This is a genomic window from Streptococcus hongkongensis, from assembly GCF_053206145.1.
This window is the reverse complement of the sequence record NZ_JBRUGD010000003.1, coordinates 1-57671: the sequence shown is the minus strand read 5'-3', so window position 1 is coordinate 57671 and position 57671 is coordinate 1. Positions and strand designations below refer to the sequence as shown.

Here is a 57671-nt window from a genome sequence, read left to right as displayed (position 1 = left end):
ACAGCACTCAAAGAAGAAGGTCGCCGTTATGACTTTCGCATCGAAGCTTTCGCAGGTAAAAAATTAATTGCCAAAGCAGGTCACACACGAGTTCGCGTTGAGGTTCAAAAATTCTTGGAAAAACTATGAGAGTGAGACAAACACCCATGAGGACTTTATCCTCACCCACAAAATAATGCAAACTAATCATAACCACCCGTCAAACGGGTGGTTTGGTCCAGGGCTATAAGCCCAAATAACTAGCCAGCGCCTAAAGACGCTGGCTTTCACTTTGTTCAAGCCTTATTGCTTTTGACTCGTCACCGGCCTCTCAAAGAGGCATTTGTATTACTTGCTATTATCCCTAAAGGGATCCTCATATTCTTTCACACTCAATTTATCTAGTGCTATATCATGTTTTTCTTGTTCTTGAATATATTTTTTTATTGTAGCTTCATTTAATCCAACCGTACTAACATAATAACCTTCTGCCCAAAAGTGTCGATTCCCAAATTAATATTTCAGATTGGAGTGCTTGTCGAACATCATAAGTGCACTCTTACCTTTTAAATAGCCCATAAAACTTGAAACGCTTAACCTTGGTGGAATGCTTACTAACATGTGTACATGATCTGGCATCAGATGTCCTTCTATTATTTCTACACCTTTATAGCGACATAATCTTTGAAAAATTTCTCCTAAACTACCTCTATATTGATTATAGATTATGTTTCGTCTATACTTAGGGGTGAACACAATGTGATAGAACACATCCACTTTGTGTGTGACAAACTATGTGCCTTTTGCGCCATATTTTTTACTCCTCTCGCTTTACAATTGGCTTGAACACCTATATTGTAGTGCGTTTGGAGTTTTTTGGTAGTATAACTTTCGACGCGCACCCGCATAGCGGGTGTTTTTTTTGTTTCGCACCTGCGGAGCGAAACGGACTGAAAGTCACACAAATAAAAAATAGAGTCTGAGAACAGTTGTCCCAGACTCATATATACTTAATTTTCTAAAGCTTGATAAACACTTGCTTTTAAGTTGCCGATTGTCCACATGGCGACAAAGCTGACCAAATATAATGATGCTAAGAAGATCATTACCATTGGAACACCTGATGCATCTAATATTTTACCAATGATTACTGATGAGAAGCCACCAATTGCTCGACCAACATTTAGAATCACATTGTTGGCTGTTGAGCGAATATAGTGAGGATAAAGTCTTGTAATCATGGCACCATAACCTGCAAACATCCCATTTACAAAGAATCCAACAATTGCTCCACCAATAATCATTGTTGGCATTGAGTTAGCAAATTGGAAGAGATAAACGCAGACTGATGAAGCTAATAGAAAGACTGAGTATACCAATCTTGGACCAAACTTATCTAAGATTTGACCAAATGTTAACATCCCTAAACACATGCCTAAGATAGTTGCGACCATCCATAATGAGGAATCTTTAACTGAAATATGAAGACTTGTTTGAATAATAGTTGGTAACCAGTTCATCATGCCGAAGTATCCTGCAATCTGGACTGTTGTCATGACCATTAGAGCAAGTGTTTGAGCTGTTAAAATTGGTGTTTTAAAGAGTTGGCTAATTTTAACCGGTTGACTTGTTTCTTCATTCTGATCAAGTCCGCTGTCAATAATGTTATTATCATCGATAGCTAATTTCATCCAGAGCACGAGTAAGATTGGTGCTAAGCCAAACAAGAACAACCCTCGCCAGCCAAGTGTTGGCGCTAGCCATCCTGCCAACAAAGCTGAGGTAATGGAACCAACTTGTCCAGCAATCCCATTGAGTGATGAAATCCGACCCATTTTCTCAGGAGGGACAATTCCAGCCATGATGGCAATGGCAACCCCATACTCACCACCAACTCCGATACCTGCAATAAAGCGCATGAGGTAGAGATAGTTAATGTTTTTGGTGAAGAAGATAAGTCCTGTTGCAATTGAGAAAACTAAAATCGTCCATTTGAAAACTTTGAACTTGTGGTGACGGTCGGCTAATAGTCCAAAAATAAGGCCTCCAAACAGCATTCCTAGGTTGGTTATAGTTGCAATCCATCCTCCTTGGGCACCCGTAATGCCCAATTCAGTAATAATTGAAGACATCGAGAAGGCTAGGAACATAACGTTTAAGTCATCTGTACCTGAAGCGACAATTGCAGCAATAAGAGCACGCTGGTTATTCTTATCCAAAGATAGTTTTGACATTAAATTCTCCTTTTAATGGTGACTCTCTGTTCACCTTTATTAATTGAATACCCTTTACAAAAAAAGACTCAGGAAAAGTCCTGAGTCAGATTAAGTCCGTCAAAAACTAGAGTATGCCTAAAAAGCCATCTCTTTTTTAAAACTTTCATGTCTCACGGGACATAGTTAAAGCAGTATTTAATTGATATTAGTATAAAATAATAACTGATAGTTGTCAACAACTAACACCAGTTATTATTCTAATTTTTAGTATATATCACTATTTTTCTTCTAAATTGATACCATAAAAATGGAAATTGTAAGATGTCAAAATGGTCTCTATTTACGACTATTTCACTTAAATAATAACACTTTGCTAACTTTCTTTGATATAATGCTAAACAGAGGTGAAAAAAATGAAAAAAATAGCTTTTGATTCTGACAAATATTTACAATTACAAAGAGATCATATCTTAGAACGTATTAATCAATTTAATGGGAAACTTTATATGGAATTTGGTGGCAAGATGCTTGAAGATTATCATGCTGCTCGAGTGCTTCCTGGGTATGAGCCAGATAATAAAATTAAACTCCTAAAAGAACTTAAAGAACAAGTCGAAATCGTCATTGCTATCAATGCTAATAATATTGAACATTCGAAAGCACGTGGTGACTTAGGCATTTCTTATGATCAAGAAGTTTTTCGCCTAATTGATAAATTTAATTCTTTAGACATCTATGTAGGTTCTGTTGTCATTACCCAATATAACAATCAAGCTGCTGCCGATCTTTTTCGTAACCAATTAGAAAAAAATGGAATTGCTTCCTACTTGCATTATCCTATCAAAGGATACCCTACTGATATCAATCATATTATCTCACCAGAAGGAATGGGAAAAAATGATTACATTAAGACAAGTCGTAACTTAATTGTTGTCACTGCACCTGGACCTGGTTCTGGAAAATTAGCAACCTGTATGTCTCAAATGTACCATGACCAAATCAAGGGGATTACATCAGGTTATGCCAAATTCGAAACCTTCCCCGTTTGGAATTTGCCACTTCATCACCCAATTAATCTGGCCTACGAAGCAGCCACTGCCGATCTTGATGACCTCAATATGATCGACCCATTCCATCTAGAAACGTATGGAAAAACAGCTGTTAATTATAACCGTGATATTGAAGTCTTCCCAGTGCTTAACCGAACTTTCGAACGTATTCTAACTAAATCCCCTTATGCATCACCTACTGATATGGGGGTTAATATGGTTGGTTACTCCATTATTGATGAAGCTGTAGCAATCGAAGCTTCGAAGCAAGAAATTGTTCGTCGCTATTATCAGACACTTGTTGATTTCAAAGCCGAACGCGTTTCTGAAACAGCTATCAAAAAAATTGAACTATTAATGAATGATATTGGTGTCACTCCTGAAGACCGTCAAGTCACAATGGTTGCTCGCCAAAAATCTGAACTCACTGGAGCTCCAGCTATTGCATTAGAATTACCAAATGGCCATATTGTAACAGGAAAAACTTCAGAACTATTTGGTCCGACTGCTGCTGTTGTTATCAATGCAATCAAAAGCTTAGCGGCAATTGACAAATCGACACATCTGATTGAACCTGAATATGTTAAGCCTATTCAAAACTTAAAAACGAAGCATCTTGGCAGCCAAAATCCGCGTCTCCATTCAAATGAGATATTAATTGCACTTGCTATCACTGCAATGTCCAATAAGGATGCTAGCTTAGCTATGAAAGAACTCGAAAACCTAAAAGGTAGCGAAGCCCATTCAACAGTAACCTTAACTGAAGAAGATAAAAATGTTCTTCGAAAATTAGGCGTTAATGTTACCTTTGACCCTGTTTATCAACAACATAAACTTTACAGAAAATAAAAAAGAAGTTTCGGCTTCTTTTTTATTATTGTCGCTTAACAATTAATTGTTTCTTTTTATTAAAGAAGCCTTGATAAGCTAGGTAAGACGCTACAAAAGAAGCAATGGAAGTTGTTGATAAGAGCATAAATGTTACCATCATTTGGTATTTTACCGCTTGAATTGGTGATGTACCAGCTAAAATCAAACCCGTCATCATCCCTGGTAGTGAAACAATTCCCAATGTTTTAGCTGAATCAATTGTTGGTACCATACCTGTTTTGATGACATCTCTAATAATATCAATTGACGCAGGTAAGATATCTGCCCCCAGAGCTAACTTAGTTTCTACTTCTTCTTGCTTATTTTGAAAATCAGATAAAAGCTGCTTATAGCACAATCCAATAGCAACCATTGAATTACTGATAATCATACCACCTACAGGAATCATTTGATTCGGGACAAAATGAAGGATACGAGACATCATTAAAACAGATAGGGTTATTACCGCGCCAAGCGAAATGGCAAGAAAGGAAATAGCAAACCCATTTTTGATACCTTTACCCCGTTTCGCAGTATTATAAGCTGCATTGACAATCATAAATAAAAGCAATAAAGCTGTAAAAATAGGATTCTCATAGCCAAAAATATAATCTAAAACAAAACCTACCAAGAGTAATTGAATGACTGCTCTCACAGCACTAAGAATAATTTCCTTTTCTAGCTTCAACTTTTGCCAATAAGAAAAGAATAAGGTAATAAATACTAACAATGAAGCAATGAGTAAAGAAGAAACTGAAATTGATGACGCGCCTGTCATTTCATTACCTCCAAAGATTCTATTTGTCCATTCACAACTGTCATGAGCTTGTTGGCATATTTGCGACTTTGCTCAGCATCATGCGTAATCCATAAGATTGTCACACCCTTATCATGTAATGTCTTAATAACATCTTCAACAATTTCTTTATTAGTTTGATCTAACGCGGAAGTGACTTCATCAAGTAGTAAGATTTCAGGTTGAAACAGTAACTGTCTAATTAATGAAATGCGTTGCTTTTCGCCACCAGATAATTTTGTAATATCACGATTTAAATAAGAATGATCCATTTTAAAAAGATCAAAAAGGCTAGTCACCCGTGCCTGATCTATTTTTTCATGACGAATATCATAAGGAAAAGCAATATTATCTTTTACCTTACTACCAAATAAATGAGGTGTTTGAAAACAATAAGAGATGGCCTGACGAATAGAAATGGGATTACTGTCTTTCAGATTTTTTCCTTTGAAAAGAATCTCCCCCTTGGTTGGACTAATTAAAAAACTAGCTAATTTCAGTAAAGTACTTTTTCCTCCACCGGAAGGTCCAACAATGGAAATAAAATCACCTGCTTCAACTTCAAAACTCACATTATTGATAATCGTTTTGCCATCATCCTCAAAACTAACCTGTTGATAAGCCAATAATGTCATCTCATACACTCCCTTTCCTAAAGAACTTAATTATAATCATTATTATTAGTCTATCATATTTACTACTAAAAAACCGAAAATACGATTAAAAACATTAAAGACTGTAGCGAATCCTATAAAAAAAGAAATGATTATTGGATATTTTACCCAGAATTCATTTCTTTTCATTATTCCCAATTAACATTAGCAGTTTGTTTAGTCTGCCTTTTTGATTGCCCGATCACTTTTTCCAGTAACAAACATGGTACATGATGCTTTTGTTATTAACTGACCAGCTTGATTTGTTATCACAATATCAATAACTTTTGTTGTTTTGCCATTATGAACACAGCTTCCCTCAACAAAAAGAGTATCTCCAGTATGACCAGCTTTTAAATAATTAATGTTTGACTGTAAGGTAACTGCTTCAAACCCCGTTGAAATAACAGTTAAGCCAGCAATTTGATCACAAAGTGTAAAAAGATAACCACCATGTGCCATGCCGTAGTAGTTCAACGAAGATTCTACAACTTCTGTCGAAACAATGACATGACCAAATTCAACTAACTTAAATGTATAGTTTTCAAAAATTTTAATTTCTTTTAGCTTAACAGACTGTTTATATTCTATTTTTTCTGATTCCAACATTACTACCTCAAAATTACAAGTTGACACTATTATACTATTTTTTTCTCGTTAAGCTAATTTTTTAACCGAAAACAGATTAGACATCACATTGACATTTTTTATTTCCCATTGTTTCTAACACGTCATTCATTCTTGCTAAAAATATAGACTAAAAAGCACTCCATTAATTATCCATTGAGTACTTTAAAATAGTTATGATATCAGCCAATTTGATTATTTAGTAATAAATAACTTAGTTCCACTCATGCCAATCATTATTTGACAACATTGTAATTTCTTGGTTTATAGCTTGGATTACTGTCAAATCATCAATTGCATAAGACTTGTTGGTCACTTGCTTAACCCATTCATTAGCTGTATCCAAAGTATTACAAGGCAATTCAGGATTTCCTAGATGTGGGAAAATAGAAAAATCAACTAGGAACAACCTGTTAATTGTCCATTTTTCATGTTGAGGAATATGACTGTCTTATCTACCTGATGTCAAATAAGAGACGAGTTCTTCTAGAGAAGTTTTTAATGGACTAACTTTACTAGCAGTTTAATTTATCTATTACAATAATCACTCATTTCAGTCTAAGAAAAAAGTATTAAAGAACTAGAATTTCCATCTTCTCGTTTTTAGATTTTCTTGATTGAAGTCGCTTTATCCTTCTATTCACATGTACCATAATGATAATGAATTACTGAGGACTTTTTGTAAGATGTGTAACCTTTAAGACACAGTCCGTGCCAGTGTTTAGGAATACTTTGGTAAATTTCTTCTAAGAGGAGTTGACAGTGCCTCTGATCTTTGGGATAAATTGTTATCAGGGAACTAATTAGAGTATGATCCTTATTTCTAGTAACAATCTCCTCAATTTCTCTCATTGACGGTAGATATTTAAATGTTAGTCGTTTTTCAACCAAATAGGGAATCAGTATAGCAAAAATAGCTTTGATATTAGTGCGACTAGCTGAAATTGCAATTTTGTAGCCAAAGTCTGGTAGTGTCTGATGTGTGGAATTAAACCATTTATAGGAAGTAGGTTGCATGATAATCTCCGAAATTTTTAGAATGCCCCAACATTTTGTGTTAGTAAGTAATAGTTGAGAGGTTAAGAGTAACTATCAAGGTAGTCAGATCTCGTCGTTATTTTTAGTATAGAGAATTAAAAACAATTGAACAATGACATACATGTCACTTTATTTTAGTATTTTGCCATTAACTCGTAACCTTTTTTCAACACAGTTACAATGACTAATACGACTTATTGTTATTCAATTGAATGACAAATGGTTAGTTAGTATCAGTCTTACTCTAGTCCAAAAATGTGACTAGTCTGCATTCACTTGAATTTTTACTAAAAAAGTCAGAATAATTTACTTTAACCATTTAAAACGGTATACTGACATAATGAAAAAGTAAAAAGGATGAAAAATGAGAGAACTTGTACTATTTTTACACAGCTCGCTAGATGGCTTTGTTGAAGGCCCAAACGGTGCTATGGATATTGGATTTGTAGCATATAATGAGGATTTAGAAGGCTTTGCCAATAGGGCCTTGGCGACTGCAGACACAATTTTATGGGGCAGACCAACCTATCAGATGATGCACAGCTATTGGCCACAAATGATCAACCATCCGGATGCCTCAGAGCACGAACATAACCATGCTAGATGGATTAATGATGTCGAAAAAGTAGTCGCATCAACCTCACTTGACGAAGTTACTTGGAATAATAGTAAACTAATCAAAGATAACTTGCCTCAAGCCATTTTAGACCTAAAAAACCACCCTGGTCAGGATATTGTAGTCCTCGGTAGCCCACGTCTAGCCAAAGAACTGTTGAAGCTGAAACTCGTTGACCGCATTAAATTAACGGTCTCTCCAGTCCTTTTAGGCAATGGCTTGCGCCTCTTAGACAATCTGATTGCTAACTTAGAATTAGTCTCATCAGAAACTTTTTCATCTGGAGCTCTCGCTTTGGACTATCGAGTAAAAAAAGAAAGTAAATAGGAAAATAAGAATGATATTAGTTATTGCAATTATTACAGGCATCATTAATTTTATGATTGGCGGGCTATGGTATGGCCTCCTTTTCAGAACACCCTGGATGAAAGCTATGGGAATTAAGCAAGAGGATATCGGTAAAAATGGTGATGGTAAGCAAGAAATGGCCATGACAGTTATCGTTGAAATCATTCTCAGTATTTTAGTCATCATCTTCTTACACTCTATCCATGCAGCCACTCTAACCTCGGCATTAACGATTGGTGTTATTGTCGTTTTAGCTAGTCTAAAAAACTACTTCTTCGAACAAAAATCGCTTCAATTAATTCTAATTAATGAAAGTTATAAAATCGTCTCATTTTTAGTGATTGGCTTAGCACTAAAACTTCTATAGCAAGCCTTTTAATACACATTAGTTTTCATAATTTACATAAGGCTTATCTAAAGCCTTTTTTGATAGGAAAAATGATTATAAAATAAGTTTGTGACATAATTATTTAATAAAAATCAATGTTTATTCTTTGTGTAAACGGTTTCTTGGTGTTATAATGATGGCATAAAAAAAGTATTTTTCACAAACTATTACTTATTTTACTATCACAAGGGAGGTAATCTAATGACTAATGATCCAAGAAATAAAAATGGGTTAGGCGAAAATCTAACGTCTCAAAATAAGACTGTTGGTAAAGTCCTTGGTATAACAACTGCTGCAAGGAAACCTGTTTATGATAATTTTGATACGATGACTGCTGGTCAACGAGGGCCAGCTATGCTTCAAGACATCTGGTTACAAGAAAAACTAGCACAAATTTAACCGCGAAGTTATTCCAGAACGTCGTATGCATGCCAAAGGTTCTGGAGCATTTGGTACCTTTACTGTAGCCAATGATATTAGTGAATATTCAAAAGCCAAAATCTTTTCTGAGGTTGGCAAACAAACTGAACTTTTTGCTCGCTTCTCTACAGTTGCAGGGGAACTCGGCGCTGCTGACACCGAACGAGATATTCGTGGCTTTGCCTTAAAACTCTACACTGAAGAAGGTAACTGGGATATGGTTGGGTCTTAGCTTATACTGTAGATTCTGGAAATACTCATGATAGTCAGGCCTTTCCAGCACTTTGGAAGAAGATAAAAAGGTTTCAACCAGACTTTATTATCGCTGATTCAGGTTACAAGCCCCCTAGTATTGCCAAGTTACTCTTGGATAATGAGGTAAGACCTGTTTTCCCTTATACTAGGCCTCGTGGTAAGAAAGATAAGTTAAGACCAAATGCCTTTAGTTATGATGAGTATTATGATTCTTATCTTTGTCCCGAAAACCAAGTATTGTCCTATACAACAACAAATCGATCTGGCTACCGAGAATATAAAAGCGACCCCGAAATTTGTGCTTCTTGCCCCCTTCTAGAAGTGTGTACTGAGAGTGTGACTCACCAAAAGGTTGTCATCCGACATATCTGGAAAGACTATCTAGAAATTTGTGAAGATATTCGGCATCAAAGAGGTATGAAAGAACTCTATAAGCTACGTAAGCAGAGTGTTGAGCGGCTTTTTGGAAGGGCTAAAGAATATCACAACCTTCGTTATACGAGAGAAATTGGAATGTCCAAAATGAAAGCTAAGGTTGAACTGACTTTGGCGTGCCTAAATCTCAAAAAATTGGTTAAAATGATGGCATAAAGGCTTTTTTATTTTAGCTTAAATAGCATAATTTATCAGATTTTAGAGAAATTAAGACTAGACAAGAAAAAACAAACTAACAACTTCACTAGTTTGTCTTCGTTCTGCAAAAAGAGGCTTAGGCCTCTTTTTTTTTATGATCTACTAAGAAGAAATGGGAAGACTAAAGTATTAAATACTTGGGGAAAGTTTTTGGCAAAGGTATGGCGCATGCCAGGCACTTCAATAAGCTGACAATTGGGAATGGTTTTGGCAAGCATTTGACTATGTTTCAGTTTAATCATATCGTTTTGACCAACAATAACGAGTGTTGGCATGGTTAACACTTGAAAATCTTCTAAATCAAGTTTTAAATTAGCAAATAGAAGTTTTGTAATCAGATACTTCTGATATGCTTTTTCAGATCTATGTTTCTTTAAATATGCAGGAATGAATTTTAGGACAGAATGGAATTGATTACTCAGTCTGGTTCCAGTGAAAACTGTGTTTGGGGCATTTAAAACTAATTCTGTCACGCGCTGAGGATGGGTACAGGCAAACTGCAAGGCGATATTAGCCCCATCAGAAAATCCAAGTATGGCGACTTGGTCGATTTCTAAAAAATCTAAAAGTTCTTTAAAATCGGCAACCATTTGAGGAAAGGTCAAGTGATGCGAGGCGTTTCCACTAAGTCCACGCGCCCGACAATCCACCAAAATTAGTTGGAAGTGTTCAGAAAAATCAGCAAGCTGACCTTTGAAATAATGATGACTTCCACCATTGCCATGAATCATCAAAAGTGGCTTACCTTGACCAATTAGTTGATAATAAAGTGGGGTTCCATCTGATAACATAAAATAGTGTCCGTTAGTTGGTTGCTCAAGCATACATCATATCTCTCCTCTATTATTCTTATTCATTGTAACACGGTCTCACAAAAATGCATTACAATCTGCTTGGAAGGCTAGTCACTAATCACAATTAGCCGAGAACCTTGGAATTCCAAACCAAGGACTTGCACACTTCTCTCATTATGGTATAGTATTAAAGAAGATATTTAGTAGCCGTGGGCTGCTATTTTTTATGTAAGGAGAATTATTAATGACTGCTGAAAACTTTTGGCAAGAGTTACCAAAACCATTTTTTATATTAGCACCTATGGAAGACGTGACTGACGTTGCTTTTCGTCATGTTGTGGCAAAAGCTGGCCGACCTGATGTATTCTTCACGGAATTCACAAACTCAGCTTCTTATTGTCATCCTGACGGGCTTGAATCTGTTAAGGGACGTCTCACATACACACAGGATGAACAACCATTAGTTGCCCATATTTGGGGTGATGTTCCGGATAACTTTGCTGAAATGGCTAAAGGGATGAAGAAAATAGGCTTTGCAGGGGTTGATATTAATATGGGCTGTCCAGCCCCAAATGTCTTTAAGCACGGCCGTGGCTCTGGTCTGATTTTAAGACCAGAGGTTGCTGCTCAATTAATTCATGCAACTAAAGAAGGTGGCCTTCCGGTATCTGTTAAAACGCGCCTGGGTCACGCCAAACCAGAAGAATACAAGGTTTGGCTTAAGCACGTTCTTGAACAAGGCATTGCCAATCTTTCCATTCACCTAAGAACCAAGACCGAAATGTCCAAAGTGGACGCTCATTGGGAGATGATTGGGGAAATAAAGGAGCTGCGCGACCGCATCGCTCCCGATACGCTATTGACGATCAATGGCGATATTCCAAATCGTGAGGTTGGTTTAGAGTTGGTCGAGAAGTATGGCGTCGATGGCATCATGATTGGGCGCGGTATATTCCATAACCCTTACGCTTTTGAGAAAGTTCCTACTGAACATAGTCCCAAAGAATTGATTGATCTCTTCCGCTACCACTTGGATCAATTTGACAAGTACCAATTGCGTCCCTTCCCATCAATGAAACGGTCATTTAAAATTTACATCCGCGGATTTGCTGGCGCAAACGAGCTCCGTATTGCTCTCATGGATGCTAAAAACACAGATGAGTGTCGTAAGTTGGTAGATGAGTTTGAAGCGAAGCATGTATAGCATAAAAAATCACCCCCTTGTTATGGTTTTGATTCAGATTAAAGACAAACTGATCTAATATTCCAGTTTGTTTTTTCTTTTCCCCCCCAATTTCTAGTTTAGAGAGGTATTTGATGACTTTCTGGCAAAATAAACATACTAAGATTAGTAGTGAAGGAATTTCCTGTCGGAAATTCCTTCACTACTTTTTAAGAGTTTTTTGATACCACGACACTGGAAGCTCTATGGAATCATTAGCATAGCTAGTGGTTTTCGGATAACAATAACCAATGCTTTTATTGGTACTGATTTAAGACATTACGGATCAGAAAATTAGTTAGCACAAGAACACATCACCAAACATGGCAATCTCTATGCTAGAAAGATTTTATTTAAGTCTATCCACAATATTGCTTCGGCTAACCATACTAACCTTTGTCATATTGCAGATTTCTCTGAAAACCAAAAATGACAATCGCAAGTGTGCTCGACTAAGCCTTATACGATTGCCTCTATACATCCTCTGATTAGAACAATCTATTACCTCATCATATATAAATAAACTTTATGTTTACAATTTAGCTAAAAATTACTAAAGTATCTTATGCAATGGTATTGTAACATCTCATTTTAAAAAAAGTTAATAAGGTACCACTTTTGTGTGCTCTTTTTTAGAAAATTGATGGTAGGCTTATTCAAAAATAATGATATCAGCCATTTTTAATAAAGAAATTCCTTGAGGAACTTGGCAAACAGTAGAAAAAAGAGAGCTTGTCAATGATGCACATTTTGCATCCAATGAACAAACTCAACTTGAAACTTTAAATATATCGAAGTCTATTATGAACCTCTACGTCTCCATTCAGCTTTTTGTTATCAGTAACTAATAGAGGTTGAAAAAATAGTCACTAATTAATTATCTTAACTGTGTATTTACTTTATTAAGTCCATTCGTAATAAGACCAGCTGAATCATAATATTAAGAGTCAATACATTATTTTGCTAGTCATACAAGCTTTAAATCTTGTAATCTATTCAGCTATTGGTTTCGCTTTGTCTTCTTGCTCACCTGATGCTGCTACTGCTTGGTCTACTTGACTCTTAGAGGCAGGGACTTCAGGAACTTTCCGATCAGTTGGCTTCAAACTAGGGTCTTGATTAGGTTGAGAAGTTGGATTACTTCCTGAGGACTTTTCAAAAAGAACTGCACTCCCAGTTGGATCAGATGTCACTTTAGGAACTGGATTAGTTTCCGTAACAGGCGGTAGTACCAAGTCCTCGTCGTCATCGCTAGGCCACCAACCAGACGGAGTAGTTGTCCTATTTTCTCCTACTTTACTAAAGGTAAGCGTATAGGTGATATCCTCTGTAATTGGCTTATTGTAGTTTGATAAAAATGTTTCATCCAAGGGATCTGAATGATATCCTGTTTTTCCTTGTCCTGTTGGAGGCAGAATCTTAGCACTTTCTAAACTGTGACCTTTACGAATAAGGTAAACAATTGCTTTAGATCTCCCTATACGACTAATCAATTCTCCATTTTCTCCTGCTTTAAAAGCAACCGCCACATATTTTTCAGGATTATGCCAATAATAATTAGGGTGTCTACTTGGGTCATTACTATCTGTCGGATTATCTGGATTTTTAGCAACATATGGTCCAATATATGTTGCTGTAGTTCCAAAGGCAGCTAAACTAATCATCGAACTAACCTTATCTGTTTCTTTTTCCCCTCCTAGAACAACATTTCTAAATTCGATAAATTCGTAGTTATTATTAGGTACAGGGCCAGGTACGACTAGTCCTTGTGCCTTAGCCTCTTTCCAGGTAAGATTGGTATTGACATAATAAATGAATCCACCTTGAGTATGACCGTTTAGTCGGAGAAGACCATTGGCTATTGAAGAATACCTAATTGTGGCATAGTTTGTCAAATCAATACTCGACACATCATCATTAGGGCCGTAAACACCTTTAGTAGGTTGCTGTTTAACTTTATCAAAATCAGCATAAAAGGCTTGGTGTTCGCGCGCCATCTTACCGGATGTTGGCAATTGTGCTTGCCAACCTTTAAAGATACGATCGTCTTTTTGAATAGCCTTAGGCAGTGTCAGGTTTAACTCCTCCCAGTTTAGGTCTTTACGGACTAAGTAATAAATCCGTTTAACTTTTTTACCATCAATCTCGAGGTCACCATAGGGACTATTCGTGCTAAACTGCAAGGAAATAAAGTTTTTAATGTTTTTAATGCCGGTAACTTTATACTTGCTATGGATAGCATTACGGGACAGCGCATCATTAGTACCCTCTGTATAAAATGGGCCATAAATTTTACCTACTTCAACCTCAAGGTTGGTCGTTTCAGTCTTCACATCGCGCTCGGGATCATCAGGTAAATCCGGATCAATCTTATAAACATGGGAATGATCGCCATGGCGAACACTCATGTAGTTACCATCAATGGTAATTGCGTCCCTACTGACCTTGAAATGTTCCATGTATTCGCGTACTAATCGTTCTCTACGCGCTTCTATCGTTTCACCATCTTTTTTCTCGAGAATCTTATCTTCTGGAGTCTCAAATGGTTTTGTCATATCAATGTCTTTCAGCAGAACAACATGCTTATGATCCTCATGTGGGTACTCTATACCCACTTGGCCAGAAACATGGACTTTTTTGAGTTGTGAAGGATCCATCTTAAGTGCTTTGGCTAGGTAGGCCAGTTTTTCCTGATAATCAGCTTCTTCTGCTGGCTTAGTCCTGTTTTTTTCCGCTGATGGTTTATACTGATCAACTAAGTGGGCCCACTTACTGTTTCTTAACTCGTCAAAACTGATGGGATGCAAGTGACCGCCATGATTTACTAAGATACTGCTAGCCGTTTTGCCACTAATATTGGTCCCATCAAATAAGAAGCCATCACTTGTTGGGTAATCTAGACCTGGAATACCGCCAGGGCGATGAATAAGAGGGGGTGTGGAAGGGGCAGGGTAGGTAGTTCTTGCCAACTGTTGCACTAGTGGTAAGCCCAGACTTGATTTTAAGATGTAATGGTAGTGGTCGCCATGGCGAACAGTATAGCCGTTAGCATCTTCCGCTACGATGTCTCTTGGATTGAAAACATAGCCATCACTAGTGGCAGGACGTGACCAAGAACCAGCGGCTGAGATGACCGAGCGCATGGAGGTAGGGGCTGCTGCTTCCTTATGGTTCTTCGGAATCAGGTAAGCCCATTTACTGTCTTTTAAATCTGAATAAAAGAAAAAGTGTTTGTGGTCGCCGTGCTTCACGATGATACCTGTATCGGTTTTACGTTCGATTTGAGATTCATCTGTTAGTAAAAAACCATCGTCTGTAGGTTTATCAATACCTGCAACCATCTTGCCTTTTCTTTTTTTAGTAGCCTTTGTAGCTTTTTTTGATTTAGTAGCTTTAGCTTTTTGATGTTTTTTAGGTTCTTGAGAATTTTTCTGTTGAGGTCGTAACTGACAAGCAGCTAAGGTCAGCTGGCAGGTTAGCAATATCCCAAGCAGATACAAGAAACGTTTATTTTTTTTTAGCAAAGAGTGGACTCCTTTTCCGTTTTTTTATTTACCAGTTAAGTATATCATTTGCTATTGGTGAATACAAGATTTTTTGAAAAGTAAAAGTTATCATCCAAAAATAAATAGATAGATTATATTGAACTATCCAAGACTTATAATGAGTTCTACAATAAAACTAAAGACAAACTTATAAAGAAAATCTGAATAGGTTACAGTAGACTAACATGAAAAGCTATCCAATAAAGTCGATAACAGCTGATAATGGGAGTGAGTTTGCATTACTAAACGACCTAAAAGGTATTGATATTTATTTCGCTTAAGCTTATTCATCTCACGAACGTGGGACAAATGAGAACTTCAATGGTCTGCTTAGAGAATTTATTCCTAAAGGAATATCACTTAATAAATTAACCCATGAAGACTTAGCTAGGTTCACTCTAGCCATCAATAATAGACTTAGAAGATTACACAACTATAAGTCTGCTATAAACTATTTGAGCTAGTTCAAATAGTAATAAGGAGGTATTGACTTAATCAGATGAATGATTTGTTGCCTTTGACTTATCAATTGAGGAAAAAATATTTTATTTTAATTTTTTTAAATCCTCATCATCCGGATGCGAAAGTGCGTCGTTAAATTTTTCAATATCAAATTCGTAGCTCTATTGATGTTCTGATTTAAGCGTTTCATTTTTTTTATGATACTAGTTGGCATCTTACCCTGACACATAAATGAACCAACTATAGTATTGGAAGAATCAATATACTTGGAAGTTGCTTTTAATATTTGACTATAATAATTATTTATATTTTCTGATCCTGCTGTTCCAAATAGGAAAATTTTTTTATTTTTTATTTCGCTTAGAAATCGACATGTTTCTTGATCACAGCATCCTTTAAAAGTCCAAAAACCTACAAATAATAAATCTGATTCTTTTATGTCAGTATTAACTTTCCCCAAATAAAGCAAGTTACTATGTGGGAATAATGTTTTTATGTAGTCAGCTAAAATAGCTGTATTGCCTATGTTACTATTATATACAATTGAGTACCTCATATTAAATTTAACATCCCTTCTAATACAATATCAAACTTTTATCATTTATATGTTAGAGGTCAATGCTAGAACCCTGAATTAACAATGGTTTCTCAATAACACTTTTATATCTTTAGACTACTTTGTGTAAAATCAACTGTGTGCCTTTTGTGCCATAATTTTACTACTTTCGCTTTACAATTGATTTGGATACCTATATTGTAGCATGTTTGGTGTTTTTTTGTAGTATAACTTTCAACGTGCACTCACTTATTGGATAGTATCCCAAAAGTTAAACAAAAATTTAAAGATTGAGATTAGACTTATCAATGAAAAGGAAACATAAAGTTAAGAGAAGTTGTGACCAATTTTTCCTTGAGTGTAATTGTTCAGTAAAAAAATCTTGAATAGTAATAACTTAAAATGGAGGAAAAAGTTAATTCTGTCTGTGTATAAGCATTCTTTTCTTTCGATTCCCTCTTAGATTAGTTCAGAAAAACTTTTTGTGACAATTAACTGCTTCTTGTTTTTTCAATCAGCAAATCAATAATCCGCAAGCCCTTGATATCTAGAATGTTTATAACTAGAATATTATCTACACTAGGGAAAAACAATTTTCTACAATAACAACCTTATCTGCTAGATCTGGATAAAACGAATGATCGCTGTATAATCTTTTACACTATATTTGTCTTATTACTTTCTGTATTATTTTTTATAAGAGCCGAGCACAGTTTTTAGCAGAATATATTATTTTTTCACATTTTGGATTGGCTTAAAATCTCTCATTACTAGTATCTCTCCCTTGCTTGACTTCAATTTGTCAGAAAGTGGTGTCATTTGATTAACTGATTTAAATTTGGCTTTTTTATCCCTTTTTCTGCATATAGATTAGTACAATTTTTCTTTTAGACTAGAAATTTGTTTTTTTGTGCTAGTTTTTTCATAGATACTAGTCTTAAAACAGAATTTGATAAGCTACGTAACATAAACATACTATAAAAATGAGTACACTATCGGATTGTATACAATGGACGGTTTCAATCCCGTCTTCTTGCTCTTTTAACAGACATTCTCTTCCTCCAATGAGTCGCCAGTCAAGCGAAGTGACTGATCGGCCATTTTTGCTATTTCTCGACTATGTGTTACCATAATAACACAGCATTTTTCCTTTTTAGCAAATTCTTTTAATCGAAGAGTTATTTCATTTGCAATAGCATAATCCAAGTTGCCAGTAGGCTCATCAAGTAAAATTGTTGGGGTTTCTGCCACTAGTGCCCGGGCAATGGCAACACGTTGTTGTTGTCCCCCGGAAAGACGGAGTATGTTGCGCGAAAGCATTTCTTCTTCTAAGCCCAGTTCTAAGAGTAACTGCTTATTTGCCTTTGGATTAACTAACTGAATATTTTCCAGCGGTGTTAAGTAGTCTAGTAAATTGTAATTTTGAAAGACCAGAGCAATATTTTTCCGACGATGATGAGCATATCCTGTCTGGCGGATATCTTTTCCATTAAAAAGAACCTGTCCCCCCGTTGGGGTATCGAGTCCAGCCATTAAAGAGAGCAAGGTCGTCTTACCAGATCCTGAATTTCCTAAAATCGTATAAAAGACTCCAGGTCTAAACGTGTAATTGATTTGGTCCAAGGTTTTTTCTTCATTTCCTTTATATTGATATGAAATATTGTTTAATTCAAGCATAGTTTCCCTTTCTCATTAAGACATCTTAGATAGAATTTCTCTTGGTTTATAACAAGTGATAATCAAACTTGTCATGACTATTGCAATTAAAATAACAATTAGTCCCGTCAACAAAACAGTTATAATTTCCATACTGCTAACCTGCACAGCAATTTTTTTAATCGTTTGCATGAACATATCTGTCTCACTATCTGCACCTAGATTCATCCCCCCCATTCCCTTCATAAAGTCTGCTCGAACAGACAATGAGGCTTGGTAAACCAAGGTATCCCCGAGCCATTTCCCTAACCACTGACCACTAAAGGCCGATAGAAGAAAGGCAGGTGCGGAAAGCATAATCACTTCAAGAGCGTACTGGGTAACAATAGCAATTTTTGATTGACCTATAGCCAACAAAATACCTGTTTCATGCGTTCGACCACCTATCCAGAAAAAGAGTGCCATACTCACTAATACAATAGCCGCGATAACCACAGATAACTGCAAGGTTTCAACCAATTTATTTAAGATATCGATACTTTTAGCATAGGTCACCAATGATGAGTCTTTGGCGGTTAGCTCGTACTTATCCCAAGGGATAGACTCCTTCTTAATAGCTTCTTGCAGTTTGGCTCCATCAACATTTTCTTTTGGAAAAATAGTTACTTTACTATATAACGCTTGGTCTTTTTTGTAGCCATATAAATCTTTGGTAAATTGTTCATCAGAAAATACCGTATTTTCTAGCATCTCATAAGGATTATTTGTTTTTCGAGTCGTATTTCCTTTAAAAATACCTACGATTTTTGCTTCTAATGGGGATTTATCCTTTGCATTTCTCAATGGATCTCGACCAAATGATAAAATATCTCCAACTTTGAGATGATTAATTTTAGCAAATTCTTCATGGACCATCATGACATGCCGATCAGTCGGCTCAATATGCCGTCCTTTTTTAAGGGTAATCATTCTAGCTGTAAATTTAGAATCATCCTTAGAATAGCTACTTCCATTTACGAAGAGAACCTTCTGCTGAGTTACTTCATTAGAACCTCTTGTCACCATTTTTTCCTTGGATAAGCTTGCATAAGCAGTTAAAGTACTATTGACACGAGCCACATTTGAATTTTTAGCAATTTTCTGAACGCTTTTCTCAGGAATTTCACCTGAACCGTATCCATCTCCAATGTTAGCTGTCTGGTTGCTAGCAATATGAAGCATGGTTTCACTGTGTTTGGAAAATTCTTCCTTAGAGGCATATGCTGCATTTCTGACCGCAATGCCACTAATCAAAGCTGTCGCTACCAGCCACAAGGTTAAAAAGAGAGTCAAACTTTTTCTTTTTTTACGACTAATATAAAGTAAAGATCGTTTTAAAATAGACATGATATACTCCTAAGACATTTTTGATAAAATTTGTTTTGGATGCAAGCGAGCAATTGAGTAACTAGATAGCGCAACTGCTAGAAAACTAATCAGTGTGCCAAGAAGATATAATCGAACAATATCTCCAAATCCAACTCTGATAGAAATCAAGTCAATTTTTTCGGTCATAAGATTCATATCCTGTACTGTTTGAGCTATTATCCCTCCATTTACCTGTGACAGCAATTGATTGGCAAGGCCTTGCCCCATAAGGTTTCCCAAGAAAATAGAAAAGATAAATGACAGCATTACAACCACTAAGACTTCAAGAAAATAGTGCAAGATGACTTGCCCCTTACTCATCCCGATAGAGAGTAAAATCCCTGTTTCCTTAATACGATTATTAATCCAAAAAGTCAGCATCAAAACAAGCAACAAAGTTGATAAGATACTTATAATAGTTAAAAGTTTAGAAACCAAGGCATGTAGTGTAAGAATATTTTGGAAAGATTCTCCATAGTAATCTTTGGCATTTTGTACTTTCAAATGTTGCCAGCGAAGTGGCCATTGTTTGATATTACTTAAAATTCCTTCTACCTTCTGGGAATCATCCAAACTCACCACCATACTCTGATAACCCACTTTTCCACTTAAAGTTGAAACCTTATCCTCGTTTGCTAAGACAGTATTGGATAGATTTTTTGAGGCAAAACTATCCTTTGCCTTGGGATTGACCGCAAATAGTCCTGAAATATTGAATGTTTGCTTGCCTAATTTAAATTGGTCGCCCACTTTCAAGTGATTTTTCTTCGCTAATTCCTCAGGTAGCAATGCTTGTGATGTTTTATCAGAAGTCAAATGTTTCCCTTTTACCAAAATTAACTGTTTATCTCGAAAAGCAGATAGAGGGGATGTCGCCTTATAGCCAAGCACAGTGAGAGACGAATGTTTTCTCTCTTCTACATGGGGATTTTTTACCAATTTCAAATTCGTTTTAAGGCTTGCATATGTATTAGCTTCAATATTTTTCACAATTTTTGCATTTTCAAATGCCTTATATACCTCTTTGGGCCATAGACCTTCTGCATCTGCAGAGAGATAAATACGACGACCTTGTGGCTCAATAATGTTTTTCTCTAGTGAGTTGCGGATCCCAATTAAACTAATTAAACAGGCCCCGATTGTTAAAAATACTACAAACAAAATAGCTGTTTTAACTTTTTTTCTCTTTAAGTAGCGAAGACTGAGTTGCCATATATTCAATCGTATATTTCCTTATATTTATATCAGCGGGTACTCCCGCTGATATAAAATACCTTTCATTATTTTTTTAATTTTGTTTTGAACTTAGATAAGTACTATCGAGTTATATATTTCCAAATATTTTGATGTTTTATATTATGTATAGACACAAATCAAAAAGTACATGGAACGACAACACTCGCTAATAACTATAATAGAAATCAGAAACTTATGCTCTATATTGGTGTTGACATTGCCAAAAACAAATATGATTTAGTCTGTATCAATGAAAATGAAGAAGCTATGATAACTAACCCCATTAAAATAAGATGATAAAAATAATAGTTGTGTCATCCAAACGAATGATAATTCATAACAAGATTCCTCCTTAATTTGATTTTAGTTTACCGTACTTATATGAAACCCATGTGAAATTGAAAAAAGAATCACAATTTGTGACTCTTTCTAATATTTTTTTAAAATTGAATCCAGAAATCCATACCATCTTCATAAGGTTGAAAATCATAGGAATACCCTTTTTTTTCAAGGAAAAACTTGACAATATACAATCCCATACCTGATCCCCCAAATTCCGAACTTCGACTTTGTTCTAAACGATAAAGCGGTTCAAAAACCTTTCTTAGATTTTCTCGAGGGATTGGCGAACACTGGTTTTTAATAGACAATTTTCCATCTATTAAGGAAACGAAAACCTTTCCACCAGTGGGTGTAAAATGTACTGCATTGGATAATAGATTAGAAAATATTTTTTCTAGCAAAGACCTATTACCAATTTGATAATGCTCCTCCAGTTGGCAATCAATTTGCAATTGCTTATTGCTTGCTAAAATACGATACTCTTCCAAACAATCCTTCAACAAACTTGCAAGAGACAAATTTTCTTCTTGGAGGTACTGGCTTTCATTGATAGAGTCCTGGGAGATGAGAATATTTTGAATCATTCTATACATTTTATCAATTTCCAACAAAGACGCATTCAAATACTTGTCACGGTCTTTATACGGACCAACATTAAACATCATATTTTCAATGACCAAGCGAAGACTGGTCAAAGGTGTTTTCAACTCATGTGAGGCCGCCCGCAAGAAGGTAATCCGATCTTCTTCCAACTGTATGATGTGTTCGTTTTCTTCTGCCAATGAATCAATGTTTGCCAGCAAACTTTCATACAATTCATTGATATGCCGCCCCAAAATATTAAATTCATCAGACCCTTTCACAGGGTAGCGCTCAAAGCGATTGAGGTGCGTCATCTCATTTGTCACCGCAACCATTTTACGAATAGGTCTAACAGTTAAACGTGTATAGATATATGAAAAAATCAGTGAGCAAATAATAGAAAATACTAGCGTGTAAGGCAGACTTCGAATGGTTGCTTGCCGTGCCTCTTTAATCGATGTTACATCCATCATCAGTTGTAAGATGACAGTCTGTGATTTGTCATTTTTAATCCTACGAAGTTTGGAAATCACATATTCCGATTGCTGAGCGGACTGGGGAAGAGCAATTTTTAAACCACTATTGGCCTCTTCTGAACTTCCAATATCAATGACCGTTGTATTGCCAAAATAATACTCTCTTTTATCCATCTCAAGAGTCACATTGACCATATGCTTTTGTGCATACGTCTCTAAAATCTTTATCATTGTTTCCTTGGACTGATTGTCCAGCCTATCTGCCAGGTAATCAATTTTTTTGACACTCTCAACCTCTTTCATATCTGAATAAATCCTTGGCATTAAGTAAAAAATACCCATATGAACAATAGCAATCAAGCATATAAAAAGTAAAAGAGTGGACATAAATATTTTCGGAAACAACTTAAGTTTCATCATAGCGATACCCTACTCCTTTCACAGTTGTTAAGCAATCTAGGTGCAGTTTCTTTCTTAAATTCTTGATGTAAACATCTATTACACGCTCGTATGGTACTTCAAAATCATCCCAAATAGCCGACAAGATTTGGTCGCGGGTCAGAACCAAACGTGGATGATCCACTAGGTAATGCAAAAGTTGAATTTCCTTTGTCGTCAAAGAGACTGCATCCCCTGCATAGTAAGCTTGAAAGGAATCAAAATCAACGCTAGCTTCCTTATACTGCCATAACTGCCTATCTGGAATGTCACAACGACGCAATAAATTCTCTATACGTTTCAAAAGAATCAACAAGGAAAATGGTTTTTCAATAAAGTCATCAGCCAACTCATCAAAGGAAGTAAATTGAACATGTTCATCTGTCAATGCTGTCAACATCAAGACAGGAATTTGACTAACCTGACGAATAGTTTTCAATACTTCCAATCCATCTTTCTTAGGCATCATAATATCCAAAATAGCCAGTGAAGACTGACCAAATTTTTCAATGGCCTCTTCACCATCTTTTGCTATTAATACATGATAACCACGGTCAGTTAAAAAAGCTGAAATCGCTTCTCTGGTTGCCTTCTCATCTTCAGCCACTAGAATTGTATAAGTCATATAATACTCCAAAACTTTTTAATCAAAGTTTATTATATCATCAAACAATTAAGAAAAGAGAACTCTACAAATAATTTTACATAAACGCTCATAAAAAGCTGTTACATAATAATCAAGTAAATTATTCAGATAAAAAATATTGCATTTGTGTTGTTTTAATAGTACAATATATTTAGTGAAAAATGTACAATAAGGGAGGGCTACAAATGAACCTTGAGAAACGAGGTGTCGATCATAAGCGATTAATTCATGTATTAACATTTGTTGGAATTATTATATCACTACTATTTTTTATTTATTTTAAAAGTCATCCTAACTTCTTTGCCATAGGTGGAACATTTCAAGAATATCTGACAAAAATGGGGATTTTTGCACCTTTTATATTCTTATTACTTCAAATTGTTCAAGTCATTTATCCTATAATTCCTGGAGGGTTGACATGTGTTTTAGGGCATGTTGCTTTCGGACCTTTTTTAGGTTTTATTTATAATACTTTGGGCATTTTTCTGGGTTCTGTAATAAGCTTTTTATTGGCAAGAAAGTATGGTAAAACATTTGTTAAATCATTTGTTTCTACTGAAATGTATAACAAATATATAAAATACTTGGATAAAGGAAAATTTTTTGAGCGATTTTTATTTCTTACATTTGCTTTACCTGGATTTCCAGATGATTTTCTTTGTATGGTAGCTGGAATTAGCAAGATGAAATTAAATAAATTTATTACAATTTTTCTAATTTCTAATCCTGTTACTTTGTATATTTATACAATTTTAACTTATCACGGAATAAAGCTAGTGGGGAATTTGATGTAATGATTGCGAAGAAACTACAAATAACTTAATAAAATTCTCTGCAGAAGCCTCTTTTATAACTAAAAATTTTATAAAATTTGACTTTTAACTACCTTATTGAACTATCTATTTTTATTTGTTAATGATATGGCAATAATTTACTTAATTTTTACTCAGAGATTTTTATTATGTTATTATCCACTTTTAGGATTTACGGCAACTGTTATAGATAGATTAAAAAGGCAACAGTTTGTCCCTCGATGAATAGAAACAATCAATAAAGTATCAACTACAAAGCCCTCACTAGGATTATATACCTAATGAGGGCTTTTGCCTTTATTTTCATTATTTTGTGGGTGAGGACAAAGTCCTCTTGGGTGTCTGTCCCTCTCTCATAATTTCCTTTGTATTCATATTCCAACACCGGCGATATATAACATTTACCACATGAAAAATTGAACTGGGATATATCTGTTGTCCATTTTTTTAAAGGTTCCGGTGTGTTAAAGTTTCTAGCAACTATGTTATCAGCAATTTTGCCTACTTTGCCTTTATATGAATGATATTTCTCCTTTGGGCGACTGACTATTAATCCGGCATCATGCATAAGAAACGTACAACTAATTCATATCTTTGTTCAACTGTACGATCTTTACACAATAAAGAATGTCTAAAATCATCAAAACCAAGTATATCAACATTTTTTTGACCACTGTACTATTCTTTTTCTAAAATTTTTTGTCCGATACCTTCTGGTGTCTCAACACATTTACCAAAATAATACATGTTTACTGTATTTAACTTAAACTTATAATTATATTTCATACAAAAAAACCTTTCACTAGACTATCCAGTGAAAGGGGGATATATTAACATATCACCTTTAAAAGTGCAGTTCATTTTATGTTTTTTACTCATTAGTAAATTGTTTTCTAACACACCCATCTCAAGTAAAACAACTTAATAAGGTGATGATGATAGCCAACATAGGCCAGAATTAAATTATTATATTTTTTCTTACTTAATCAGTTTATTAAACCAAATTAGTTGGATAAAAATGGAGTGATTAATAAAACTAACTAAAAACATAGCTAGTTTTCAGCTAAATTCTTTTCAGATGTTAAGATTAGAAGCCCAATAAAAAAATAAAATAACAATTCTATTGTAATAGCAAAAAATATTTTAAGTTATTAAAAAAATTAACCTGATTAAAGGGTATTTACTTTTACTTTATACAAGACGATTGCAACCCAAACCGAAATTAGAGATGGTAATACTAATAAAATTAAATCTGCAGGATTGGTTATATCTAACTTTTCTATAGTTAATTGTTTATTATTGAAAAAATTTACAGAAGTAATAAGATTATCAAATACAACTTGATATACTGTTACATAAATTAAACTCCACTGAATAATATATTCACATAGAGTTAATACTTGAACATCAATAGTAAATCTTGCTATTACAAATACGTTAATCCAATAAAGAATAAGACCATTTATAAGTGCGACTAATAAGACAAGTGAAAACAACGAACTTAGGTTGGATAATAAAAAATGATTCAAAGCTGTATAAAAAATTAAAGAAATAAATATGATAAACAAAATACTACATAAGAAAGTTTCGATTGTAACCATTATAGTGGCTTGAAGTAAATAAAATCTTTTTTCTCTAGTAAAATTGGAAAGAAAACCCGAGAAGATTACTATTCCTAGTAAAATATAATTTATCAATAGTAAATACCTTTCTATTTTAGAATGCTGTCAATTATAATCTGAATATCATCTCTTTTATCTCTATAAAGCAAGCTTTCATTCACTTTGGAAGCATGATCTGTAATTATCCCATCTACATTTGACAATACAAATTTATCTATGGATTCATCTGTATTAACCGTCCATACAATAGCTTTTTTCCCAAATTGGTGAATGGCATCAAGTTTTTCTTCGCTAACTTCCTGCTCTTCCATAATCAGAAAGTCAGCTTTAAGCTTACTGATATCACCAAGTGAAAAGAAATAAATATATCCTGTATCAATTTCGGGGTATTTTTCCTTAATATATTTAATAAGATTATAATCTAGAGATAAAATAGCAATATTTTTTTCCATACCTCGTTGTTTAACTAATTTAACGACATCATCAGCCATCTGCTTGTCAGCAGTTTTACCTTTTAATTCAATAAATAATTTGATTTTTCCTTTCGAAGCATCTAAGTACTCCTCTAGAGTAGGAATTGGTTGTGAGGCTCCATTTACATTAAATAGGTCATGAATTTTTAAATGTTTTACTTCACTAAGCGTTAATTCATCAGAAGAATTATTTTTACCAGTGACTCGTTCCAAAGTAGAATCATGATTGATAATATAGTGCCCATCTTTTGTGCGTTGTACGTCAATTTCACTCCAACTTGCTCCAAGTTTAGCAGCTTTTTCCATGCCCAAAATAGAATTTTCCGCTGCTAAGTCCCCTCCACCTCTATGTGCAATCACTTCAATTTTATGATTAACTTTAAATATTTCATCAAAAAAGACACTGGAAGTCATTGACAATATAAGATTTAAGAGACAAACTATTAGTAAACTAAGCCCAATTGAAAATTTTGACGTATACTGTGACTTTATAAACTTACTTTTATCAAGTTTCGTTGCTTTTACACTTTGTTTGAGTTTAATAGGATAACCATCTTTTTCATTAAATAGATAGAATAAATCAGTTAGTCTATAGCATACCAATGGAACTGTCATAAGAAAAACATAACCACCTAACTCTGTACCAGATAGTGCAATAAAAATAGCAAGAAATCGCTTAAGTAAAATGTGATCAACTTGTTGGGAAAGTGACAATAAGAAATATAGTATTCCCGTCAAGAAAATCACTATGCTACCATAAAGAAGAAGAAAGTTAATCACAAATTTCCTGATAAACTCCTTCCAATGCCTTTTCATTAACTGAGAAGATTTTTTTAAAGCTAATTTGACAGGTTTGTTGTCAATAATCAAAAAATGGAAAAAGAAAATATAAATAAGCGTAATAACAGCAAATAAAATAATAAGAGTTGTATACAAAAGATAATATAATGGATTTTCAAAAATTACATCTGTAATAAAATTTGGGATTTTAAATCCTTTAATTACAGATGCACTTAGTCCAAGCCCAACCCCAACTATAGGAATAACAATAGTGACATATATGATAGCAATCAAACCTGAAAAATTAAAAAAATATTTTAATGAATTGATACCTGCTATCAATAATTGACGAGCTGTTAAATTAATTCGTTTTTCTTTGATTAGTGCGCTCATAATAATAAAAGCATTAATATCAAAACCAATGAGTAAGAATAACAATACCAAAACAGCTATCAGTAACCCCAAGCCTTGAAAACTAAATAAAAAATTAATATAGTCTCCACTTGAAACAGCAAATCGCCCCGTTGATTCAATCAGTATTTTGCTAGATAGCTTAAAAATGGGAAAAACACTAAACAAAAGTATTACCTTTGTTAATAATTGATATTTAGTATATAACCAAATTATTTCTCCAAGGTAAAGTAGTTTTTGTTTTTGATTTTTTTTCATTTCATCTCATCTCCTTAAGACTCATGGTAGCTAAACAGTAATATTTCAATGTTTTTATAATGATAATCACGATACAATGATCAACTTCAATCTCACTTATATTTTAATTATGTGTAATCTCTATTATATCAAAAGTTTACTAGACTTGTGATACCAATTAATTTATAGATAACTTATTAAGATGCAAAAAATTCTCTTTTTATATTATTTTTATCATATTCTTGACATCTCAGAAATAAGATATAATCATTACTTAATCATGATGAATAGGTTACACTAAACTAGATAGAAATGATAAAGTCTTTTAAACTAAAGAAAATAGAAGAACATAATGACTAGAAAAGAAGGACCTCAATTTACTGATGACTTCAAATAACAACTTGTTGATCTTCATCTTCATAATGCTGGAAAAAAAGCGAAATGACATGATTAAGGAATACCATTTAACTTCCTCGACCTTTGATAAATGGATTAGCCAAACATAAGCAACCTACACTTCCAACTTCATGTCTTTATAGCGTTCACTCACAAACAAGAGTTTTGGGAGCTTATAATAACGTTCTAATGTCTGATAGTGATTAGCTGTAATGCGCTTCATGGTCTTCCTCCTAATCTAAAATCTTTACTTGTCCATCTTGATCAAATTGCATCAAAGCTGAATCTTCCAACTCATAAACCAACTACTCTGCTTCATCCAAAGTAATCTTCATATCAGAAATGAGATGATACATTACCAATCGACGAGCTATATCAATTTTACTTTGCATATTACCTCCTGAAAATAAAAAAGCTAGAACACTTAAAAATGTTCTAGCTGAACTATAATAAAATATGACGTATCTATTTTTTGTCTACGCAATCAACATCTAAACAGACGTTCACATCAATATATGATTTTTGAACTTTTTGATGTCAAATTCACTCTTTTCAATAAAGACAAAATGCTTGAAAAAGTGCTTAAAATAAAGGATTTTCAGAACTTGCTCCTTGTAGCAACACTACGCACTCTACATGATGCGTCATTGGGAGTAAAAATGTCCAGTGGACCTTTTTAGCATGGCGCCTGGAAACTAGAAAGCGCCATGAATTAGTTGCGTTTCTCTAACAAGCTCACACATTCGATATGATGCGTTTGTGGAAAAAGATCAACCGGCTGTACTTTCTTCAAATCATATCCTAGTTCTTGATAAAATTTGATATCACGCGCCATGGTTGCCGGGTTACATGAGACATAAGTGATTTTTTCTGGGTTCATGTCAACAGAAGCTCTTATGAAGCTTTCTGTTAGACCTTTTCTTGGTGGGTCGACTAAGATGACACTTGGTTTAATGCCTTCTTTAGACCATTTTTCCATGGCTACTTCTGCTGTATCTGCTACAAAGTGAGCATTTGTAATACCATTTAGATCAGCATTTTTACGTGCATCTAGAACAGCTTGTTCAATCACTTCAACACCGTAAACTTTCTTCACAGACTTAGCGAAGGATAACCCAATTGTGCCAATACCAGAATAAGCATCAATAACAATATCATCTTTAGTCAAATCTGAAAAGTCAATGGCTGTCTGGTAAAGTTTTTCAGCCATCTCTGTATTGACTTGATAGAATGATTGGGCAGAAATTTCGTAAGTGTTGCCAAGCATACTATCTGTGATAGTATCTTTTCCATATAGGGTACGGAATTCTTTTCCAAAAATAGCATTACCATTTTGGTCATTGATATTTTGGATAATCGAGACGACTGCAGGAAAAGCCTCTGTGATTTTAGCAATCATCTGATCAACACGGAAAACTTTTGGACGAGATGTCACGAAAATTAACATCATTTCACCTGAGTTTTGGCCACGACGGACAACCAGATTTCTGATTAATCCAGTTTTTTCTTTTTCATTATAAGGACTTACCTCAAAACGGACTAATAAATCTCTTGTGAAATTAATAAGGCGATCAATTTCTTTATCTTGAATCAAATAATCAGAAATTGGCAATAAATCATGTGAATTTTTTCTAAAAAAACCTGTTTCTAACTTGCCCTTGACACGACGAACTGGTATTTGAGCTTTATTTCTGTAAGCAAATGGATTCTCCATGCCAATTGTTTCAGCAACTTCCACATCAGAAATGCCTGCCGTTTTATAGAGATTATCTCTAATCTGTTTGGCTTTGAATTGCAATTGTTCTGAATAAGCTAAATGACCAAAGTCTGCAATTCCAGTTCGTAAATAAGCAATATCTAGGTCTTCATTACGAAATTCTGACTTTTCAAGATACTTTTCAACTTTCCCAAAACCAATCTTTTTATTTAATTTTAAGACACGCATCTCAATTTTTTCACCTGGAAGAGCATTTTCTACGAAGAAAACAAAGCCTTCATGCTTGGCCACACCAGAACCTTCATGGCTTAAATCTACAATTTCAACTGCTACAACATCATTTTTCTTTAACATCTTTTTTCCTTTTCTTACTTTAGTCTTGTCCACAAAAAAGAAGGGTAAGCTAAGTCCCCTTCATTATAACATATTTAACGCAAACCCATTCTTCTCAGTTGTTTTTGGTATTTAACAAAATCGACCTGAAGGGCTTGGCCTCCATACATGTCATACTCATCTATCCAATCACCATTTTCAGGAATGGTCACATGATCAACGCCCTTGCCATTCGAGATGACTGATAGGCCTTTTTGTGCCAGAAACGGAAAGGCAACATTGGTTGATGTTAATGCGTAAATTTTACCGATCGCTGCTGAACCTGTAAAAAGACTAGTTGGATTTTTAACTTGTGACATGATTGCTGTCATGACTTGTTGCTGACGAACTGTTCGCCCGTAATCCCCATCATCATCCTTACGGAAACGCGCATAATTTAAGAGGGTTCTGCCATCCATCCGTTGCTCGCCTACCTTAATGGTTTGATTAGGGACAACGCCATCTTTCATTTTTAAATCATCAGGAACTTCTACTGATGAAACTGCTTTGCCTGCAATCGTTGCAAACTTAGCATCAATCTTGACCCCATTAGGGAATAGGGTATCAATAGCTTCTGCGAATGTTTCAAAATCGACCATAACATAATATTTACAATCAATGTCATAATTAGCTTTCAGTGTTTTCCTGACTAAGTCAGCTCCTTTATGATGATCTTGCTCACCCAAATTAAAGGAGGCATTCAATTTCATATCATATGAATAATCGTTGTAACTATAACCCGGAATGTTTACAAGGGTATCCCTCATAAAGCTAACCATCTTTACTTTTTTATCCTTATTACCGACATTTACTACCATAATCGTATCAGTTCTGGCATCCGTCGATCCTTGGGTGACACGTTGATCAGAACCCAACACTAGAATATTAGTTCCATCTTTTGTATCTTTTCCATTAAATACTTCTGAAACTGCAGGCTTATAGTTCTTTTTATTACTAGAAATATCAAACATCCCTTTAAAGAACATGAAAATAACACCACAGCAAATCAACAGGAAGAAAGCAAGTAACAGTTTAAGATAAAATTTAAAGTTTCTCTTTTTCCTACTTTTTTGTTTATTACTTTTAGGTGACCGAGCAGCTGGGGAAGATGATATCACCTCATTTTGGTAATCACTCTGCCCATTCTCCTGAAAATAATAATTTGACAAAGGCTCTTGATAATCAACCGGAGGCATATCCTGATAGTTAGCATCAAATTGGGGATCAAAATTATTTCTTCTCGCACTTCTTGAGAGTGACTTTTCTTTAGGATATCGGGGTAAACCATTGGATAGAGTCTCTGTTTGATAGCTCTCATCTGACCAAACTTGATTTTGTTCTCTATTGTTGGGGTAGGATGGAATACCAGGTTCTACACTATATTCTGGATAATCATGTCTACCATGCCTAAATTGTGTCTCAAATGTTGGAGTTCCAGCATCTAATTTTGATTTTAAATACCGAAATTCTCGATTTTCATTCTCACTTAGATAATTGAGATTTCTCAGTAGGTAATAATATCTCAATTCTTCGTGGTGACTAAGACCACCATTACCATTTCTTGTCATACTACATCCATCTAAACTAATATATTATCTATAGTTATTTCTATTCTATCATAAACTAATATGTTTATTATAGCTTATCTTTATTAGATTGTCTTTTAAAATTCCTATTTCATCCAAGATAATTCCTATTTTTAGGAGAAGTCAAATTGTTAAATACTCTTAATAATATGAACTATTTCTTTGGGACTTCTATTATCGACATTAATAATTAAGTCTGATAGGCCCTCATACAGAGTCATTCGACGCTCAAAAATACCATGAAAATCTTCTTTAGAATTATTGAGAAAAAGCGGACGTTGAAAAACCTTATCATTTTTTATACGATTATATAATACCTCAAAGCTAGCAGAGAGGAGAATATTATTTTTGCGATTTGCTCTAAGTAGTACCCTATTCTTCTCACTGATCACGACTCCCCCACCTGTAGAGACAATAAAATCCCCCTGTTTAGACATTAATTCCTCTAGTAAGTCTGATTCAATTTGTCTAAAAGCAGCCTCACCGTGGTCAGTGAAAAATTGAGAAATAGACATGCCAATTCTTTCTTCAATAATAAGGTCCATATCCAAAAAATTATCATCTAGGAAAGAACCTATCGTTGTCTTTCCAGCTCCCATAAAACCTAATAATACTTTAGTCATTTCATTAACCTTTCTAAATCAACAAAGAAATTAGGATAACTTGTTGCAATTGCACTGGCACCTCCTAGTTCAATCTGCCCCTCACTTACAATCAAGTCAGCAATCATAGTCATCATGGCTAAACGATGGTCCAACTTAGCCTGTACATGACCTCCATGTAAGCGATTGGGGCCATTGATAACCATACCATCTTCTTGTGCTACAATTGCTACTCCTAAAGTCGATAAAATATCAGTTACCATAGCAATTCGGTCTGATTCCTTAACACGCAATTCTTCAGCATCCTTGATGACGGTCTGACCAGTAGCTTGGCTAGCTAAAAGTGCAATAATTGGTAATTCATCAATTAGACGAGGGATGAGTGCGCCAGAAATTTCTGTTGCTTTCAGCTGTGAATACTTCACTCGAAGAGTAGCGGACTGATTAATTGGATTAAAATCAGTTACTTCTATTTGTCCACCCATGGCTTTTACAACATCTAGTATACCTGTACGTGTCTGATTGACGCCAACATTTTTTAGTGTAATATCAGAACCCGGAACAATCAATCCAGCAACAATCCAAAAAGCAGCACTGGAAATATCTCCTGGAACTTTAATGTGTTGTGCTTTTAAGACTTGTGGACCTTGAATGGTCATTTCCTTACCTTGCACCGCAATTTCCCCACCAAAAAGACGAATCATGTCTTCGGTATGATTGCGCGTCAGTTCCTTTTCAATTAATTTAGTTTCTCCTTTTGTCTGCATAGCTGCAAGCAATAGAGCTGATTTTACTTGAGCTGATGCAACAGGCAGCTGATAATGAATTGGACTTAGTTTCTTTTGACCATGAATAACCAAAGGTGGATTGGCTTTATCTGACTGTCCACTAATTTTTGCTCCCATTTGAGTCAATGGTTTTGTGATACGATCCATTGGTCGTTTTGATAAACTCATATCTCCAAATAAAGTCACAGAGAAGGGTTGAGCAGCTAATAAACCTGCAATCAAACGCATAGAAGTTCCTGAATTTCCCATATCTAAGTGATGATTTGGTTGCGTCAAGCCATTAAAGCCCTTACCATAAACATAAGTAAGATTTCCATCTTGCTCTATCTTAACTCCCATGGCTTCAAATGCTGCCTTAGTTGCTTTCACATCCTCACTCAGTAATAAACCCTCAATAATACTAGTTCCTTCAGCTATGGCACCAAAAATGAGCGATCTGTGGCTAATTGACTTGTCTCCAGGAATAGTGATGCTTCCTCTGAGCCCTTTACTATCTAGTTGTCTTGCCATTTCTTTCCTTTCCGTAAGTCATTACTTCTATTCTACAGAAAAAAATAAGCTTTTCAAGAGAGAAAAACTTACTTTTTTTGATTTTGTTTGCCAAATCGCTTATTGATAACAGAAGCAATATCACTACTACGACCTTCTAGTTTACCTTGATCCAATTCTTGATAAGTCGCATTAAAAACAGCTCCTAAAATAAGAATTCTAGCTAAAAAGATAAACCATAACATAATAATGAAAATCATAACTGACCCGAAGGTCTTAATATCAACCATTTTTTCAACGTTTGCCACAACATAATGACCAATTAAATTACTTAAGAAGGTCATGACAAAACCTGTAAATAAAGCCCCAGGCATAATATATCTTATCTTCTTAATACGAATATTAGGCAATAAAAAGTAAAGTGCCATCAAACCAAGAAGTATGATCACAATAGTGACCGGTTGAATAAGAGTTAAAAATAATCCTGTAATCCCATCACTCAAGTGGTAATGTTTATCCAAAACTTGGATGGTTGCTTTTGAAAAAGTTGAAAAAATAAGCACAAAAGTTAGAAGGAAAAGAATAAAAATACTAGCAAGTAGTCCAACTAAATGACCTAGAAGAAAATCGCGATGCGGGGAAGCATCATAGGCTTTATTGATGGCCCTTTGCAAGGAAGTTAAACTTTTTGACATGGTCCATAATCCAGTAAATGTTGCAATCCCTAAGACGCCACCAGCTGGTTTTGAAAAAATATTGATAACAACTGAACGTGCTGACTGATAAATATCATTCGGGAGACTTTGTTTCATTAATTGAAGTAAATCCCTAATATCAATATTTAAATAAGGAAAAATATTAGCCGCAATAACGATCAGCGGAAAAACCGTTAGGATCAAGTAGTACGCGACTGCTATCGAAGATAAATCCATTTCCGCACTTTGAAAGTGCCGAAGAAAAGCCTGTATAGTCTCATTTTGAAACTTTGCAGAGACTTTTTCAAAGAATTTTTTATTCTCCATAATTAGTATGTTCTTTCTTCTCCTTGGCTAGTTAAAATGACTGGGCCATCTTTTGTGATAACAAATTGATGTTCATATTGACATGATAAACCACCATCAAGTGTTTTATGAGCCCAGCCTGTTTTCATATCTGTATCAATTTCCCAAGTACCAGTATTAATCATTGGTTCAATTGTTAATACCATTCCTTCTTTAAGACGTAACCCACGCCCTGCTATTCCGTAATTAGGCACCATTGGTTCTTCATGCATGGTTGGTCCAACACCATGTCCAACTAAGTCTCGAACAACGCCATAACCACGACTTTCTGCATATTCCTGAATAACAGCTCCGATATCACCAATACGGTTTCCAATGACAGCTTGTTCAATTCCTAAATACATGGCTTCCTTAGTAACATCCATCAAGTTTTTAACTTCTTCTGAAGGTTTGCCTACAGCATAAGCCCAACAAGAATCTGCCAAACCACCTGTGTAAGGTTCAGTCAATTTTTTCATTTGTGCAACATTGTTAAAGTCTAACTTAGAAACATCCACAATACTTTTGTCTAATGGTTCACTTAAAACAGTATCGACTTTTAATAGGTCACCTTCTTGTAAAATATAATGTCTCGGAAACGCATGTGCCACCTCGTCATTTAAACCACAGCAAGTCGCATATGGGTAATCCATGAGTTGCCCTTCAACACCAATTTGTAAAGGTAGCACATTTTCTTCTTTACAGCGTCTACGAACGTATTCTTCAACCTCCCACATATCTACTCCAGGTTTAATAATCTCACGTAATCCAATATGAATACTCGCAAGAAAGTCACCTGCTTTATCCATTGCTTCGATTTCACGTGCAGATTTTAATGTAATCATTTAAATGTGTCTCCTTAAAAATATTAATTAATTCGTGTAGAAACAACAGCCTTAGCAATTATTTGTTTCTCTACATACAGTTCTATATCAATCGTACCACTTCTTCTTGTTTCTGTAATAATCTTCGGATGAATTACCAATTGATCATCAATTTGAGCGGCATGTAAAAAGTATATCATCATTTGTTCAATAATAACATTTTTTTGATATTTTCGATTGAAAACTTTTAAAGTTATTTCTTTTATGATTTCAGAAACAACACCTTGCGTCAAATTTCCAGATTTGTCAATCATTCTAGGTTCAACATGAATTGAAAATATATTTTGATTTTCTTCCATATGGGCAAGTAAATGAGTGCTATAAGTGTTTTTAATTTCTGACTGATTGTTTTGCATATTTTCTAAAGCCAGACGTCTCGTTACAACACCTAATATTTTCTGATGGTCATCCACAACCGGTAACATATTCAAGTCTTCAAAAATCATTTTTTGGCTGACATTAGCTAGACTAGTTGAAGGAGTAGTCGTAATAGGACTTTTTGTCATTACTTCTTTTAAGCAAACCGTTGACTTTTGATCAACAACATCTCTCATACTGATGAAGCCTGTAACGGTTCCATCTTTTTTAATAACAGGAAAACGCACTTGTTTTGTTTTTTTAATCAATTGATTCAAGTCTTCAATTGTACCGTCTTCATATAAAAATCCATACCGAGATAAAGGTAGCATGATTTGGTCAACTGTTTTTAAATCCGTTTTTATTCTAAAACTCATCAAAGCGTGATTAATCAAGGTGGCCACTGTAAAAGTATCATGTTGACTAACCATAACTGGAATCCCTAGACTATCAGCTGTTTCAATAACAGCTTTTGAAATTGAAAAGCCACCAGTAACAAGAATAGCATTTCGACTTTCCAAGGCTAGTAATTGGATATGTTCTCGGTCCCCTACAATTAGCAATCCACCCTTAACTAGATATTTACTAACATTTGACTTTGTCATAGCCCCAATAAAAAATTTACTAAATTCATTTCCCAAACCTTCATGGCCAGCAACCACTTTTGAATCACTAATTCGTGCAATTTCAGTAAAGGTTAACTTATCAATAGAGACTCGTGATTTTTTTTCCACTCGAACTGTTCCACTTCGTGGTTTTGTCTCTACAATCCCACGATTCTCAGCTTCCTTAATGGCACGATAGGCTGTTCCATCACTTACATTTAAATGGTTAGAAATACTCCGAACACTAACTCTTTTACCAACGGCCAGTTTTTCAAGGTAATTCAAAATTTCCTGATGTTTACTCATATTAATATCCTACTTTTTTAGTTGATATGCCAAATATTGTCTAATGCGATGATTATATCTATCACTGCCTTTAAAGCGAGAAATACAGCGAAAGCCGGCATTTAAGGCCACATGCTGGCTAGCTTCATTTTCTAAATGTGTTAAAAGATTTAATTCCGTCAACCCCAACTCATCAAAAGCCAGCAATACAATGTTTTTCAAGGCTTCAGTCATGTATCCTTTATTTCTAAACTTTGCATTCATAAAATAACCAATTTCTGAGCTGGAGTGATGCTCGTCAATGTTTTCTAATCGGATAACTCCAATCAGACGATGACTATTCTTTTCTGTTATCCCCCATATCCCTAGCGGCTCCTTTAAAAAGGAATGCACAAATAAATAATCACTTTCACTCCTCTTTAAACAAACAGGAAACACAAAAGAAAGATTATCTTGATCACTACTAATTTCAAAAAAATCTGTTGTATCAAGGAATGATAATGGTCTCAACAGTAATTTTTCGGTTTCAAAAAAAGAATAGTGTGCTAAAGCTGTCCAAATCTCCATTCCTAGCCTCTTATATTCTAATAGTCACATCATTATAACAAATTATACCTATTTTTTCTATAACAGTTGCCGTTTTTTGCAAACTGTATTAATTCAGATAAAATGAAAAGTTAACGTCTGATAGCTACTCTTTAGATAATTTATGTAGAAAAAGGTACTTCTGCATTGCCTCATGTGCTTTTATTGAATCTCTACTTTTCATCGCAATTAATAGGCTTTCATAACTTAAAATAAATTCTGATTTATATTTCTGATAATCTGATTGATTTTCAAGCAAAATTGGAATTAATCTTTCAAAAATAAGATTATTGCTATACTTTGCAAGTCGAGTATGTAGGTCAATATCTAAAGCGATAATTCTGCTATCATTTGTTTCTATCGCTTCTATGATTTTAAAAACTAATGCTTCAAAATCTTCAATTTGTTCTATACTTATATTTTGTGAAGCTAATGTAGCAATTTGGGGTTCAATTAATAATCTAATCATATCTAAATCATCTAGAAAACTTTGTCTATCTTTAACTAAAGAAAAACCAAATGGGTCTTCAGAAACTCCCTTTTTAGGACTAATATAAGTTCCCGATCCTTGTCTAACCTCTAGAATGTTTCTTGTTACTAAGCTTCGCACAGCTTCACGTATTGTACTCCTTCCAACATTTAAATCTTGAGCAAGTTCAAATTCATTTGGTAATTTTTCACCAATTTCATAATTACGATTTAAAATGAGCTGTAATAAATTATCTGCTGTTTGTCCAACTAACGGTTTAACCATCTTAATTCCTTTCTTAAGATTCTTCTACTATTGTACAAAATTTACTAAAATATTCCAAAGTTATTTAAAATAGAAGTTTTTAAATCATCAGACAACTAAATTAAATTTGAGACAAAAAATATCACTTTATAAAATATAATGTCAACACATATTGCGTTTCAAATTAACAATAAAAACGAACGAAGATTGGTTTTAAACACTTGGTTTCTATCTTCATTCGTTTTTCGTCCACTAATTAAACTTTATACCAGACTCTTTGATTTTAATCTTCAATTAATTGAATATCCGCACCTAATGCTCTTAATTTTTCAATAATATCGGCATAGCCTCGTAAAATAAATTCAATATTAGTTATTTCTGTTCTGCCTTGGGCCATTAGTCCCGCTGTTACCAAAGCTGCACCTGCTCTTAAGTCAGTAGCCTTAACTTGAGCACCGCTCAATTGATTTGGACCATGATAAACTATTTTCCCGCCTTTGAGTGAAATATCTGCTCCCATACGAGCCATTTCAGGAACATGATTCACGCGCTTTTCATAAATTGTGTCAACTATTGACCCCATCCCTTCTGCTGTTAACAAAAGTGGCGTAAGTGGTTGTTGTAAATCAGTTGCAAAGCCAGGGTATGGAGATGTCTTGATTGTTACAGCTTTTAACTTATCTTGCTTTTCCACATAAATTGAGTCTTCTTCAACTGTCATCCGAACACCCATTTCTTCCAGTTTTGCAATAAAACTTTCCAAGTGTTCATATAAAACATTGGTAACTTTTATACCTGTCCCAATAGCAGCAGCCATAGCAATATATGTCCCAGCTTCAATACGATCAGGAATAACCTGATGCGTTGTTCCACTTAATTGTGAAACACCTTCAATAGTTATGATATCCGTTCCTGCACCACGGATATGAGCACCCATGTTATTAAGAAGCGTTGCAATATCAATAATTTCAGGCTCTCTAGCTGCATTCTCAATGACCGTTTTTCCTTTTGCTTTTGTAGCAGCTAGCATTGTATTAATCGTTGCTCCTACACTAACTGTATCCATAAAAATATGGGCACCGTGCAACTCACCCTCATTGATAGCTAGATGCATATTTTCACCAACATACGACACAGTCGCACCCATTGCTTCAAATGCTTTCAAATGTAAATCAATTGGTCTCGGACCTAGATCACAACCACCTGGTAACCCTACCGTTGCCTGACCAAAACGCCCCAAAAGACTACCATAAAAGTAATACGAAGCTCGCAAACTATTAATTTTCCCAAATGGAATTGGTTGGCTAATTACAGTTCTTGGATCAATAGTAAGGGAATCATTTTGGCGTGTAATCTTAGCGCCCATTAATTCCATAATTTCAATTAAACTGTCAACATCACTGATAGCAGGCACTCCATCCAAGGTTACAACATCATCTGATAAAATGATAGCTGGAATCAAAGCAACCACACTGTTTTTAGCTCCGGAGACAGCTACTTCCCCTGCTAGTGGTTTTCCACCATTAATAATAATTTTCCGCATACTTCCTAATCTTTCCTATACTTGAATTCAACCTTATCATTTTATCATAATTTTAGAAACATTACAAACTAATCACTCTTATCACTGACTAACACTACAAAATCAAAAAAAGGAGCCCGAAATAAGGCTCCTAAATGCTTTTTTTAAATTGATAAATAGTTTTTTAAGTCAGTAACTTTATCACATTTTTCCCATGGCAAATCAATGTCAGTTCGACCCATGTGACCATAAGCAGCCGTTTGACGATAGATCGGACGTTTCAAATCTAGCATCTTGATAATACCAGCAGGACGTAAATCAAACAATTCACGAACAGCTTCTTCAATTTTGGCTTCAGGTAGAATAGCAGAGCCAAAAGTATCAATACGAACGGACACAGGATGTGCCACACCAATTGCATAAGCTAACTGCACTTCCGCCTTCTTGGCTAAGCCAGCAGCGACAATGTTTTTAGCAATATAACGCGCTGCGTAAGAAGCAGACCGGTCAACTTTAGTCGCATCTTTCCCAGAAAAGGCACCACCACCATGACGTGAGTAGCCTCCGTAAGTATCAACAATAATCTTGCGCCCCGTTAACCCAGAATCACCTTGTGGTCCACCAATAACAAAACGACCAGTTGGATTAATGAAGTACTTTGTCTCATCATCTAATAACTGACTTGGGATGACAGCTTTGATAACTTTCTCAATTAAATCAGAGTGAATTGTTTCATTTGTAATATCTGGATCATGTTGCGTAGAGATAACAACTGTATCCACACGAAGTGGTTGATCATTTTCATCATATTCAACAGTTACTTGTGATTTAGCATCTGGTCTCAAATAAGTTAATTGATTTGATTTTCTCAAATCAGCTAATTTCTTAACAAGCTTATGCGATAATGAAATCGGCAATGGCATGAGTTCAGGTGTCTCGTCTATAGCAAAACCAAACATCAACCCTTGATCACCTGCGCCAATAAGATTCAAATCATCATTATCTTGACTTTCACGAGCTTCCAAGGCTTCATTAACCCCTTGAGCAATGTCCGAGGATTGTTCGACTAGTGAAGGATGCACGCCTACAGAGTCAGCAGAAAAACCATATTCAGCCTTTGTATAACCAATTTCAGCAATGGTATCACGTACAACACGGTTAATATCAACATAGGCTGACGTTGATATTTCTCCAAAAACATGAACAGACCCTGTATAAACAACTGTTTCTGCTGCTACGTGAGCATCAGGATCCTGAGTGAGTATTTCGTCTAAAATAGCATCTGAAATTTGATCCGCGATTTTATCTGGATGGCCTTCCGATACAGATTCAGACGTAAATAATTTACGTTCTGACATAAAAATGTCCCCCTTTTAATAAAAGTATATGGCCAAAAGCCTTCGCAAGAAAAAAATTAACTCAGCATATTTTTTAAACAGCTACTATATAAAAAAACAGTTACTTTAGTGACGTTTTTTAGTTGCGAGTCAAAAAGTTACAAAGCACTAGTAGTTTTAACTACTACCTTTTCGGGACTAATTAACCTGTCTATTGTACCATTTTTAATGTAATTGACGAAGCATTTTATAATATTTTTCCAAAAGTTTGTATTTTCTTTATCTTTTCATTAATCAAAACTTGAAATCTTTGGTCAATATACTATACTAGACATATGAAAACTTCAGAAAAAATATATCATATTTTACAACAATCAGAATCCTATTTGAGTGGCGAAACACTTGCTGAACAATTACATGTTTCACGAACAGCAATTTGGAAAGGGATAAAGTCTCTAGAAAATCAAGGTATTGAAATTCTAGCCTCAAAAAAAGATGGCTATAAAATTATTAGTGGTGATTTACTGTCTGCTCAAGAAATAACTGAGCAGCTTAAGATTGCTGTTACACTAAACGAATCCAGTATTTCTACCCAGTTAGATGCCAAGAATGCTCTTGTAAATAACCCAAGTGCCCCACATCTTTACATTTCTCCTAGTCAAAAACAAGCAAAAGGACGTTTAGGTCGTGATTTTTATGCTTCAAAAAACGGTGGCATTTATATGTCTCTCCATCTGAAACCTAACAAAACCTACCAAGATATGGAACCTTACACCATGATGGTGGCATCAAGCATCGTCAACGCTATTTATAGACTTACTGGTATTGAAACCCAAATCAAATGGGTCAATGATATCTACTTAAAAGATAAAAAGATCGCTGGTATTTTAACCGAAGCTATTACTTCTGTTGAGACTGGATTAATTACCGACATTATCATTGGAGTTGGACTGAACTTTCATTTGACAGATTTGCCTGATGAACTAAATAGTATAGCGACTTCACTTTTTACTGAGCAACCAACTATTACAAGAAATAAATTGATTATTGAAATCTGGAAACTCTTTTTCCAAATACCTATACAGGATCATTTAAAAGTTTACAAAGAAAAATCACTTGTTCTTGGAAAACAAGTGACCTATATGAAAAATAAACAGGTTGTAAAAGCACGTGCCATAGATATTACTGATCAAGGTTATCTAGTCGTTGAAAGAGAAGACAAACAATTGGAAACCTTACATAGTGGTGAAATCAGTCTTTCTTCTTGGCATGTTTAGTTGCTTCAATCAATTTCTTTGAAAAATTTGTAATGGCATGGACTTTTCTTAAATCACGGTAGAGTAAAAATCCCCAAAACAAGGCAAAGAAATAGTCACCAGAAAGTATTGAATCGTTAAAAAAATAAGTCTCAAAGGCACATAAAAGCGCCATAAAAATAAATTGTCTGATAGTCATAGTTGTATTTTACCAAAAAAAAGAGAATTCTACGAAGAATTTTCTTTTTTATTAATCTTCAACGCGATTAATTTTTTCCAGAAGGAAATCAAATTGAGGTGGCACCAAACTCTCCTCTACCACCTTATCTTCTGCAACAGGAGAATTATCTTTCATTTTTTTTGCAAATTCACTACGAATCTGATTAAAGTCTGACCGTGGAACCGCCAAAATATGTGGTGTAAACCCAGCTGCTTTACTCATGATATTTCCAAACATGTCATTTAAATCCGTACGGTTCATGGCTTGTTCAGCATTAAAGGCAGCCTCAAAAGCTAAAATAGCATTTTCACTATTAGCAAGAACAGGCTCCGATCCCAATAATAAAGCTCGATCTTGAGGGGAAATACTATCTAAAATCTCATTCCAAACAGATTTCAAGGACTCTAAATACTGTCTCGATTGTTCACTATCTTGAACGGTTTCTTCCATAATTGTGAAAATCTTTTGACGGTCTACTTTATATGAAAAAGATGCTTTTGAAACTGGTTTGGGCTTGCTAGAACGATGTTGTTTCCCTGAAGCCATTTCTGCCAAGGCTTCTTTCAGCTCATTCACCTGAAGTTTTAAAGCATTAATTTCTGATAACAAATTTGTGGCATTGGGCTCATCTGCTTTCAATGGACTTAGCTGAGCTAACTCAACTGTCATCATTTCAGCATAAATTCGAGGGTGAGAGCCACGCTTTATTTCCTGAATATGCTTTGTGATAATAGCAATCATTTGAAAAATAGACTCTCGCGAAACAGCTAAGTTAGCCGTAAAATTAGCCGTTTGATAACTACTTTCAGCACCGCTCTGAACCATCAATAGCTCTCTTAAATAAGATAACAAATCTGTAGCAAAGCGACTCATGCTTTTACCGTTATCAAAAATAATTTCCAAATTTGATAGAGCAGCCTGTGCATCTTGATTGATAACATTTGCAACATAATCATCCAAAGCTAGAATACTGATTGACCCCGTAATCTCTTCAGCAATGGTTAATGTAATTTGGTTATCAGGTGATAAGCTTAGAGCCTGATCTAAGATAGATAAGGCATCACGCATTCCACCTTCTGCACGCCTAGCAATTAAGCCTAGGGCTTCTTCTTCATAAGCAAGCTTCTCCATAGTCACTATAGAGATTAAATGGTCTTTGATATCCTTTTGTTTAATAGACTTAAATTCAAAGCGTTGGACACGAGAAAGAATAGTTGCAGGAATTTTATGAAGCTCTGTTGTCGCTAGAATAAAAACAACACTTTCAGTTGGTTCTTCTAGAGTTTTTAACAAGGCATTAAAAGCACCCGTAGAAAGCATGTGAACTTCATCAATAATATAAACTTTATATGTCGCACGACTAGGAGCATAGGTAGATTTATCACGTATTTCACGAATTTCATCAACACCATTATTTGACGCTGCGTCAATTTCAATAACATCTTCTAAACTACCATTTGTAATATCATGACAAATATCACATTGATTACAAGGTTCTCCATCTACTTGGTTTGGACAGTTCATCGCCTTAGCAAAAATTTTTGCTGCACTTGTTTTCCCAGTACCTCTCGGTCCTGAAAATAGATAGGCATGACTAATTTTCTTGGATTGTACAGCCTGCTTCAAGGTTGTCGATATAACAGATTGTCCAACTATTTCATCAAACGTTTGACTTCTGTATTTACGATATAAAGCTTGATACATTATTTTTCCACTCCAAACATGTCAAAATTAAATCGTGTTTTTTCTAAGAGGATAGCCACAAATTCTTCCAGGTAATCTTTATCTATTTGATCGTAATCACCAGTGGCAGAGGAATCTAAATCTAATACTCCTACCAGTTGGCCATCTTTCACCATAGGAACAACAATTTCACTCATAGCCCGTGAATCACATGAAATATAATTACTATGTAATCTAACATCATCGACAATGATGGTTTCTTTTTGGCTTGCCGATTGGCCACAGACACCTTTCCCCATGGCAATATGGACGCAAGAAACGCCTCCTTGGAAAGGCCCAAGGATTAATTCATTGCCGTTATATAGGTAGAATCCAGTAAAGACTGAATTCGGTAATGTCATATTTAGCAACGCACTGGCGTTCGATAAGTTCGCTAAAGGGTTACTTTCAGTTGCAAATAAGCCTTTAGCTTGAGCAATCATCAATTGATAGTTTTCTTCTTTTAGACTTGTTTTCATGGTTCCTATTATACCATAAGGATGGTTAGAAGGTAAGTATTTCCTCTGTTTTAAGAATTCAAAAACCCATACCATAAAATGATACGGGTCCCTTATAGCGATAAATGATAACTTAATACTTAAGATAGAGCCAATATAAGAAATATATGCCAATGAATATGGAAAAGATCCCCAGCACCCATATCAGTTGAAAGTACCATTTTTGGGTTTTATGGTGAAATAAGTTTCCGCCTAAAATCGCACCTATCCCTCCAAAAAATAAAGCAGTCAGTAACAACGTTTTTTCGGAAATCCGCCAATCTCCCTTAATAGCTCTGCGTTTGTCGATACCATACAAGGCAAAAACGACACTATTCCACATGACAAGAGCGCCAGCTAATGCTAGGAACATATCTTCTCTCCTCTAATTAATCCCTATCGTTTAGGATACTTGCAATTTTTGTTGTAATCAAATCAATTGCAACAGTATTACTCACTCCTTCTGGGACAATAATATCTGCGTAGCGTTTACTTGGTTCAATAAATTGATGATACATTGGTTTTACTACTGTAGTATATTGTTCAATGATACTATCTAAACTTCTGCCGCGTTCAACCATATCACGTTTGATACGACGAATAATTCTAATATCATCATCTGTATCCACAAACAACTTAATGTCCATTAAATTTCGCAAACGTTCATCTTCCAAAACAAGAATCCCTTCAACAATAATGACGTCTTGAGGTTCTTGTCGAAAAATTTTATCACTTCTTGTATGTTGCGTATAATCATAGATTGGAATATCTACTGGCCGACCCTTAAGTAATTCTTTTAGTTGCTCAATCATAAAATCAGTTTCAAAAGCAAGAGGGTGATCGTAATTTGTTTTAACGCGCTCCTCAAAACTTAAATGAGCTTGATCTCGATAATAAGAATCATGCTGTATCATAGCAATTCTTGCATTCGGGAAACTACCTAAAATAGCTCGAGAAACACTGGTTTTCCCCCCTCCAGATCCACCTGTTACACCAATAATGATGGGTTTTTTACGCATCCTACACTCCAAATCTAAAAAAGTCTTCTGTATATTTTACCAAAAATTAATAGATTTTTCTATAAGATTTTCAACAATCTTACTCTTGCTTTATAGGTGACTATCAGAAATCATGTTATAATAGAGATAGTTACAATTGAAAAGGATAAAAAATGATAAAAGAATTCCCCAAAGTTTGGCAAGACCAACTGGAAGCAAGTCAAATGACTACTCTAACAGATATTCAGCAGTCTGTTTTTGAACCAATTCGTTCAGGAAAAAATGTTCTAGGAATAAGCCCAACAGGTACAGGCAAAACCTTAGCATACCTCTTGCCGACACTCCAAAAAATCAAAAGTAAAAAATCACAACAATTATTAATTTTATCCCCTAATACTGAGTTAGCAGGACAAATTTTTGAAGTTACCAAAGAATGGGCCGAACCAATTGGCTTAACAGCACAATTATTTATTTCTGGAACTAGTCAAAAACGTCAAATTGAGCGCCTAAAAAAAGGACCACAAATAATCATCGGGACACCAGGACGCATTTTTGAATTAATTAAATTGAAAAAAATCAAGATGATGTCTGTTGATACGATAGTCTTAGATGAATTTGATGAATTGCTGAGCGATTCACAATACGGCTTTGTAGAAAAGATAACCCACTACGTTCCTCGCGACCATCAGTTTATCTATATGAGTGCCACTAATAAACTAGATCGTGCTAGTATCGAACCGACAACTGAGATAATTGACAAATCAGATCAAAAGCTTGAAGCTATCAAACATTTCTATATTTCGGTTGAAAAACGTGACCGTTTAGATCTGCTCAGAAAATTTTCAAATATTCCAGATTTTAGAGCTCTAGTCTTTTTCAATAGTTTATCAGATTTAGGTGCTGTCGAAGAACGTCTGACCTATGCTGGTTCTACAGCCGTTTCATTAGCAAGTGATGTCAATGTGAGATTTAGAAAAACTATTCTAGAAAAATTCAAAGATCATCATATTGCACTATTATTAGCTACAGATTTAGTAGCTCGTGGTATTGATATTGATAATTTAGAATATGTTATTAATTTTGAAGTAGCGCGTGATAAAGAAAATTATATACATAGAGCTGGTCGTACTGGACGAATGGGCAAAGAGGGGGTTGTTATTACTTTTGTTAACCATCCCGAAGATATTAAGAAATTGAAAAAATTTGCAAATGTCTCCGAAATTCAATTACGAAATCAACAATTATATAAAAAATAGAATCCTCGGATTCTATTTTTTTAATGTTGACCTAGCAATTCAGAAAGTGTGACACACTGATAACCTTCTTTTTTTAGGTAATCCAAGATAGTTGGCAATGCTTGAAGACTCGTTTGATGAACATCATGCATTAAAATGATGCCACCTGGATGTAATTGCCCTTTGATATTTGCCATCATTTTTTCAGTATTATGATTTTCCCAATCTCTAGTATCGACAGTCCATAAAATTTGTCTCATACCAGAAGTTTTTTCAATTCGATCATTGGTAGCACCGTACGGTGGACGTAAATAGGTTGGCTTTTTCCCAATAACCTTTTCAATAACAGTATTTGTATTATCAATTTGTGTTTTGACATCCTGAATCGGAATTTTTGTTAAATCAGGATGATCCCAAGAATGATTACCAATTTCTGAACCACTATCAACAATTGATTTTACGATTGCTTCATTTCCCGTAACTTTAGAACCTAACATAAAAAAAGTAGCTTTATCTTGATATCTTTGTAGTGTAGAAAGTACCTGTGGCGTCGTGAGAGGATTTGGTCCATCATCAAAGGTCAAAGCAACTAATTTTTTGGGATGTAAAGCAGCTTCTTCAGCTTTCTTTTTCTCTTGATAATCTAGGTAGTCTGTCTTTAATTGTCCAGTCAAATAATTAGCATCTACAACATTAAATAACTCTTTTACGGGTAAAATAATATTATCTTTTAAAACGAGATCTTTCATTTTAAGTTGATAATTATCACTGATTATCCGATCTCTTTCATTAAGCTTTGAATACTGACTAATATCAAAAGATTTATCAGGATAAGTTTTACTAACCACCTTATTAATGTCATCTAAATGTCCAGATACCAATTCAGATAGGTAAAATGGTTGAAAATTATGTTTGACATGGTAATCACTTATAACCTGATCACTTACTTTTTTTAGACTCATTAGATTAGGTTGGTAAACAACCTTATGAATTTTTACCTGACTGATACCTTTCAAAGGTGTTGGTATAAATTCTGGTTTGATAAAAATATACTGTTTCTTGTTCTTAGTCGTTTCATATAGACTAACTGGTAAGTTTTCATGATAAAAGGCTTCATTTGATTTTGTTGGAGCAAAATAATAGTAAGATACCTTATCTTGCGTCATAATTTTTAGACTCTTAAAAGGTGAATGACTTAGGTTATTAATGTTTTCTCTTTTACTAATCTTTTCGGCATCGTTCTCAATTGACCAAGTTCTAAAAACAATAAATCCAATAAATAGTAATATTAATGCCAATACACTGACGAATAAATAGGATAACTTTTTCATCACAAACTCCTTTTGCCCTATTATTATAACACAGCGCCTCTTAATTGTAACTTAAATCCCTAATGTTTTTGTTAGTCTTTTTGTTAGTCTTTTTTTAATATTGTCAAAAAATTAAAAAGCCTAGAGACTCTAATGAGCTTCTAGACCTGGATTGAACTATTGTAAGGTTACTTTATTCAATATCAAACACAATTGATTTAAGATTTGTCATCGCATCAATAGAGTATTTAACACCTTGAACACCAGCTCCAGATTTTTTAGCTCCCAAGAACGGGAAATTATCTGTACCACGTTGTGTTTTATTGTTAATATGAACCGTTCCAACTTCTAATTTTTCACCAATTGCGAAGGCACGTGGAAAATTAGAAGTAAACACTGATGCTTGTAAACCATACTCAGAAGCATTTGAAATGTCGATAGCTTCCTCAACAGAATTAATACGAATAAATGGTAATACAGGACCAAACGGTTCCTCCCAAGCAAGACGCATATCTGTTGTAATATTATCAAATATAACTGGACAAATCAAATTGCCTTCACGTTTGATATCCGTAATAGCTTTAGCACCTTTGTCAGTTGCATCATTGATAAGAGCTTCAACAAAGTCAGCTGCCTTAGTATCAATCAAAGGTGTAATATCAGCATTTTCTTCAGGCATACCAATCGATAATTTTTTCACCAAAGCATGAACATGCTCAATTAACTGGTCGGCAACTTTTTCCATTACAAGAACTCGTTTGACAGCTGTACAACGTTGTCCTGAATAACCATAAGCACCAGCAACGATGTTTTTAGCAGCCATCTCAAGGTCAGCATCTTCTAAAACAATAGCTGAATCTTTACCACCTAGTTCCAACATAATTGGACGCATACCTGCTAATTGACCGATACGCTCTCCAACAGGAGTTGATCCTGTAAAGTTAATAAAGTTTACCGCTTCATGCTCGACAATATAATCACCAATAACTGATCCACGACCTGTAATAGTGTTGAAAACTCCGGCTGGTACACCAGCCTCAGCAAAGGCCTCAGCTAAAAGCAATCCTGAAATCGAACCTTGTGTTGGTGGTTTAAGAGCGACAACATTACCTGCGATCAAAGCAGGAGCAATTTTCGAACCAGCTAAGTTTACTGGGTAGTTAAATGGTGAAATTGCTAGTACAAGTCCAACAGGTTCATGACGAACAATTGCGATTTTTTTCTTGCTTGCTGCTTCAAAGCTTCCGCCTTCAAGAACTTCACCTTCCATTCGGATGCCTTCTTCAGCAGCATAGTTAATAATTTCTGCTGTACGAACAACTTCACTTACTGCAGCTTTATGGCCTTTAGCAACTTCTTTGGAAAGTACTGAACCGATTTTTTCAGCATCACGTACCAAAATGTCTGCAGCCTTATGTAAAATTGCTGCGCGTTCTACATATGATAGCGCACGCCATTCTTCAAAAACATTTTTAGCTGATTGGTAAACAAAGTCTACTTCTTCTGTTGACATTGCTGGAACAGAACCTAATTCTTCACCAGTTGCAGGTGCATAGATTTTAATTTCATTTTCTGAAAGTTTCCATTCACCATTAACAAGATTTTTGTATTGTTTAGTCAAAATGTTATCTCCTTTATTGATAATACATCTATTCTATCACTTTTTGACGATAATTCAAACATCTGACACGGCAATTGTCTGAATATTGTTAACATTAGTTCACAAAAAGAAGTTGGTTACCCAACTCCTTCTATTTTATTATAAATATTCTTTAGAAAGTTCAAGAACTTCCTCTGCAGTTGAACATGTTGTTAAAGCACGTTGTGCATATTCTTGCATCTTAGATGTGTCTAAAGTCTTCATTAAGCTACGCGTACGAAGTACTGAAGTTGCTGACATTGAAAACTCATCTAAGCCCATACCTACTAAAAGTGGTACAGCTTGTTGATCTCCAGCCATCTCACCACACATACCAGCCCACTTACCTTCAGCATGTGCTGCTTTGATAACATTGTTAATCAAACGTAAGATTGATGGATTATATGGTTGATAAAGATATGAAACTTGCTCATTCATACGGTCAGCAGCCATTGTGTATTGAATAAGGTCGTTAGTACCAATTGAGAAGAAGTCAACTTCTTTTGCAAATTGGTCTGCAAGCATTGCTGCAGCAGGAATTTCAATCATAATACCAACTTGGATATTATCTGAAACTGCAACACCTTCAGCAACAAGTTTTGCTTTTTCCTCATCAAATACAGCTTTAGCGGCTCTGAATTCTTTAACCAAAGCAACCATTGGGAACATGATACGTAGTTGACCATGTACAGATGCACGTAGTAAAGCGCGAATCTGTGTACGGAACATCTCGTTTCCTGTTTCTGAAATAGAAATACGAAGGGCACGGAAACCTAGGAATGGGTTCATTTCTTTTGGTAGGTCAAAATAAGGAAGTTCCTTATCTCCACCAATATCCATTGTACGAACAACAACTGGTTTACCATTCATTCCCTCAAGTACAGCCTTGTATGCTTCATATTGCTCATCTTCAGTAGGGAAATCTTGTGAATCCATATATAGGAATTCAGTACGGTAAAGACCAACAGCTTCTGCACCGTTCTCATTAACACCCTCAACATCTTTTGGTGTTCCGATGTTAGCTGCTAATTCAAAGTGTTTACCATCTGCTGTAACTGTCTCAGCATCCTTAAGCAATGCCCATTCAGCTTTTTGCTTAGCATATGCTTCACCAGCAGTTTTAAAGGCAGAAATTTCTTCTTCACTAGGATTGATAATGACTTCACCTGTAATGCCATTGACAGCAATTACATCACCATCATGAACACGTTTAGTAATATCATTTGTCCCTAGAACCGCAGCAATTTCAAGAGTACGAGCCATAATAGCAGAGTGACTTGTACGACCACCAATATTTGTTACGAATGCTTTTACAAATTTTTTATCAAGTTGTGCTGTATCTGAAGGTGTCAAATCATGTGCAATCACAATAGACTCTTCATCAATAGCAGCTGGATTTGGTAGTTTAACCCCTAATAAGTGTGCAAGAACACGTTTTGCAACGTCACGGATATCAGCTGCACGTTCTTGCATATATGGATTATCTTCCATACCTTCAAAAATCGTGATGAACATATCTGTAACTTCTTTTAAACCAGTTTCAGCATTTGTTTGTTTAGCACGGATTGTTTCTTTAATCTGACTAATCATCTCAGGATCTGATAACACCATTAAATGAGCATCAAATACTGAAGCTGCTTCTTCGCCTAAGCTATCTACTGCTTTTTCGCGGATAACAGAAAGCTCGTCTTGTGAAGCTTGTAATGCAACATCAAGGCGAGCTTCTTCTGCATTTGTATCTTCGACTGTAACAGTCTCGAACGACAAATCCGGTTGAACAAGTAGATATGCTTTAGCAACTGCAACACCATCTGAGGCTGCGATTCCTTTAAGCATTTCTGTCATTTTCTTATGCCAATCCTTCTTTTGTCATTGTTTCTTCGATAGCTGCGATTGCGTCATCAGCATCAGCACCTTCAGCTGAAATAGTAACGTCAGCACCTTGACCAACACCAAGACTCATAACGCCCATGATTGATTTAAGGTTAACTGCTTTACCTTTATAATCTAAAGTGATATCTGAAGCAAATTTGCTAGCAGTTTGTACTAGTAAAGTAGCTGGACGAGCGTGAATTCCTGTTTCTGCAACAATGTGAAAATCTTTTGAAGCCATAGTATGGTTCTCCTTTTAATAGTTGTGTATATTTGAGCCATCATATGATAACCCTTACAATAAGTGATTATAGCATATTGTATTTTAATTTTCAAGATTAAATCTATCGCCTGAGGAAAAAGCTATTTAATTTTCTGCTTTTTTTTCAATTTTTCATTATGTTTATTTCACTCTAATAGATCAAGCTTTACTCTCACAATCGCTAGTGTTTAGATGATTTTACAAAATTTTTTCTCAATCATAAGAAAATTGTGTTAAAACTATTATTGTCTATTTTCATCGCAAAAAATTAGTTAACCTAAATTTATGATTTGACAGAAAAAATTGATTAATTTTAGATTATCAGCGTCACTCCGCCATTCTCACCCGGCTACACAATATATAGTTGTTATAAATATAATCAACCCCAAAATATTGTGTTTTTTTCGGAGAAAAATCTTGCTTTTTAGATGCAATTTTTATATGCTATTATTATTGAAATTCTCTTCCGAGAATAATTTAAAGGAGCAGATAGTATGATCACAATTTATTCAAAAAATAACTGTATGCAATGTAAAATGACCAAAAAATTTCTTGACCAAAACGGAGCAACTTATCAAGAAATCAACATTGATGAGCAACCTGACAAAGTTGACTATGTAAAAAGTTTAGGATTTGCCTCTGCACCAGTAATCGAAAGGGGAGACACAGTCTTTTCCGGATTCCAACCCACAAAACTAAAAGAACTAATCAAGTAATTAAGGACATAAGAGAATGAGTTTAAAAGATATTGGCGAAATTTCTTACTTTCGCTTAAATAATGAAATTAACCGTCCTGTTGATGGTAAAATCCCTCTACATAAGGATAAAGAAGCTTTAGAAGCCTTTTTTGAAGAAAATGTAATCCCAAATACTAAACCCTTTGCCTCAATTACTAAGAAAATTGAGTTCCTTTTAAAGCATGATTACATTGAATCAGGATTTATTGAAAAGTATACAAAAGACTTTATTGAAGAACTTGCTGATATTATCAAAAACGAGCAATTTCAGTTCAAATCCTTTATGGCTGCCTACAAGTTTTATCAGCAATATGCTTTAAAGACTAATGATGGGGAATATTATTTAGAGAGCATTGAAGACCGTGTTATGTTTAATGCGCTCTACTTCGCTGATGGTAATGAAGAACTAGCAAAATCAATTGCAATTGAAATGATTAATCAGCGTTATCAACCAGCTACTCCTTCATTTTTAAATGCGGGACGTAGTCGTCGTGGAGAATTAGTTTCTTGTTTCCTAATTCAAGTTACTGATGATATGAACTCAATTGGTCGCTCAATTAACTCTGCCCTCCAATTATCAAGAATTGGTGGTGGTGTTGGTATTACACTTTCTAACTTGCGTGAAGCTGGAGCTCCTATTAAAGGCTATGCTGGGGCAGCTTCAGGTGTCGTTCCAGTCATGAAATTATTCGAAGACAGCTTCTCTTATTCCAACCAATTGGGACAACGTCAAGGAGCTGGGGTTGTTTATTTAGATGTATTTCATCCAGATATTATTTCTTTTCTATCAACTAAAAAAGAAAATGCTGACGAAAAAGTGCGTGTTAAAACCTTATCACTTGGGTTAACTGTTCCTGATAAATTTTATGAATTAGCCCGTAATAATGATGACATGTATCTCTTTAGTCCATATAGTGTGGAAAAAGAATATGGTATTCCATATAACTACATTGATATTACAGCAATGTATGATGAGCTTGTTGCTAACCCTAAAATTTCAAAAACAAAAATTAAAGCGCGCGATTTAGAAACTGAAATTTCTAAATTACAACAAGAATCAGGCTATCCATATATCATCAATATTGATACAGCTAATAAGGCCAATCCAGTTGATGGTAAGGTAATCATGAGTAACTTGTGTTCTGAAATTCTACAGGTTCAAAAACCAAGTATTATCAACGATGCTCAAGAATTTGTTGAAATGGGAACAGATATCTCATGTAACCTAGGATCAACTAATATCCTTAACATGATGACATCTCCTGATTTTGGTGCTTCTATCAAAGCAATGACACGTGCACTAACATTTGTCACTGATTCTTCACAAATTGAAGCTGTGCCTACAATTAAAAACGGTAACCAGCAAGCACATACCTTTGGTTTAGGGGCGATGGGGCTTCATTCTTACTTGGCTCAACATCATATTGAATATGGTAGCCCAGAATCAGTTGAATTCACTGATATTTACTTTATGTTAATGAATTACTGGACTTTGGTTGAATCGAACAATATTGCTCGCGAAAGAAAAACTACATTTACTGGCTTTGAGAATTCAAAATACGCTGATGGTAGTTACTTTGATAAATATGTGACTGGTCAGTTTGTTCCTCAGACAGAATTTGTTAAAGAGCTTTTCAAGGAGCATTTTATTCCTCAGGCATCAGACTGGGAGGCTTTACGTCAAGCTGTTCAAAAAGATGGTCTCTATCATCAGAACCGCCTAGCTGTCGCTCCTAATGGTTCAATCTCATATATCAATGACTGCTCTGCTTCAATTCACCCGATAACACAGCGAATTGAAGAACGTCAAGAGAAGAAAATTGGTAAAATCTACTATCCTGCAAATGGTCTGTCAACAGATACCATTCCTTACTACACATCTGCTTATGATATGGATATGCGTAAAGTTATTGATGTTTATGCAGCCGCAACGCAACACGTTGACCAAGGTTTGTCACTAACACTCTTCTTACGTAGTGAATTACCAATGGAACTTTATGAGTGGAAATCTGAAAGTAAACAAACAACACGTGACCTTTCAATTCTACGTAATTACGCCTTTAATAAAGGGATTAAATCAATTTACTACATCCGTACATTCACTGACGATGGCGAAGAAGTTGGCGCTAACCAATGTGAGTCATGTGTGATTTAATTGGTTAAGAAGTAATGATGCTATAGCACTATTACTTCGACCGACTGTCGTAGAAGTATTTCTGTTTCACCATTACTGATACAAATTATTTCTGCCAGTAGGACTTTGGTCGGTTCTACTGGTTTATCTCGTTATTCGTAACGCACTGTACTACTCTTTAGGAGATCATTTTTCTATGACTACATATTATGAAGCAATTAACTGGAATGAAATTGAAGACGTCATTGACAAGTCGACATGGGAGAAATTAACTGAACAATTTTGGTTAGATACTCGTATTCCTTTATCAAATGACTTGGATGACTGGCGTAAATTGCCTGCCAAAGAAAAAGACCTTGTTGGAAAAGTCTTTGGTGGCCTAACTCTTCTAGATACTATGCAATCTGAAACTGGTGTTGAAGCGATTCGTGCCGATGTTCGTACACCACATGAAGAAGCTGTTTTGAACAATATTCAATTTATGGAATCCGTTCATGCAAAATCGTATTCATCTATCTTCTCGACTTTGAATACCAAAAAAGAAATTGAAGAAATCTTTGACTGGACTAATAGCAATGAATTCTTACAGAAGAAAGCTAAAATCATCAACGACATCTATGAAAACGGCGATGCCTTACAGAAGAAAGTTGCCTCAACCTATCTAGAAACATTCCTTTTTTACTCAGGTTTCTTTACACCTCTGTATTACCTAGGAAATAATAAACTAGCTAATGTGGCTGAAATTATCAAATTAATCATCCGTGATGAATCTGTTCATGGGACTTACATTGGTTACAAATTCCAACTTGGCTTCAATGAATTATCTGAAGAAAAACAAGAAGAATTTAAAGAATGGATGTATGATTTACTTTATCAATTGTATGAAAATGAAGAAAATTATACGAAAACACTTTATGATCAAGTGGGCTGGACTGAAGAAGTTATGACTTTCCTTCGTTATAATGCCAATAAAGCATTGATGAATCTCGGTCAGGATCCTTTGTTCCCAGATACTGCTAATGATGTTAACCCGATTGTAATGAACGGTATCTCAACTGGAACATCGAATCATGACTTTTTCTCACAAGTGGGTAATGGCTATCTCCTTGGTTCAGTAGAAGCCATGACTGAATCTGATTACGATTTCGGAAAAGAAGAGTGAGAAAAACCTAAAAAGGTTCACTAGACCTTTTTAGTCTCACAAGTCGGTAATGCTTACTTACTTTGATCAGTCAAATCGATGACTGACGATGATCACAACTATGGCCTATAGAAACAAATCCAAACAGTATGCTAAATCTATTTTAAAAATTAAAAAAACAAGTAATTAATCTACTTGTTTTTTTAATTGCTTTCTTTTTTTAAGTTATAATCTTTTTGTGATCACTTCATCACTAGTTTTATTCCATTTGATGTTATAAGACAAGTCACTCTTATCATCATTTTTTTAGATAGTAGGAATACTGCAATTTCTAAATTCTTTCTATGCTACTAACCTTTTGTTATAATAAAGTCATGTCGAAAAAAATACAATATATACTAAAGTGGACAGTATTACTTGTGCTTACTGGGATAAGCGCCGGAATTGCGGCTAGTTTAATGATTTTTCTAATACGAGTCATCCAAGAATGGAGTTTTGGCTTCACTAGTGGAAGCTTTGATGATCAGATTGCATTGATCAATCCCATTAGACGGTTCATTTCAGTTTGTCTGTCAGGTTTATTAGCAGCCTTTGGATGGCATTATTTGAGTAAATACTTAAATCCAAGCCCTACAATTACAGAAATTGTTCATAAAGATAAAAAACCGAAACCCTTCGCCAATTTCCTGCACGGCCTCCTTCAAATGGCAACTGTTTCAATGGGATCACCATTAGGACGAGAAGGCGCTTCTAGGGAAGCAGCTGTTGCTATTACCGGAAGCTGGTTACAATTGTTTAAGCTTGATAAAAACCAAAGCATTTTACTACTGGCCTGTGCATCAGGAGCTGCCCTCGGTGCTGTCTATAATGCACCACTAGCAACGATTGTCTTTATCATGGAAAACATTCTTTTAAAATGGAGTTGGAAAAATACCTATGCTGCGACAATTACCTCTCTTGTTGCAGTAGGGGGCGTCAATTTACTATTTGGTAGTGAAATCCAATATCAACTTCCGAACCTTAATTGGAACCTTGACCTCATAATTTGGGCAATTTTTGCCGGAAGTTTCATTGGCATCATAACCTATACATACAAATTACTTTTAGAATCCATACCTAAAAGAGATCCAAAATCGAAGTCTTATCTAATCCTTGTGCCACTTTCATTTCTAATTGTAGCTAGCTTGAGCATCTCCTTTCCCCATATCTTGGGAAATGGCAAAGCAGGACTCATTTACTATTTCCATCAACCGTTTTCAGCCAGTTATTCACTTCCACTGTTTTTGGCCAAAGCCTTAGCAGTTTATCTTACCTTTTATGCAGGTGCATATGGTGGTAGAATTGCACCCTCAATGATGATGGGCGGAGCTTTAGGATTATTCACAGCACAATTGGCTAATATAACATTTAACAGCCATGTACCCATCCAATACGCCATTTTAATTGGTGCAGCCCTATTTCTGGCAATGATCAACAATATCCCAATTGCAGCTATCTTATTTTTAATTGAAATTACAGGGCAACCACTTTTAAACAGTATCCCAGTTTGTCTAGGAATGACCACGGCTTATCTAAGCGTCTACCTCATCAAACAATTTGCCAAACAAAAAAAGTAGAAAAGAGTAACTTTTCTACTTTCAGAGTGAAGACAAAGTCCATGTCTTCACTTTTTGATATTTTTCTAAAGTGGCTCGGACTTGGTATGCTCTCTTTCTGGTTTCAAGGAGAGCAGATCAAAACGTCCACTGGACCTTTTGATTCTTCG

Annotated in this window: 49 protein-coding genes and 6 pseudogenes (1 of these 55 running past the window's edge); 16 read left to right on the top strand and 39 right to left on the bottom strand. The window is 35.1% G+C overall.

Features of this window, described 5'->3' with window-relative positions:
• Positions 1-129, top strand: partial view of a thioesterase family protein gene (locus ACVRZD_RS02560; RefSeq protein ID WP_037626010.1) — the 3' end only. Its footprint begins 231 nt before the window's first position; only the last 129 of its 360 coding nucleotides appear in the window; the start codon falls outside the window, past its left edge; the stop codon is at positions 127-129.
• A 198-nt stretch (positions 130-327) separates the two neighbouring features.
• Here ACVRZD_RS02560 and tnpA read toward each other — a convergent pair.
• Positions 328-791: pseudogene (tnpA, locus tag ACVRZD_RS02555) on the bottom strand (IS200/IS605 family transposase).
• A 198-nt stretch (positions 792-989) separates the two neighbouring features.
• Positions 990-2213, bottom strand: coding sequence for an MFS transporter (locus ACVRZD_RS02550; protein WP_037627624.1), 1224 nt, complete (start codon positions 2211-2213; stop codon positions 990-992).
• Positions 2214-2608: 395 nt separating this feature from the next.
• Here ACVRZD_RS02550 and ACVRZD_RS02545 point away from each other — a divergent pair, with 395 nt between their 5' ends.
• Positions 2609-4093 (top strand): DUF1846 domain-containing protein, encoded by a 1485-nt coding sequence (locus ACVRZD_RS02545; protein WP_037627621.1) that lies wholly within the window; start codon positions 2609-2611, stop codon positions 4091-4093.
• Positions 4094-4118: 25 nt separating this feature from the next.
• Here ACVRZD_RS02545 and ACVRZD_RS02540 read toward each other — a convergent pair whose 3' ends face one another.
• From ACVRZD_RS02540 to ACVRZD_RS02520, 5 genes are all read right to left on the bottom strand, one after another.
• Positions 4119-4892, bottom strand: coding sequence for an ABC transporter permease (locus ACVRZD_RS02540; RefSeq protein WP_037627619.1), 774 nt, complete (start codon positions 4890-4892; stop codon positions 4119-4121).
• Entirely contained in the window at positions 4889-5545 is a 657-nt protein-coding gene (locus ACVRZD_RS02535; RefSeq protein ID WP_037627617.1) for an ABC transporter ATP-binding protein, read from the bottom strand. Before ACVRZD_RS02535 ends, ACVRZD_RS02540 begins: the two co-directional genes overlap by 4 nt.
• A 195-nt stretch (positions 5546-5740) precedes the next feature.
• Positions 5741-6172 carry a PaaI family thioesterase gene (locus ACVRZD_RS02530; RefSeq protein WP_052128173.1) on the bottom strand — a complete coding sequence of 144 codons (432 nt, stop codon included), beginning with the start codon at positions 6170-6172 and terminating at the stop codon, positions 5741-5743.
• A gap of 232 nt (positions 6173-6404) precedes the next feature.
• Positions 6405-6551 (bottom strand): hypothetical protein, encoded by a 147-nt coding sequence (locus ACVRZD_RS02525; protein ID WP_155274975.1) that lies wholly within the window; start codon positions 6549-6551, stop codon positions 6405-6407.
• A gap of 275 nt (positions 6552-6826) precedes the next feature.
• Positions 6827-7207, bottom strand: a complete 381-nt coding sequence (locus ACVRZD_RS02520; RefSeq protein WP_037627614.1) for a class III lanthionine synthetase LanKC N-terminal domain-containing protein — start codon at positions 7205-7207, stop codon at positions 6827-6829.
• A gap of 385 nt (positions 7208-7592) precedes the next feature.
• On the opposite strand from ACVRZD_RS02520, the gene ACVRZD_RS02515 reads away from it, so the two are divergent.
• The 4 genes and pseudogenes from ACVRZD_RS02515 to ACVRZD_RS02500 all read left to right on the top strand — a co-directional run.
• Entirely contained in the window at positions 7593-8171 is a 579-nt protein-coding gene (locus ACVRZD_RS02515) for a dihydrofolate reductase family protein (RefSeq protein WP_447450235.1), read from the top strand.
• A 10-nt stretch (positions 8172-8181) separates the two neighbouring features.
• A complete protein-coding gene (locus ACVRZD_RS02510; protein ID WP_037627612.1) occupies positions 8182-8559 on the top strand; it encodes a DUF1761 domain-containing protein in 378 nt (125 codons plus the stop codon).
• 348 nt (positions 8560-8907) lie between these two features.
• Positions 8908-9229, top strand: a pseudogene (locus ACVRZD_RS02505) (catalase); the annotation flags it as partial.
• Positions 9217-9994: pseudogene (locus ACVRZD_RS02500) on the top strand (transposase); the annotation flags it as partial. The pseudogenes ACVRZD_RS02505 and ACVRZD_RS02500, both read left to right, overlap by 13 nt.
• On the opposite strand, the gene ACVRZD_RS02495 reads toward ACVRZD_RS02500, so the two are convergent.
• Positions 9981-10712: an alpha/beta fold hydrolase gene (locus ACVRZD_RS02495; RefSeq protein WP_052128144.1), complete on the bottom strand. Its 732-nt coding sequence runs from the start codon at positions 10710-10712 to the stop codon at positions 9981-9983. The pseudogene ACVRZD_RS02500 and the gene ACVRZD_RS02495 sit on opposite strands and share 14 nt — an antisense overlap.
• Positions 10713-10926: 214 nt before the next feature.
• On the opposite strand from ACVRZD_RS02495, the gene ACVRZD_RS02490 reads away from it, so the two are divergent.
• Together ACVRZD_RS02490 and ACVRZD_RS02485 are read left to right on the top strand one after the other, a co-directional pair.
• Positions 10927-11886 carry a tRNA dihydrouridine synthase gene (locus ACVRZD_RS02490; RefSeq protein WP_037626735.1) on the top strand — a complete coding sequence of 320 codons (960 nt, stop codon included), beginning with the start codon at positions 10927-10929 and terminating at the stop codon, positions 11884-11886.
• 268 nt (positions 11887-12154) lie between these two features.
• Positions 12155-12461 (top strand): annotated as a pseudogene (locus ACVRZD_RS02485) (IS110 family transposase); the annotation flags it as partial.
• A gap of 435 nt (positions 12462-12896) precedes the next feature.
• On the opposite strand, the gene ACVRZD_RS02480 reads toward ACVRZD_RS02485, so the two are convergent.
• Positions 12897-15428 carry a pneumococcal-type histidine triad protein gene (locus ACVRZD_RS02480; protein WP_447450234.1) on the bottom strand — a complete coding sequence of 844 codons (2532 nt, stop codon included), beginning with the start codon at positions 15426-15428 and terminating at the stop codon, positions 12897-12899.
• A gap of 206 nt (positions 15429-15634) precedes the next feature.
• On the opposite strand from ACVRZD_RS02480, the pseudogene ACVRZD_RS02475 reads away from it, so the two are divergent.
• Positions 15635-15939, top strand: a pseudogene (locus ACVRZD_RS02475) (IS30 family transposase); the annotation flags it as partial.
• Between the two features lie 69 nt (positions 15940-16008).
• On the opposite strand, the gene ACVRZD_RS02470 reads toward ACVRZD_RS02475, so the two are convergent.
• The 6 genes from ACVRZD_RS02470 to ACVRZD_RS02445 all read right to left on the bottom strand — a co-directional run bounded on the left by ACVRZD_RS02470 (position 16009) and on the right by ACVRZD_RS02445 (position 23229).
• Positions 16009-16467, bottom strand: a complete 459-nt coding sequence (locus ACVRZD_RS02470) for a flavodoxin family protein (RefSeq protein ID WP_080730864.1) — start codon at positions 16465-16467, stop codon at positions 16009-16011.
• A 1041-nt stretch (positions 16468-17508) separates the two neighbouring features.
• On the bottom strand, positions 17509-18144 hold the full coding sequence (locus tag ACVRZD_RS02465) for an ATP-binding cassette domain-containing protein (protein ID WP_037626737.1): 636 nt from the start codon (positions 18142-18144) through the stop codon (positions 17509-17511).
• A 15-nt stretch (positions 18145-18159) separates the two neighbouring features.
• Complete coding sequence (locus ACVRZD_RS02460; protein WP_447450233.1) at positions 18160-19509, bottom strand: ABC transporter permease; 1350 nt, start codon at positions 19507-19509, stop codon at positions 18160-18162.
• Between the two features lie 9 nt (positions 19510-19518).
• Positions 19519-20751, bottom strand: a complete 1233-nt coding sequence (locus ACVRZD_RS02455; protein ID WP_037626740.1) for an ABC transporter permease — start codon at positions 20749-20751, stop codon at positions 19519-19521.
• A gap of 455 nt (positions 20752-21206) precedes the next feature.
• The gene (locus ACVRZD_RS02450) at positions 21207-22586 is read right to left on the bottom strand and encodes a sensor histidine kinase (RefSeq protein WP_447450232.1); all 1380 of its coding nucleotides are present in this window, start codon (positions 22584-22586) and stop codon (positions 21207-21209) included.
• Positions 22573-23229: a response regulator transcription factor gene (locus tag ACVRZD_RS02445; protein WP_037626746.1), complete on the bottom strand. Its 657-nt coding sequence runs from the start codon at positions 23227-23229 to the stop codon at positions 22573-22575. The genes ACVRZD_RS02450 and ACVRZD_RS02445 overlap by 14 nt, the downstream gene beginning before the upstream one ends.
• A 206-nt stretch (positions 23230-23435) precedes the next feature.
• Here ACVRZD_RS02445 and ACVRZD_RS02440 point away from each other — a divergent pair, with 206 nt between their 5' ends.
• Positions 23436-24044 carry a TVP38/TMEM64 family protein gene (locus ACVRZD_RS02440; RefSeq protein WP_037626748.1) on the top strand — a complete coding sequence of 203 codons (609 nt, stop codon included), beginning with the start codon at positions 23436-23438 and terminating at the stop codon, positions 24042-24044.
• Positions 24045-24312: 268 nt separating this feature from the next.
• Here ACVRZD_RS02440 and ACVRZD_RS02435 read toward each other — a convergent pair whose 3' ends face one another.
• The 15 genes and pseudogenes from ACVRZD_RS02435 to metK all read right to left on the bottom strand — a co-directional run bounded on the left by ACVRZD_RS02435 (position 24313) and on the right by metK (position 40904).
• Positions 24313-24630 carry a hypothetical protein gene (locus ACVRZD_RS02435; protein ID WP_052128148.1) on the bottom strand — a complete coding sequence of 106 codons (318 nt, stop codon included), beginning with the start codon at positions 24628-24630 and terminating at the stop codon, positions 24313-24315.
• A gap of 601 nt (positions 24631-25231) precedes the next feature.
• Positions 25232-25759 carry an SA1002 family membrane protein gene (locus ACVRZD_RS02430; RefSeq protein WP_037626750.1) on the bottom strand — a complete coding sequence of 176 codons (528 nt, stop codon included), beginning with the start codon at positions 25757-25759 and terminating at the stop codon, positions 25232-25234.
• Positions 25760-25773: 14 nt separating this feature from the next.
• Positions 25774-27606, bottom strand: a complete 1833-nt coding sequence (locus ACVRZD_RS02425) for a glycerophosphodiester phosphodiesterase family protein (protein ID WP_447450231.1) — start codon at positions 27604-27606, stop codon at positions 25774-25776.
• Positions 27607-28099: 493 nt separating this feature from the next.
• A pseudogene (locus ACVRZD_RS02420) lies at positions 28100-28204 on the bottom strand (replication initiator protein A); the annotation flags it as partial.
• A 489-nt stretch (positions 28205-28693) separates the two neighbouring features.
• Complete coding sequence (gene rlmD / locus ACVRZD_RS02415) at positions 28694-30052, bottom strand: 23S rRNA (uracil(1939)-C(5))-methyltransferase RlmD (RefSeq protein ID WP_037626752.1); 1359 nt, start codon at positions 30050-30052, stop codon at positions 28694-28696.
• 74 nt (positions 30053-30126) lie between these two features.
• Positions 30127-31638, bottom strand: coding sequence for an LCP family protein (locus ACVRZD_RS02410; RefSeq protein WP_447450230.1), 1512 nt, complete (start codon positions 31636-31638; stop codon positions 30127-30129).
• 149 nt (positions 31639-31787) lie between these two features.
• Positions 31788-32279, bottom strand: a complete 492-nt coding sequence (locus ACVRZD_RS02405) for a shikimate kinase (protein ID WP_447450229.1) — start codon at positions 32277-32279, stop codon at positions 31788-31790.
• On the bottom strand, positions 32276-33556 hold the full coding sequence (gene aroA / locus ACVRZD_RS02400) for a 3-phosphoshikimate 1-carboxyvinyltransferase (RefSeq protein ID WP_447450228.1): 1281 nt from the start codon (positions 33554-33556) through the stop codon (positions 32276-32278). The genes ACVRZD_RS02405 and aroA overlap by 4 nt, the downstream gene beginning before the upstream one ends.
• Positions 33557-33624: 68 nt before the next feature.
• On the bottom strand, positions 33625-34557 hold the full coding sequence (locus tag ACVRZD_RS02395) for a YihY/virulence factor BrkB family protein (RefSeq protein WP_037626755.1): 933 nt from the start codon (positions 34555-34557) through the stop codon (positions 33625-33627).
• A 2-nt stretch (positions 34558-34559) separates the two neighbouring features.
• Entirely contained in the window at positions 34560-35420 is an 861-nt protein-coding gene (locus tag ACVRZD_RS02390) for a methionyl aminopeptidase (protein ID WP_037626758.1), read from the bottom strand.
• 23 nt (positions 35421-35443) lie between these two features.
• Positions 35444-36727, bottom strand: coding sequence for a CBS-HotDog domain-containing transcription factor SpxR (spxR, locus tag ACVRZD_RS02385; RefSeq protein ID WP_037626760.1), 1284 nt, complete (start codon positions 36725-36727; stop codon positions 35444-35446).
• Positions 36728-36736: 9 nt separating this feature from the next.
• Positions 36737-37273 carry a GNAT family N-acetyltransferase gene (locus ACVRZD_RS02380; RefSeq protein WP_037626762.1) on the bottom strand — a complete coding sequence of 179 codons (537 nt, stop codon included), beginning with the start codon at positions 37271-37273 and terminating at the stop codon, positions 36737-36739.
• Between the two features lie 124 nt (positions 37274-37397).
• Positions 37398-38045: a FadR/GntR family transcriptional regulator gene (locus ACVRZD_RS02375; protein WP_037626763.1), complete on the bottom strand. Its 648-nt coding sequence runs from the start codon at positions 38043-38045 to the stop codon at positions 37398-37400.
• Between the two features lie 262 nt (positions 38046-38307).
• The gene (gene murA, locus ACVRZD_RS02370) at positions 38308-39567 is read right to left on the bottom strand and encodes a UDP-N-acetylglucosamine 1-carboxyvinyltransferase (RefSeq protein WP_447450227.1); all 1260 of its coding nucleotides are present in this window, start codon (positions 39565-39567) and stop codon (positions 38308-38310) included.
• 143 nt (positions 39568-39710) lie between these two features.
• Positions 39711-40904, bottom strand: coding sequence for a methionine adenosyltransferase (metK, locus tag ACVRZD_RS02365; protein WP_037626765.1), 1194 nt, complete (start codon positions 40902-40904; stop codon positions 39711-39713).
• A gap of 314 nt (positions 40905-41218) precedes the next feature.
• Between metK and birA the strand changes: the two genes are divergently transcribed.
• Complete coding sequence (birA, locus tag ACVRZD_RS02360; RefSeq protein WP_037626767.1) at positions 41219-42160, top strand: bifunctional biotin--[acetyl-CoA-carboxylase] ligase/biotin operon repressor BirA; 942 nt, start codon at positions 41219-41221, stop codon at positions 42158-42160.
• Here birA and ACVRZD_RS02355 read toward each other — a convergent pair.
• The 5 genes from ACVRZD_RS02355 to udk form a co-directional block, all read right to left on the bottom strand.
• Positions 42135-42338, bottom strand: a complete 204-nt coding sequence (locus ACVRZD_RS02355; RefSeq protein ID WP_037626769.1) for a DUF3272 family protein — start codon at positions 42336-42338, stop codon at positions 42135-42137. The two genes, birA and ACVRZD_RS02355, sit on opposite strands and share 26 nt — an antisense overlap.
• Positions 42339-42389: 51 nt before the next feature.
• Positions 42390-44063, bottom strand: coding sequence for a DNA polymerase III subunit gamma/tau (gene dnaX / locus ACVRZD_RS02350; RefSeq protein ID WP_447450226.1), 1674 nt, complete (start codon positions 44061-44063; stop codon positions 42390-42392).
• Positions 44063-44560: a free L-methionine (R)-S-oxide reductase MsrC gene (gene msrC, locus ACVRZD_RS02345; protein ID WP_037626771.1), complete on the bottom strand. Its 498-nt coding sequence runs from the start codon at positions 44558-44560 to the stop codon at positions 44063-44065. Before msrC ends, dnaX begins: the two co-directional genes overlap by 1 nt.
• Positions 44561-44672: 112 nt before the next feature.
• Entirely contained in the window at positions 44673-44951 is a 279-nt protein-coding gene (locus tag ACVRZD_RS02340; protein ID WP_037626774.1) for a DUF1294 domain-containing protein, read from the bottom strand.
• Positions 44952-44967: 16 nt separating this feature from the next.
• The gene (udk, locus tag ACVRZD_RS02335) at positions 44968-45597 is read right to left on the bottom strand and encodes a uridine kinase (RefSeq protein ID WP_037626776.1); all 630 of its coding nucleotides are present in this window, start codon (positions 45595-45597) and stop codon (positions 44968-44970) included.
• A gap of 152 nt (positions 45598-45749) precedes the next feature.
• Between udk and ACVRZD_RS02330 the strand changes: the two genes are divergently transcribed.
• Positions 45750-46832: a DEAD/DEAH box helicase gene (locus ACVRZD_RS02330; RefSeq protein WP_037626778.1), complete on the top strand. Its 1083-nt coding sequence runs from the start codon at positions 45750-45752 to the stop codon at positions 46830-46832.
• 20 nt (positions 46833-46852) lie between these two features.
• Here ACVRZD_RS02330 and ACVRZD_RS02325 read toward each other — a convergent pair whose 3' ends face one another.
• The 4 genes from ACVRZD_RS02325 to ACVRZD_RS02310 all read right to left on the bottom strand — a co-directional run bounded on the left by ACVRZD_RS02325 (position 46853) and on the right by ACVRZD_RS02310 (position 51873).
• The gene (locus ACVRZD_RS02325; RefSeq protein ID WP_037626780.1) at positions 46853-48142 is read right to left on the bottom strand and encodes a polysaccharide deacetylase family protein; all 1290 of its coding nucleotides are present in this window, start codon (positions 48140-48142) and stop codon (positions 46853-46855) included.
• Positions 48143-48314: 172 nt separating this feature from the next.
• Positions 48315-49742, bottom strand: coding sequence for an NADP-dependent glyceraldehyde-3-phosphate dehydrogenase (locus ACVRZD_RS02320; protein ID WP_037626782.1), 1428 nt, complete (start codon positions 49740-49742; stop codon positions 48315-48317).
• Positions 49743-49880: 138 nt separating this feature from the next.
• Positions 49881-51605 carry a phosphoenolpyruvate--protein phosphotransferase gene (gene ptsP / locus ACVRZD_RS02315; RefSeq protein ID WP_037626784.1) on the bottom strand — a complete coding sequence of 575 codons (1725 nt, stop codon included), beginning with the start codon at positions 51603-51605 and terminating at the stop codon, positions 49881-49883.
• A 4-nt stretch (positions 51606-51609) separates the two neighbouring features.
• A complete protein-coding gene (locus ACVRZD_RS02310; protein WP_000146945.1) occupies positions 51610-51873 on the bottom strand; it encodes a phosphocarrier protein HPr in 264 nt (87 codons plus the stop codon).
• A 515-nt stretch (positions 51874-52388) separates the two neighbouring features.
• On the opposite strand from ACVRZD_RS02310, the gene nrdH reads away from it, so the two are divergent.
• The 4 genes from nrdH (at position 52389) to ACVRZD_RS02290 (ending at position 57522) form a co-directional block, all read left to right on the top strand.
• Positions 52389-52610, top strand: coding sequence for a glutaredoxin-like protein NrdH (gene nrdH / locus ACVRZD_RS02305; protein WP_037626786.1), 222 nt, complete (start codon positions 52389-52391; stop codon positions 52608-52610).
• A 16-nt stretch (positions 52611-52626) separates the two neighbouring features.
• Positions 52627-54786 (top strand): class 1b ribonucleoside-diphosphate reductase subunit alpha, encoded by a 2160-nt coding sequence (gene nrdE / locus ACVRZD_RS02300; protein ID WP_447450225.1) that lies wholly within the window; start codon positions 52627-52629, stop codon positions 54784-54786.
• A 175-nt stretch (positions 54787-54961) separates the two neighbouring features.
• The gene (nrdF, locus tag ACVRZD_RS02295; RefSeq protein WP_447450224.1) at positions 54962-55927 is read left to right on the top strand and encodes a class 1b ribonucleoside-diphosphate reductase subunit beta; all 966 of its coding nucleotides are present in this window, start codon (positions 54962-54964) and stop codon (positions 55925-55927) included.
• Between the two features lie 353 nt (positions 55928-56280).
• Positions 56281-57522: a chloride channel protein gene (locus ACVRZD_RS02290; RefSeq protein ID WP_447450223.1), complete on the top strand. Its 1242-nt coding sequence runs from the start codon at positions 56281-56283 to the stop codon at positions 57520-57522.
• Positions 57523-57671: the final 149 nt, after the last annotated feature.

Excerpts from the sequence above, each read along its gene's own strand:
- ACVRZD_RS02550 (WP_037627624.1), bottom strand. The coding sequence starts at position 2,213 with ATGTCAAAACTATCTTTGGATAAGAATAACCAGCGTGCTCTTATTGCT.
- ACVRZD_RS02545 (WP_037627621.1), top strand. The coding sequence starts at position 2,609 with ATGAAAAAAATAGCTTTTGATTCTGACAAATATTTACAATTACAAAGA.
- ACVRZD_RS02540 (WP_037627619.1), bottom strand. The coding sequence starts at position 4,892 with ATGACAGGCGCGTCATCAATTTCAGTTTCTTCTTTACTCATTGCTTCA.
- ACVRZD_RS02535 (WP_037627617.1), bottom strand. The coding sequence starts at position 5,545 with ATGACATTATTGGCTTATCAACAGGTTAGTTTTGAGGATGATGGCAAA.
- ACVRZD_RS02530 (WP_052128173.1), bottom strand. The coding sequence starts at position 6,172 with ATGTTGGAATCAGAAAAAATAGAATATAAACAGTCTGTTAAGCTAAAA.
- ACVRZD_RS02520 (WP_037627614.1), bottom strand. The coding sequence starts at position 7,207 with ATGCAACCTACTTCCTATAAATGGTTTAATTCCACACATCAGACACTA.
- ACVRZD_RS02515 (WP_447450235.1), top strand. The coding sequence starts at position 7,593 with ATGAGAGAACTTGTACTATTTTTACACAGCTCGCTAGATGGCTTTGTT.
- ACVRZD_RS02510 (WP_037627612.1), top strand. The coding sequence starts at position 8,182 with ATGATATTAGTTATTGCAATTATTACAGGCATCATTAATTTTATGATT.
- ACVRZD_RS02495 (WP_052128144.1), bottom strand. The coding sequence starts at position 10,712 with ATGCTTGAGCAACCAACTAACGGACACTATTTTATGTTATCAGATGGA.
- ACVRZD_RS02490 (WP_037626735.1), top strand. The coding sequence starts at position 10,927 with ATGACTGCTGAAAACTTTTGGCAAGAGTTACCAAAACCATTTTTTATA.
- ACVRZD_RS02470 (WP_080730864.1), bottom strand. The coding sequence starts at position 16,467 with ATGAGGTACTCAATTGTATATAATAGTAACATAGGCAATACAGCTATT.
- ACVRZD_RS02465 (WP_037626737.1), bottom strand. The coding sequence starts at position 18,144 with ATGCTTGAATTAAACAATATTTCATATCAATATAAAGGAAATGAAGAA.
- ACVRZD_RS02460 (WP_447450233.1), bottom strand. The coding sequence starts at position 19,509 with ATGTCTATTTTAAAACGATCTTTACTTTATATTAGTCGTAAAAAAAGA.
- ACVRZD_RS02450 (WP_447450232.1), bottom strand. The coding sequence starts at position 22,586 with ATGATGAAACTTAAGTTGTTTCCGAAAATATTTATGTCCACTCTTTTA.
- ACVRZD_RS02445 (WP_037626746.1), bottom strand. The coding sequence starts at position 23,229 with ATGACTTATACAATTCTAGTGGCTGAAGATGAGAAGGCAACCAGAGAA.
- ACVRZD_RS02440 (WP_037626748.1), top strand. The coding sequence starts at position 23,436 with ATGAACCTTGAGAAACGAGGTGTCGATCATAAGCGATTAATTCATGTA.
- ACVRZD_RS02435 (WP_052128148.1), bottom strand. The coding sequence starts at position 24,630 with ATGCATGATGCCGGATTAATAGTCAGTCGCCCAAAGGAGAAATATCAT.
- ACVRZD_RS02425 (WP_447450231.1), bottom strand. The coding sequence starts at position 27,606 with ATGAAAAAAAATCAAAAACAAAAACTACTTTACCTTGGAGAAATAATT.
- rlmD (WP_037626752.1), bottom strand. The coding sequence starts at position 30,052 with ATGTTAAAGAAAAATGATGTTGTAGCAGTTGAAATTGTAGATTTAAGC.
- ACVRZD_RS02410 (WP_447450230.1), bottom strand. The coding sequence starts at position 31,638 with ATGACAAGAAATGGTAATGGTGGTCTTAGTCACCACGAAGAATTGAGA.
- ACVRZD_RS02405 (WP_447450229.1), bottom strand. The coding sequence starts at position 32,279 with ATGACTAAAGTATTATTAGGTTTTATGGGAGCTGGAAAGACAACGATA.
- aroA (WP_447450228.1), bottom strand. The coding sequence starts at position 33,556 with ATGGCAAGACAACTAGATAGTAAAGGGCTCAGAGGAAGCATCACTATT.
- ACVRZD_RS02395 (WP_037626755.1), bottom strand. The coding sequence starts at position 34,557 with ATGGAGAATAAAAAATTCTTTGAAAAAGTCTCTGCAAAGTTTCAAAAT.
- ACVRZD_RS02390 (WP_037626758.1), bottom strand. The coding sequence starts at position 35,420 with ATGATTACATTAAAATCTGCACGTGAAATCGAAGCAATGGATAAAGCA.
- spxR (WP_037626760.1), bottom strand. The coding sequence starts at position 36,727 with ATGAGTAAACATCAGGAAATTTTGAATTACCTTGAAAAACTGGCCGTT.
- ACVRZD_RS02380 (WP_037626762.1), bottom strand. The coding sequence starts at position 37,273 with ATGGAGATTTGGACAGCTTTAGCACACTATTCTTTTTTTGAAACCGAA.
- ACVRZD_RS02375 (WP_037626763.1), bottom strand. The coding sequence starts at position 38,045 with ATGGTTAAACCGTTAGTTGGACAAACAGCAGATAATTTATTACAGCTC.
- murA (WP_447450227.1), bottom strand. The coding sequence starts at position 39,567 with ATGCGGAAAATTATTATTAATGGTGGAAAACCACTAGCAGGGGAAGTA.
- metK (WP_037626765.1), bottom strand. The coding sequence starts at position 40,904 with ATGTCAGAACGTAAATTATTTACGTCTGAATCTGTATCGGAAGGCCAT.
- birA (WP_037626767.1), top strand. The coding sequence starts at position 41,219 with ATGAAAACTTCAGAAAAAATATATCATATTTTACAACAATCAGAATCC.
- ACVRZD_RS02355 (WP_037626769.1), bottom strand. The coding sequence starts at position 42,338 with ATGACTATCAGACAATTTATTTTTATGGCGCTTTTATGTGCCTTTGAG.
- dnaX (WP_447450226.1), bottom strand. The coding sequence starts at position 44,063 with ATGTATCAAGCTTTATATCGTAAATACAGAAGTCAAACGTTTGATGAA.
- msrC (WP_037626771.1), bottom strand. The coding sequence starts at position 44,560 with ATGAAAACAAGTCTAAAAGAAGAAAACTATCAATTGATGATTGCTCAA.
- ACVRZD_RS02340 (WP_037626774.1), bottom strand. The coding sequence starts at position 44,951 with ATGTTCCTAGCATTAGCTGGCGCTCTTGTCATGTGGAATAGTGTCGTT.
- udk (WP_037626776.1), bottom strand. The coding sequence starts at position 45,597 with ATGCGTAAAAAACCCATCATTATTGGTGTAACAGGTGGATCTGGAGGG.
- ACVRZD_RS02330 (WP_037626778.1), top strand. The coding sequence starts at position 45,750 with ATGATAAAAGAATTCCCCAAAGTTTGGCAAGACCAACTGGAAGCAAGT.
- ACVRZD_RS02325 (WP_037626780.1), bottom strand. The coding sequence starts at position 48,142 with ATGAAAAAGTTATCCTATTTATTCGTCAGTGTATTGGCATTAATATTA.
- ptsP (WP_037626784.1), bottom strand. The coding sequence starts at position 51,605 with ATGACAGAAATGCTTAAAGGAATCGCAGCCTCAGATGGTGTTGCAGTT.
- ACVRZD_RS02310 (WP_000146945.1), bottom strand. The coding sequence starts at position 51,873 with ATGGCTTCAAAAGATTTTCACATTGTTGCAGAAACAGGAATTCACGCT.
- nrdH (WP_037626786.1), top strand. The coding sequence starts at position 52,389 with ATGATCACAATTTATTCAAAAAATAACTGTATGCAATGTAAAATGACC.
- nrdE (WP_447450225.1), top strand. The coding sequence starts at position 52,627 with ATGAGTTTAAAAGATATTGGCGAAATTTCTTACTTTCGCTTAAATAAT.
- nrdF (WP_447450224.1), top strand. The coding sequence starts at position 54,962 with ATGACTACATATTATGAAGCAATTAACTGGAATGAAATTGAAGACGTC.
- ACVRZD_RS02290 (WP_447450223.1), top strand. The coding sequence starts at position 56,281 with ATGTCGAAAAAAATACAATATATACTAAAGTGGACAGTATTACTTGTG.